Origin of the sequence: Escherichia sp. E14S1 (assembly GCF_004211995.1) — a bacterium.
Lineage (GTDB): Bacteria > Pseudomonadota > Gammaproteobacteria > Enterobacterales > Enterobacteriaceae > Escherichia.
The window spans coordinates 1-57,671 of record NZ_RHJQ01000001.1; the positions used below are offsets into that span (position 1 = coordinate 1).

53 protein-coding genes, 1 tRNA gene and 2 rRNA genes (1 of these 56 running past the window's edge) are annotated in these 57,671 nt (G+C 50.9%); 29 read left to right on the forward strand and 27 right to left on the reverse strand.

Features of this window, described 5'->3' with window-relative positions; genetic code table 11:
* Positions 1-73: 73 nt before the first annotated feature.
* From rrf (D9734_RS00005) to rrf (D9734_RS00015), 3 genes are all read left to right on the forward strand, one after another.
* Positions 74-189: ribosomal RNA gene (gene rrf / locus D9734_RS00005) — 5S ribosomal RNA — on the forward strand.
* Between the two features lie 14 nt (positions 190-203).
* Positions 204-279 (forward strand) — tRNA-Thr (locus D9734_RS00010).
* Between the two features lie 39 nt (positions 280-318).
* Positions 319-434, forward strand: a 5S ribosomal RNA gene (gene rrf, locus D9734_RS00015).
* A 231-nt stretch (positions 435-665) separates the two neighbouring features.
* Here the strand turns inward: rrf (D9734_RS00015) and D9734_RS00025 are convergent.
* The 7 genes from D9734_RS00025 to acrE all read right to left on the reverse strand — a co-directional run bounded on the left by D9734_RS00025 (position 666) and on the right by acrE (position 9,983).
* Positions 666-1,424, reverse strand: a complete 759-nt coding sequence (locus D9734_RS00025) for an amino acid ABC transporter ATP-binding protein (protein WP_000078344.1) — start codon at positions 1,422-1,424, stop codon at positions 666-668.
* Positions 1,425-1,431: 7 nt separating this feature from the next.
* A complete protein-coding gene (locus D9734_RS00030) occupies positions 1,432-2,535 on the reverse strand; it encodes an amino acid ABC transporter permease (RefSeq protein WP_130204652.1) in 1,104 nt (367 codons plus the stop codon).
* Between the two features lie 9 nt (positions 2,536-2,544).
* Entirely contained in the window at positions 2,545-3,726 is a 1,182-nt protein-coding gene (locus tag D9734_RS00035; RefSeq protein ID WP_130204492.1) for an amino acid ABC transporter permease, read from the reverse strand.
* Between the two features lie 67 nt (positions 3,727-3,793).
* Positions 3,794-4,819, reverse strand: a complete 1,026-nt coding sequence (locus tag D9734_RS00040; RefSeq protein ID WP_130204494.1) for an amino acid ABC transporter substrate-binding protein — start codon at positions 4,817-4,819, stop codon at positions 3,794-3,796.
* A 417-nt stretch (positions 4,820-5,236) separates the two neighbouring features.
* Positions 5,237-5,458: a membrane protein gene (locus D9734_RS00045; RefSeq protein ID WP_000825639.1), complete on the reverse strand. Its 222-nt coding sequence runs from the start codon at positions 5,456-5,458 to the stop codon at positions 5,237-5,239.
* 251 nt (positions 5,459-5,709) lie between these two features.
* On the reverse strand, positions 5,710-8,814 hold the full coding sequence (gene acrF / locus D9734_RS00050) for a multidrug efflux RND transporter permease subunit AcrF (RefSeq protein WP_130204496.1): 3,105 nt from the start codon (positions 8,812-8,814) through the stop codon (positions 5,710-5,712).
* 11 nt (positions 8,815-8,825) lie between these two features.
* A complete protein-coding gene (gene acrE, locus D9734_RS00055) occupies positions 8,826-9,983 on the reverse strand; it encodes a multidrug efflux RND transporter periplasmic adaptor subunit AcrE (protein WP_130204498.1) in 1,158 nt (385 codons plus the stop codon).
* A gap of 395 nt (positions 9,984-10,378) precedes the next feature.
* Here acrE and envR point away from each other — a divergent pair, with 395 nt between their 5' ends.
* Positions 10,379-11,041 carry an acrEF/envCD operon transcriptional regulator gene (gene envR / locus D9734_RS00060; RefSeq protein ID WP_130204500.1) on the forward strand — a complete coding sequence of 221 codons (663 nt, stop codon included), beginning with the start codon at positions 10,379-10,381 and terminating at the stop codon, positions 11,039-11,041.
* Between the two features lie 2 nt (positions 11,042-11,043).
* On the opposite strand, the gene D9734_RS00065 is transcribed toward envR, so the two are convergent.
* From D9734_RS00065 to D9734_RS00120, 12 genes are all read right to left on the reverse strand, one after another.
* Complete coding sequence (locus D9734_RS00065) at positions 11,044-11,223, reverse strand: DUF2556 family protein (RefSeq protein WP_010345321.1); 180 nt, start codon at positions 11,221-11,223, stop codon at positions 11,044-11,046.
* A gap of 83 nt (positions 11,224-11,306) precedes the next feature.
* The gene (gene yhdJ / locus D9734_RS00070; RefSeq protein WP_130204502.1) at positions 11,307-12,191 is read right to left on the reverse strand and encodes an adenine-specific DNA-methyltransferase; all 885 of its coding nucleotides are present in this window, start codon (positions 12,189-12,191) and stop codon (positions 11,307-11,309) included.
* Positions 12,192-12,275: 84 nt separating this feature from the next.
* Positions 12,276-12,572: a DNA-binding transcriptional regulator Fis gene (gene fis, locus D9734_RS00075; protein ID WP_000462905.1), complete on the reverse strand. Its 297-nt coding sequence runs from the start codon at positions 12,570-12,572 to the stop codon at positions 12,276-12,278.
* Between the two features lie 25 nt (positions 12,573-12,597).
* Positions 12,598-13,563: a tRNA dihydrouridine synthase DusB gene (gene dusB / locus D9734_RS00080; RefSeq protein WP_001219652.1), complete on the reverse strand. Its 966-nt coding sequence runs from the start codon at positions 13,561-13,563 to the stop codon at positions 12,598-12,600.
* 328 nt (positions 13,564-13,891) lie between these two features.
* Positions 13,892-14,773 (reverse strand): 50S ribosomal protein L11 methyltransferase, encoded by an 882-nt coding sequence (prmA, locus tag D9734_RS00085; RefSeq protein WP_130204504.1) that lies wholly within the window; start codon positions 14,771-14,773, stop codon positions 13,892-13,894.
* A gap of 11 nt (positions 14,774-14,784) precedes the next feature.
* Positions 14,785-16,236, reverse strand: a complete 1,452-nt coding sequence (gene panF, locus D9734_RS00090; RefSeq protein ID WP_130204506.1) for a sodium/pantothenate symporter — start codon at positions 16,234-16,236, stop codon at positions 14,785-14,787.
* Positions 16,226-16,468 (reverse strand): YhdT family protein, encoded by a 243-nt coding sequence (locus D9734_RS00095; RefSeq protein ID WP_000381170.1) that lies wholly within the window; start codon positions 16,466-16,468, stop codon positions 16,226-16,228. Before D9734_RS00095 ends, panF begins: the two co-directional genes overlap by 11 nt.
* Positions 16,469-16,576: 108 nt before the next feature.
* Positions 16,577-17,926 (reverse strand): acetyl-CoA carboxylase biotin carboxylase subunit, encoded by a 1,350-nt coding sequence (gene accC / locus D9734_RS00100; RefSeq protein WP_000884639.1) that lies wholly within the window; start codon positions 17,924-17,926, stop codon positions 16,577-16,579.
* Positions 17,927-17,936: 10 nt separating this feature from the next.
* Complete coding sequence (accB, locus tag D9734_RS00105) at positions 17,937-18,407, reverse strand: acetyl-CoA carboxylase biotin carboxyl carrier protein (RefSeq protein ID WP_000354618.1); 471 nt, start codon at positions 18,405-18,407, stop codon at positions 17,937-17,939.
* Positions 18,408-18,802: 395 nt separating this feature from the next.
* Positions 18,803-19,402, reverse strand: coding sequence for a protein-methionine-sulfoxide reductase heme-binding subunit MsrQ (gene msrQ, locus D9734_RS00110; protein WP_130204508.1), 600 nt, complete (start codon positions 19,400-19,402; stop codon positions 18,803-18,805).
* A complete protein-coding gene (msrP, locus tag D9734_RS00115) occupies positions 19,403-20,407 on the reverse strand; it encodes a protein-methionine-sulfoxide reductase catalytic subunit MsrP (RefSeq protein WP_130204510.1) in 1,005 nt (334 codons plus the stop codon).
* 97 nt (positions 20,408-20,504) lie between these two features.
* The gene (locus tag D9734_RS00120; RefSeq protein ID WP_130204512.1) at positions 20,505-21,479 is read right to left on the reverse strand and encodes an MDR family oxidoreductase; all 975 of its coding nucleotides are present in this window, start codon (positions 21,477-21,479) and stop codon (positions 20,505-20,507) included.
* Positions 21,480-21,630: 151 nt separating this feature from the next.
* Between D9734_RS00120 and csrD the strand changes: the two genes are divergently transcribed.
* The 8 genes from csrD to tldD all read left to right on the forward strand — a co-directional run bounded on the left by csrD (position 21,631) and on the right by tldD (position 34,349).
* A complete protein-coding gene (gene csrD, locus D9734_RS00125) occupies positions 21,631-23,571 on the forward strand; it encodes an RNase E specificity factor CsrD (RefSeq protein ID WP_130204514.1) in 1,941 nt (646 codons plus the stop codon).
* A gap of 305 nt (positions 23,572-23,876) precedes the next feature.
* Positions 23,877-24,920 carry a rod shape-determining protein MreB gene (mreB, locus tag D9734_RS00130; RefSeq protein ID WP_000913396.1) on the forward strand — a complete coding sequence of 348 codons (1,044 nt, stop codon included), beginning with the start codon at positions 23,877-23,879 and terminating at the stop codon, positions 24,918-24,920.
* Between the two features lie 65 nt (positions 24,921-24,985).
* Positions 24,986-26,056 carry a rod shape-determining protein MreC gene (gene mreC, locus D9734_RS00135; protein ID WP_130204516.1) on the forward strand — a complete coding sequence of 357 codons (1,071 nt, stop codon included), beginning with the start codon at positions 24,986-24,988 and terminating at the stop codon, positions 26,054-26,056.
* On the forward strand, positions 26,056-26,544 hold the full coding sequence (gene mreD / locus D9734_RS00140; RefSeq protein WP_130204518.1) for a rod shape-determining protein MreD: 489 nt from the start codon (positions 26,056-26,058) through the stop codon (positions 26,542-26,544). Before mreC ends, mreD begins: the two co-directional genes overlap by 1 nt.
* An 8-nt stretch (positions 26,545-26,552) precedes the next feature.
* On the forward strand, positions 26,553-27,146 hold the full coding sequence (gene yhdE / locus D9734_RS00145) for a nucleoside triphosphate pyrophosphatase YhdE (RefSeq protein ID WP_130204520.1): 594 nt from the start codon (positions 26,553-26,555) through the stop codon (positions 27,144-27,146).
* Entirely contained in the window at positions 27,136-28,605 is a 1,470-nt protein-coding gene (rng, locus tag D9734_RS00150) for a ribonuclease G (protein ID WP_000123197.1), read from the forward strand. The genes yhdE and rng overlap by 11 nt, the downstream gene beginning before the upstream one ends.
* Before the next feature lie 66 nt (positions 28,606-28,671).
* Positions 28,672-32,472 carry an AsmA2 domain-containing protein YhdP gene (gene yhdP / locus D9734_RS00155; protein ID WP_130204522.1) on the forward strand — a complete coding sequence of 1,267 codons (3,801 nt, stop codon included), beginning with the start codon at positions 28,672-28,674 and terminating at the stop codon, positions 32,470-32,472.
* Between the two features lie 431 nt (positions 32,473-32,903).
* Positions 32,904-34,349 (forward strand): metalloprotease TldD, encoded by a 1,446-nt coding sequence (gene tldD, locus D9734_RS00160; protein ID WP_130204524.1) that lies wholly within the window; start codon positions 32,904-32,906, stop codon positions 34,347-34,349.
* A gap of 79 nt (positions 34,350-34,428) precedes the next feature.
* Here tldD and aaeR read toward each other — a convergent pair whose 3' ends face one another.
* A complete protein-coding gene (aaeR, locus tag D9734_RS00165) occupies positions 34,429-35,358 on the reverse strand; it encodes an HTH-type transcriptional activator AaeR (RefSeq protein ID WP_130204526.1) in 930 nt (309 codons plus the stop codon).
* Between the two features lie 182 nt (positions 35,359-35,540).
* Between aaeR and aaeX the strand changes: the two genes are divergently transcribed.
* The 4 genes from aaeX to D9734_RS00185 all read left to right on the forward strand — a co-directional run bounded on the left by aaeX (position 35,541) and on the right by D9734_RS00185 (position 39,182).
* The gene (gene aaeX, locus D9734_RS00170) at positions 35,541-35,744 is read left to right on the forward strand and encodes a p-hydroxybenzoic acid efflux pump operon protein AaeX (RefSeq protein ID WP_000051841.1); all 204 of its coding nucleotides are present in this window, start codon (positions 35,541-35,543) and stop codon (positions 35,742-35,744) included.
* A 7-nt stretch (positions 35,745-35,751) separates the two neighbouring features.
* On the forward strand, positions 35,752-36,684 hold the full coding sequence (gene aaeA / locus D9734_RS00175) for a p-hydroxybenzoic acid efflux pump subunit AaeA (protein WP_130204528.1): 933 nt from the start codon (positions 35,752-35,754) through the stop codon (positions 36,682-36,684).
* 5 nt (positions 36,685-36,689) lie between these two features.
* Entirely contained in the window at positions 36,690-38,657 is a 1,968-nt protein-coding gene (gene aaeB, locus D9734_RS00180) for a p-hydroxybenzoic acid efflux pump subunit AaeB (RefSeq protein ID WP_130204530.1), read from the forward strand.
* A gap of 252 nt (positions 38,658-38,909) precedes the next feature.
* Positions 38,910-39,182 (forward strand): barstar family protein, encoded by a 273-nt coding sequence (locus D9734_RS00185; RefSeq protein WP_001028998.1) that lies wholly within the window; start codon positions 38,910-38,912, stop codon positions 39,180-39,182.
* 55 nt (positions 39,183-39,237) lie between these two features.
* Here the strand turns inward: D9734_RS00185 and yhcN are convergent, their stop codons facing one another.
* Together yhcN and argR are read right to left on the reverse strand one after the other, a co-directional pair.
* Positions 39,238-39,501, reverse strand: coding sequence for a peroxide/acid stress response protein YhcN (yhcN, locus tag D9734_RS00190; protein WP_000695690.1), 264 nt, complete (start codon positions 39,499-39,501; stop codon positions 39,238-39,240).
* Positions 39,502-39,866: 365 nt separating this feature from the next.
* Positions 39,867-40,337, reverse strand: a complete 471-nt coding sequence (gene argR, locus D9734_RS00195; protein WP_064529494.1) for a transcriptional regulator ArgR — start codon at positions 40,335-40,337, stop codon at positions 39,867-39,869.
* 434 nt (positions 40,338-40,771) lie between these two features.
* Here argR and mdh point away from each other — a divergent pair, with 434 nt between their 5' ends.
* Entirely contained in the window at positions 40,772-41,710 is a 939-nt protein-coding gene (mdh, locus tag D9734_RS00200; protein WP_064529495.1) for a malate dehydrogenase, read from the forward strand.
* 62 nt (positions 41,711-41,772) lie between these two features.
* Here mdh and degS read toward each other — a convergent pair whose 3' ends face one another.
* The 3 genes from degS to zapG form a co-directional block, all read right to left on the reverse strand.
* Complete coding sequence (degS, locus tag D9734_RS00205) at positions 41,773-42,840, reverse strand: outer membrane-stress sensor serine endopeptidase DegS (RefSeq protein WP_064529496.1); 1,068 nt, start codon at positions 42,838-42,840, stop codon at positions 41,773-41,775.
* 89 nt (positions 42,841-42,929) lie between these two features.
* A complete protein-coding gene (degQ, locus tag D9734_RS00210) occupies positions 42,930-44,297 on the reverse strand; it encodes a serine endoprotease DegQ (RefSeq protein WP_130204532.1) in 1,368 nt (455 codons plus the stop codon).
* A gap of 154 nt (positions 44,298-44,451) precedes the next feature.
* Entirely contained in the window at positions 44,452-44,850 is a 399-nt protein-coding gene (zapG, locus tag D9734_RS00220) for a Z-ring associated protein ZapG (RefSeq protein ID WP_010345273.1), read from the reverse strand.
* Positions 44,851-45,043: 193 nt separating this feature from the next.
* On the opposite strand from zapG, the gene zapE reads away from it, so the two are divergent.
* From zapE to sspB, 6 genes are all read left to right on the forward strand, one after another.
* The gene (gene zapE, locus D9734_RS00225; RefSeq protein ID WP_130204534.1) at positions 45,044-46,171 is read left to right on the forward strand and encodes a cell division protein ZapE; all 1,128 of its coding nucleotides are present in this window, start codon (positions 45,044-45,046) and stop codon (positions 46,169-46,171) included.
* 219 nt (positions 46,172-46,390) lie between these two features.
* Complete coding sequence (rplM, locus tag D9734_RS00230) at positions 46,391-46,819, forward strand: 50S ribosomal protein L13 (protein WP_000847559.1); 429 nt, start codon at positions 46,391-46,393, stop codon at positions 46,817-46,819.
* Positions 46,820-46,834: 15 nt separating this feature from the next.
* Positions 46,835-47,227 (forward strand): 30S ribosomal protein S9, encoded by a 393-nt coding sequence (gene rpsI, locus D9734_RS00235; protein ID WP_000829818.1) that lies wholly within the window; start codon positions 46,835-46,837, stop codon positions 47,225-47,227.
* Positions 47,228-47,383: 156 nt separating this feature from the next.
* Complete coding sequence (locus D9734_RS00240; protein ID WP_130204536.1) at positions 47,384-48,178, forward strand: DUF695 domain-containing protein; 795 nt, start codon at positions 47,384-47,386, stop codon at positions 48,176-48,178.
* A 268-nt stretch (positions 48,179-48,446) separates the two neighbouring features.
* Positions 48,447-49,085: a stringent starvation protein SspA gene (sspA, locus tag D9734_RS00245; protein WP_000257293.1), complete on the forward strand. Its 639-nt coding sequence runs from the start codon at positions 48,447-48,449 to the stop codon at positions 49,083-49,085.
* A 5-nt stretch (positions 49,086-49,090) separates the two neighbouring features.
* On the forward strand, positions 49,091-49,588 hold the full coding sequence (gene sspB, locus D9734_RS00250; protein ID WP_064529500.1) for a ClpXP protease specificity-enhancing factor: 498 nt from the start codon (positions 49,091-49,093) through the stop codon (positions 49,586-49,588).
* Between the two features lie 43 nt (positions 49,589-49,631).
* Here sspB and dcuC read toward each other — a convergent pair whose 3' ends face one another.
* The gene (dcuC, locus tag D9734_RS00255; RefSeq protein WP_130204538.1) at positions 49,632-50,999 is read right to left on the reverse strand and encodes an anaerobic C4-dicarboxylate transporter DcuC; all 1,368 of its coding nucleotides are present in this window, start codon (positions 50,997-50,999) and stop codon (positions 49,632-49,634) included.
* 380 nt (positions 51,000-51,379) lie between these two features.
* Between dcuC and nanR the strand changes: the two genes are divergently transcribed.
* From nanR to nanQ, 6 genes are all read left to right on the forward strand, one after another.
* Positions 51,380-52,171: a transcriptional regulator NanR gene (gene nanR / locus D9734_RS00260; protein WP_130204540.1), complete on the forward strand. Its 792-nt coding sequence runs from the start codon at positions 51,380-51,382 to the stop codon at positions 52,169-52,171.
* A 122-nt stretch (positions 52,172-52,293) separates the two neighbouring features.
* A complete protein-coding gene (nanA, locus tag D9734_RS00265) occupies positions 52,294-53,187 on the forward strand; it encodes an N-acetylneuraminate lyase (RefSeq protein WP_130204542.1) in 894 nt (297 codons plus the stop codon).
* 108 nt (positions 53,188-53,295) lie between these two features.
* The gene (gene nanT / locus D9734_RS00270) at positions 53,296-54,786 is read left to right on the forward strand and encodes a sialic acid transporter NanT (RefSeq protein ID WP_130204544.1); all 1,491 of its coding nucleotides are present in this window, start codon (positions 53,296-53,298) and stop codon (positions 54,784-54,786) included.
* A 46-nt stretch (positions 54,787-54,832) separates the two neighbouring features.
* A complete protein-coding gene (locus tag D9734_RS00275; protein ID WP_130204546.1) occupies positions 54,833-55,522 on the forward strand; it encodes an N-acetylmannosamine-6-phosphate 2-epimerase in 690 nt (229 codons plus the stop codon).
* Positions 55,519-56,394, forward strand: a complete 876-nt coding sequence (gene nanK / locus D9734_RS00280; protein ID WP_130204548.1) for an N-acetylmannosamine kinase — start codon at positions 55,519-55,521, stop codon at positions 56,392-56,394. Before D9734_RS00275 ends, nanK begins: the two co-directional genes overlap by 4 nt.
* Positions 56,391-56,855, forward strand: a complete 465-nt coding sequence (gene nanQ / locus D9734_RS00285; protein ID WP_130204550.1) for an N-acetylneuraminate anomerase — start codon at positions 56,391-56,393, stop codon at positions 56,853-56,855. The genes nanK and nanQ overlap by 4 nt, the downstream gene beginning before the upstream one ends.
* 59 nt (positions 56,856-56,914) lie before the next feature.
* On the opposite strand, the gene D9734_RS00290 is transcribed toward nanQ, so the two are convergent.
* Positions 56,915-57,671, reverse strand: the 3' portion of a protein-coding gene (locus D9734_RS00290) for a PDDEXK nuclease domain-containing protein (protein ID WP_130204552.1). Its footprint extends 293 nt past the window's final position; 757 of the gene's 1,050 nt are visible here — the last part of the coding sequence; its start codon lies beyond the right edge, outside the window — the gene reads right to left on this strand; its stop codon occupies positions 56,915-56,917.

Sequence of the window (57,671 nt, forward strand, 5' to 3'; positions counted from 1 at the left end):
GGCGGATTGAGAGATTTTCAGCCTGATACAGATTAAATTAACCGGCGATAAGCGGGTTAATAAACAGAATTTGCCTGGCGGCCGTAGCGCGGTGGTCCCACCTGACCCCATGCCGAACTCAGAAGTGAAACGCCGTAGCGCCGATGGTAGTGTGGGGTCTCCCCATGCGAGAGTAGGGAACTGCCAGGCATCAAATTTAGCGTGCTGATATGGCTCAGTTGGTAGAGCGCACCCTTGGTAAGGGTGAGGTCCCCAGTTCGACTCTGGGTATCAGCACCACTTTTTAGGTTAAAGTTCGGCAGATTAGAAAAGAATTTGTCTGGCGGCAGTAGCGCGGTGGTCCCACCTGACCCCATGCCGAACTCAGAAGTGAAACGCCGTAGCGCCGATGGTAGTGTGGGGTCTCCCCATGCGAGAGTAGGGAACTGCCAGGCATCAAATAAAACAAAAGGCTCAGTCGAAAGACTGGGCCTTTTGTTTTGTCTGTTGCTTGTCGGTGAACGCTCTCCTGAGTAGGACAAATCCGCCGGGAGCGGATTTGAACGTTGCGAAGTAACGGCCCGGAGGGTGGCGGGCAGGAAGCTCGCCATAAACTGCCAGACATCAAATCAAGCGAAAGGCCATCCGAAAGGATGGCCTTTTTGCGTTTCGAATCCATGTACAACTTAATGGATAACCTGCGATAAAAATGCCCTCGTACGCTCCGATTTAGGATGCGCAAAAAATTCATCCGGTGCAGCTTGCTCCACGATTTCTCCGCGATCCATAAAAATCACTCGATCAGCGACAGTTCGCGCAAATCCCATTTCATGTGTTACGCACAGCATCGTCATGCCTGACTGAGCCAGCCCAATCATCGTATCCAGCACTTCTTTTACCATCTCCGGATCGAGCGCCGACGTAGGTTCATCAAACAGCATGATCTTTGGTTTCATACAAAGTGAACGTGCTATGGCAACGCGTTGCTGCTGACCACCAGAAATCTGCCCGGGAAACTTCTGTGCATGTTCGGCAATTCTCACCCGCTCAAGGTAATGCATCGCCAAAGCTTCAGCTTCTTTCTTCGGCATTTTACGCACCCAAATCGGCGCCAGGGTACAGTTTTGTAAAACGGTCAAATGTGGGAATAGATTGAAATGCTGAAAGACCATTCCCACTTCCTGCCTGACGCGCTCAATATTGCGAATATCTTCGTTAAGCTCGATGCCATCCACCACGATCCGTCCCTGTTGGTGTTCTTCCAGATGATTAATACAGCGAATGGTTGTCGATTTCCCGGAACCGGAAGGTCCACACAGTACTATTCGTTCTCCCGGTTGCACGGTTAAATTTATATTTTTCAGAACATGGAATTGCCCATACCATTTATTGACGTTTTCCAGCGTAATCATCGCGTTAGCAGGTTGCAGTAAAATTTGGCTCATAGTGTCCTCAATGCGGTGTACGCCCGGTGTTAAAACGTTTTTCCAGATGTTGGCTATAACGTGACATGCTGAAGCAGAAGATCCAGTAGATCAGTGCGGCGAAAACATACCCTTCTGTGGACATACCTAGCCAGGCGGGATCAACGGTTGCCTGCTGCACACTACTGAAAAGATCGAACAACCCGATGATGATCACCAGACTTGTGTCTTTGAATAGTGCGATGATGGTATTTACCAGCCCAGGAATCACCAGCTTCAGTGCCTGTGGCAGAATAACCAGCCCCTGCGTTTTCCAGTAACCCAAGGCCAGCGACTCCGCCGCTTCGTATTGCCCTTTGGGCAATGCCTGCAATCCGCCTCGCACGACTTCTGCAACATATGCTGACTGAAACAGGATCACGCCGACCAACGCACGAATCAGTTTGTCGATACTGGTGCCTTCCGCCATAAAGAGCGGCAGCATGACCGAAGACATAAACAGTACGGTAATCAGCGGTACGCCACGCCAGAACTCGATAAAAATGATCGATAAGATACGCACAATCGGCATATGGGAGCGGCGGCCTAATGCCAGTAAGATCCCCCACGGCAGTGCCCCAGCAATCCCAACAGATGCGATAATCAACGTCAGTGTCAGCCCGCCCCATTGCCGGGTTTCAACCCGCTCCAGACCAAGAAAACCGCCATACATCAGCCACCAGACAATCAGTGGGTAGATAACCGCCCATACCGCAATATAGCGACCGCGATGCGGGAGTATTTTCCAGAACATTGGTGCGATAGAAACAAGGCCAATCAGTAATGCCAGGTTAATTCGCCAGCGCTGGTCGTGCGGGTAAAGCCCATACATAAACTGGCCGAATCGTTCGTGGATGAAGACCCAACAGGCACCGGCTTTTGTGCAGTCGGTACGCGTTGAACCAACCCAGTTTGCCTGTAAAAAAGCCCAGTTCAGCAGCGGTGGAATCAGTTCCCACATCAACCATAAGCAGCCAATAGTCAGCAGGCTATTGCTCCAGCTGGAGAACAGGTTTTTGCGCACCCACACCATAGCGCGGCTTGAGTTATGGCTCGCCGGGCGCGGGGGATGAGACAGCAATACTTTTGTCATCATGACTCCTTAGCGTTCAACGATCGCGATACGGCGGTTATAGATATTCATCAGCAGCGAGATAGTCAGGCTGATAATCAGATAGACCGACATCGTCATGGCAATCGTCTCGATGGCTTGCCCCGTCTGGTTCAGCACTGTGCCAGCAAACAGCGAAACCATATCTGGATAGCCAATAGCGGCGGCAAGAGAGGAGTTTTTGACGATGTTGAGATACTGGCTGGTAAGTGGTGGAATAATTACTCGAAGCGCTTGTGGAATGATCACCTGGCGTAGCGTAACTGGGTTGGGCAATCCCAGCGAGCGGGCAGCTTCATGTTGACCATAAGGCACTGCTTGGATCCCGGCGCGAATAATCTCGGCGATAAATGCAGATGTATAAACTGAAAGCGCCAATGTTAAGGCTGCCAGCTCAGGGATAAGCACCATCCCGCCGCGGAAGTTAAACCCTCGTAGCGCCGGAACATCCCAGTGCAGTGCCGCACCAAAAAGCCATTGCGCCAGTAAAGGTAAACCAGTGAGCAACACAACGGCGCAAGGCCAGGTTCGTCGCAGTTGTCCGGTCTTTATCTGGTGCGTTTTATTAAAACGGAATAGTCCAACAGAAATGGCTATAGCAATAACAACAGTCAGGATAAACGCAATAAATCCATCTCCCAGCTGCGGCGACGGAATATAGAGCCCACGATTGCTCAAAAAGGCGAGATCAAACGCACTCACTGCCTGTCGCGGTCCGGGCAAATTGCGCAACACGGCAAAGTACCAGAAGAAGATTTGCAGTAGCGGGGGAATATTACGGAAGATCTCAATATAAATTGTGGAAAGCTTTCGTAGCAGCCAGTTATCCGAAAGTCGCGCCAGACCGATAAAGAAGCCCAGGACAGATGCGAATACGATACACAATGCTGAAACCAGTAGCGTATTGAGTAAGCCGACAATAAAAACGCGTCCGTAGGTATCGCCCTGCTGGTAATCGATCAAATGCTGGACGATCCCGAAGCCTGCGCCGCGATCCAGAAAGGCAAATCCTGATGTAATGCCGCGATTGTTTAGATTCGTCACGGTGTTGTGAAATAACCAACCAACAATGCCGACGACGGCAACAACGGCGAGGATCTGGAATAACCAGGCGCGAACCGTAGGGTTGCTAAAGGAGAGTGAGCCTTTAACGGTTGAGCGGCGATGGGGCATATAAACCTCGGAAACCATAACGCTGAAGAGAGCGCCGCCGTAGCGACGCCCGTTACCTCACACCGACTTAACGCACGGGCGGCGCGTACTGAATACCGCCGTTATTCCAGAGATTATTTTGCCCACGTTTAATTTTCAGCGGGCTTTCTGAACCTACATTACGCTCAAAAATTTCCGAGTAGTTACCCACCTGTTTGATGATGTTGTAAGCCCATTTATTATCCAGCTTCAGATCCTTGCCGTAATCGCCCTCTTTACCCAGCAGATGCGCCATATCAGGCGTAGCTGGATTAGCCGCTTTTTCATCAACGTTTTGCGAGTTAACGCCCATCTCTTCAGCATTCAGCATGGCGAAAAGCGTCCAGCGCACAATAGAGAACCATTCATCATCGCCACGACGGACGACCGGACCAAGCGGTTCTTTAGAGATAACTTCTGGCAGGACAATCCATTCGGCAGGATTACTTAATTTGATCCGCAGGGCATACAGTTGCGACTGATCCGAGGCCAGCGTATCGCAGCGGCCAGATTCCAGAGCCTTTGCTGATTCGTCAGAGCGATCGAAAGTCACTGGCGTGTACTTCATATTGTTTGCCTTGAAGTAATCGGCGACGTTAAGTTCGGTATCAGTCCCCGCCTGAATACAGACGGTTGCGCCATCCAGTTCTTTCGCGCTTTTTAATCCCGCTTTATCGTGCGTCAGGAAGCCAATGCCGTCGTAATAAGTGACGCCAGTAAATACCATTCCCATTCCTGCGTCGCGGGATGAAGTCCAGGTCGTATTACGGGAGAGCAAATCCACTTCTCCTGACTGTAAAGCGGTGAAGCGTTCTTTTGCTGTGAGTGGGGTATATTTCACTTTCGTGTCGTCGCCAAATACAGCAGCGGCAACACCACGACAAACATCTACATCAATACCTGAAAACTTACCGTCTGCATCGGCATAAGAGAATCCAGGTAATCCGTCACTGATCCCGCATTGCACAAACCCTTTATTCTTTACGGCATCAAGTGTCGCGCCAGCATGCGCCTGATTTGCAACGGCAAGCAGCACGCTGGCGGCAGCCAGTGTGGCTATCATCATCTTTTTCATAATGCTTCCTGTGAGGCGAAAATTATCGTTATAGGACGTTTGGGAAACGTCTTTTACCTGTCTGTGGCCATCCTTTTATAAGCAAAAGTAGTGCCAGTTTTTGCGCACGATTCCGTGTCGCAATAAGCTGAGTGTAGACAGGAAATAATAAAAACATCGCCCCGCAATGGTGCGAAAATGAAACATACGCCACATTTTAGCGCAAAATATTTATTCGCATTTTACTAAGCAGGATAATGATTGTTAGCGTGAGCATGTGTTTTAAATGAGGGTAAAAACTAATGGATGTGTTATTTCGACGGTTCGAAATAAAATGCTAAATTAAAAGGGAATAAGCTAGCCGAATATAGTTGTATTTTATCTTACGGTGAGATTCTGTACCGTTAAACAGAGCGCGGAACTCCGCGCCCTGTTCAGTTATTTCGACAGAGCGATGATCCCCATCGTCAGGCCAGCAACAGCCGCTGCCCCGCCAGCAATAGCCCCGGCAGTTTCCCAGTTATCCTGAGTCGTACCTTTCATACAGGTATTGGTGTGAACCAGACGGCCCTGATCGTCATAAACCGGAACGCAGGGTGAATCGTGAGCGCAGCCCGCCAGCAATGCGGTGAGCAATGCGACAGGAATTAATCTTTTCATGGTGTTACCTCAGTAATAACGCTACCGCTTAATAAGCTAACTTTCTTATTAACGTACTGAATTCCATTTTATCACCGGGAGTTATAATTCTTGCGAGATGAATAATGACAAATTATGTTAATTGTAAAAATAATGAAGGGAGAAAGAATGAATGCACTCAATTCAAAAGTTAGTGAATCATTAACTCATTAATTTTTATAGTTTTAACTGCAAATTAAAAAGGCGTCCGAAGACGCCTTTGTGTTTTAAATTTACCCTTTAAAGCAACGGCGGATCACCACAAAGAACACAGGGACGAAGAAGATTGCCAGTAATGTTGCGGAAATCATGCCGCCCATGACTCCAATCCCTACTGCGTTCTGCGCGCCGCTTCCCGCACCATTACTGATAGCCAGCGGCAATACGCCGAGAATAAAGGCGAGTGATGTCATCAGAATCGGACGAAGACGCATACGTACGGCCATCAGCGTTGCTTCAATAACACCTTTCCCCTCTTTCTCCATCAGGTCTTTGGCGAACTCAACAATCAAAATAGCGTTTTTAGCTGATAAGCCAATTGTCGTTAACAAGCCCACCATAAAATAAACGTCATTTTTTTGATTAAAGAGTGTCGCCGCCAGCAGCACGCCGACAATCCCTAACGGCACGACCAACATAACCGAGACAGGAATTGACCAGCTTTCATAGAGCGCTGCAAGGCACAGGAAAACGACCACGAATGAAATGGCTACCAGAGCAGGGGCCTGGTTGCCTGACAAGCGTTCCTGATACGACATACCCGTCCAGTCATAACCGATTCCGTTAGGTAGTTGTGAGGCGAGGCTTTCCATTAGCGACATCGCATCGCCGGAACTGGTGCCTGGCGCGGCCTCCCCCTGAATCTCCATAGAAGGTAGACCGTTGTAGCGTTCCAGACGCGGAGAACCATATACCCAATGTGAAGTGGTAAAGGTGGAGAATGGCACCATTTCGCCGTTGGCACTGCGGACATAAAGTTTATCGACATCTTCTGGCAGCATACGGAATTTGGCATCCGCCTGAACATATACTTTTTTCACGCGGCCACGGTCGATGAAGTCGTTGACATACGTCCCGCCTAACGCCGTAGAAATGGTCTGATTAATGTCAGAAAGCGAAACGCCTAATGCCTGTGCTTTTTCCTGGTCAACTTCAAGTTTGAACTGCGCAGTATCTTCCAGGCCATTGGGGCGCACACTGACTAAGCTTTCAGGATGTTGCGCCGCCATGCCAAGCAATTGGTTGCGGGCATGGGTTAAGGCATCGTGACCAAGACCCGCCTGATCGATTAACTCAAAGTCGAAACCTGTTGCCGTACCCAGTTCAACAATGGCTGGCATATTGAATGGAATGACAAAACCGTCGCGGATTTTACTCAGTTCCATTTTGGCACGTTGGATTACCGCTTCCGCGCTATTTTCTTCGCCACTGCGCTCTTCCCACGGTTTAAGGCTGACAAAGGCCATCCCGGCGTTTTGCGCCTGACCGCTGAAGCTAAATCCATTGACTGTAAAGACACTTTCAACGTTCGCCTTCTCGTTCTTCAGATAGTAATCCGTCACTTCATCCAGTACTTTTTGTGTCCGCTCTTGCGTCGCGCCAGCGGGCAGTTGGATCATGGTCAGGAAGACACCCTGATCTTCTTCCGGCAAGAAAGAAGAAGGGAGGCGTAAAAACAGCACTACCATTCCGGCGACAATCAGCGCATAGATCAGTAAATATCGCCCTGTGGAACCGAGGATTTTGCCAACGCTATTGGTGTAGTGATTAACGCTATGATCGAAAGTGGTGTTAAACCAGCCGAAGAAACCACCCTTATTTTCGTGATGCTCGGCAGAGACTGGTTTCAGCAATGTTGCACATAACGCGGGGGTGAGAATCAGCGCAACCAGTACTGAAAGCGCCATTGCTGAAACAATAGTGATAGAGAACTGTCGATAAATTGCCCCTGTTGAGCCACCGAAGAATGCCATCGGAATAAACACCGCCGACAGTACCATCGCGATACCTACCAGCGCACCCTGGATTTGCGACATCGATTTTTCCGTCGCTTCTCTGGGGGGGAGTTTATCCTCCATCATTACGCGCTCGACGTTCTCTACAACGACTATCGCATCATCAACAAGAAGCCCGATGGCAAGTACCATCCCGAACATCGTTAGCGTATTGATGGAGTAACCAAAAGCGGCGAGTATGGCAAACGTCCCTAACAACACGACAGGTACAGCAATGGTGGGTATCAATGTCGCCCGCATGTTCTGCAAGAACAGATACATCACCAGGAATACCAGGATAATGGCTTCGAACAGCGTTTTCACCACTTCCTGGATAGAAAGCTGGACGAAAGGCGTGGTGTCATAAGGGTAAAGAACCTTCATTCCCTGTGGGAAGAACGGCTGCAATTCTGCCAGTTTGGCCTTGATGGCTTTTGCGGTATCAAGTGCGTTAGCTCCCGTTGCCAGTTTAATACCGAGGCCAGCCGCGGGTTTGCCGTTGATACGGGCGATAACGTTATAGTTTTCACCACCGAGTTCAATCCGTGCGACATCTTTCAGCCGCACTACCGAACCGTCGCTGTTCACGCGCAGGGTGACTTTGCCGAACTCTTCCGGATCTTTTAACCGTGTCTGGGCAATAATCGACGCGTTTAGCTGCTGTCCTGGTAATGCCGGCGTGCCGCCTAACTGACCGGCCGCAATCTGGTCGTTCTGTACTTTCAACTGGTTAATAACATCAACCGATGTGAGTTTATATTTGTTCAGCAGATCGGCATCGAGCCAGATACGCATAGCGTACTGAGCACCGAACAGTTGTACGTCGCCAACGCCGTTCAGACGGCTAATGGTATCTTTGACGTTAGAGGCGATGTAGTCGGAAATATCGTCTTGCGTGGTACTTGGGTTATCAGAAACAAAACCAGCCACCATCAAAAAGCTGCTACTTGATTTCTCGACACTTATCCCCTGTTGCTGGACTTCCTGCGGCAGTAGCGGTGTGGCGAGTTGAAGTTTGTTTTGTACCTGCACTTGCGCGATGTCTGGATCGGTCCCGGACTGGAAGGTGAGAGTAATTGTCACGCTACCGGCTGAATCGCTGGTGGAGGACATATACATCAGATTATCGATGCCGTTCATATTCTGTTCGATAACCTGTGTCACCGTATCCTGCACGGTTTGCGCATCAGCGCCCGGATAGTTTGCCGACACAGAAACAGCGGGCGGGGCAATGGTTGGATACTGGGCGACGGGCAATTGTAGGATCGCCAGTACGCCCGCCATCATCAGAATAATGGCCAGCACCCATGCAAATATTGGTCGTCGAATAAAAAAGTTTGCCATATCAGATTGCCTTACTTCGACGCAGTATCTGCGGGGGTATCGGTAGTGGCTTTAACCTGCTCTCCCGGGCGTGCTTTTTGCAGGCCGCTGACAATGACCTGATCACCCGCTTTTAGTCCTTCGCTAATCAGCCATTTATCGCCAATGGCCTGGCTGGCGACAACAGGACGCGCCTCAACCTGGCTTTTATCATTAACAATCAGCACGGTAGCGTCACCACGCGGCGTGCGGCTAACTCCCTGTTGCGGGATAAGAATAGCGTCAGGTTGTACACCTTCATCAATCCGTGCGCGCACAAACATACCTGGCAGAAGCGTGTGTTGCGGGTTAGGGAAAACCGCGCGCAGGGTAATGGAGCCGGTGCTTTCATCAACGGTTACATCAGAGAATTGCAGCGTGCCTTTCAGGGGATAGGTTTGACCGTTTTCCATGACCAGCTCTACGTTGCTGGTGGCGTTTTCCTTATGCAAACTACCTTGCTCTACGGACTGCTTGAGTCTCATGAAGTCGTTGCTGGATTGGGTCACATCGACATAGATAGGATCGAGTTGCTGGACAGTCGCCAGTTCGGTCGTTTGCCCGTTAGTGACGAGAGCACCTTCGGTCACCGAAGATTTGCCGATACGCCCGCTAATTGGCGCAGTCACTTTGGTATAAGCGAGATTGATGCGGGCGCTTTCGACCGTGGCTTTTGCGGCTATGACGGTAGCATCGGCCTGACGAGCATCAGCAATCGCCTGATCGTACTCCTGCTGGCTGATGTATTTCGTACCCACAAGCGGAACATAACGTTTTACCGTCAAATGCGCGATGGATGCGGCAGCTTCGCTTTTCGCCAGGTCGCCTTTCGCGCTGTCATAACTTGCCTGATAAGTGGCTGGATCGATCTGGTACAGGGACTGGCCAGCTTGCACATCGCTGCCTTCAGTGAAATTACGATTCAGCACTATCCCGCTAACCTGTGGGCGAACCTCGGCAATACGGAAAGCATTAGTACGGCCTGGTAATTCAGTTTTAACTTCTAACGGGGCAGTATTCACAACATGAACGGTAACCTGCGGTTCACCGACGTGAGCTTTCTCTTCTCCCTTATCGTTACAACCCGCAATTAACGCTGCGGAGATCATGATAAAGGAGGGCAGGAGGAAAAACCTGGCATGTTTCGTCATTACTATTCCTCAAAAAACCAAAAGCGCGTTATTAGCCAGAAAAAGGCAACGCGTTAACTCGCAGAAATAAAAATACAGTTCGCTATCCTACAAATTATCGTCCGGCGATGTAAGGAATAGTTATGAATAGTCGCTATTCAAGGCACGTAAACACAAAAATAGATTAATATTCTAATGTTCTCATTTGATGTGAGTTGAAAAGAATGGAAGCATTTTAACGCAAAGTGAAATATACATTTATTAATTAAATATATTATCGTCAAACAATAGACTTTGATTATTTGACGATTGATAGCAGACGGGAATTGGTTTCTCGTATAAATAAAAATTAGGTGATACATTACTTCTCGTTGTTTCCCTTATGTCGAATACATTTATTCCCTGAATGATTAATCATGGCAAAAAGAACCAAAGCTGAAGCCCTGAAGACCAGGCAAGAACTGATTGAAACTGCCATCGCCCAGTTTGCGCAGTATGGCGTAAGCAAGACGACGCTCAATGACATCGCCGACGCCGCCAACGTCACGCGTGGCGCAATCTACTGGCACTTCGAAAACAAGGCTCAACTGTTTAACGAGATGTGGCTGCAACAGCCTTCATTGCGTGAGTTAATCCAGGAACGTTTAACGGAAGGGTTAGAACATGATCCTTTCCTGCAATTGCGTGAAAAACTGATTGTTGGCTTGCAATATATTGCCGAAATTCCCCGCCAGCAGGCGTTACTGCAAATCTTATATCACAAGTGTGAATTTAGTGATGAAATGCTGGCCGAGGCAGTAATACGTGAAAAGATGGGCTTTAATCCACAGATTCTGCGTGAAGTATTACAAGCATGTCAGCAACAGGGGGATATAGCTAAAAGCCTCGACTTAGACGTCGTAATGATTATTATTGATGGCGCCTTCAGCGGTATTGTTCAAAACTGGTTAATGAATATAGCGGGTTACGATCTTTATAAACAAGCACCCGCATTAGTCGATAATGTATTAAGAATGTTTATGCCAGATGAAAACATAACGAAATTAATTCATAAAACAAATGAATTAGGTATCGTATAAAGTTACATTCTATTGTGAAAATCCAGTTCGTCACAGTTAACCAGTTTTAGCGGATTAACCGAGTTCATATTGCGACATTTGTCTGTTTCTGTTGCCAGTAGTTCAATCCACTGCATCAGTAAGGTATCAAACAGAAAAACGGAGACAGCGAAAACGACGAGCCACCAATACTTGCGAATCATTACCTGAGCCTGTGCATGTTTAACCAAGTCTGGCAGGAAATATACACGAAATGAATAATCTGAAAACCAGGCTTACACTTCCTTTACTTTGCAATGAGAGTGGGGTCAACTTCGCTGATCCGGCTTCGTTTTGACAGGTTGCCGGTCTTTCTTTTTTTCACTTTCGCCAGCTCTTCCATGGAGTAATTTGACGCGACTTCCAGTCGGCGTAGCCCTATCTTGATGTACTCGCTGTTAATCTCAATACCAATGAATTTTCGCCCGGTCGCGATGGCGACGGCACCGGTGGTGAAGCTACCAGCAAACGGATCGAGAACGACATCGCCAGGGTTAGAAGAGGCGAGAATAATGCGCTTCAGTAAAGCTTCAGGCTTTTGCGTCGGATGGTTTTCATATTCATCCATCAAATAACGTACGCGTGGAAAATCCCAGACGTTACCTGGCACTTTTTGATGATTGTAAGGTTGTGGGGGATTTTTGCGATAGTCGATTAATGCACGCTGTGCTCCGGTTTTGGCTTCTACCAGAATAGCATCGCTGTTAAATGTGTAGTTCTTTGCGTCTTTCACCATCATCAGGATGGGTTCATACATGGAGCCGTAATATTTTTTTGCCTGAACGCCGGAGCTGTCATACGACCAGACGATGCGACTTTTGATGGTAAAAAGCTGGCGGCACTGGAGGTCAATAAAGGGCATGTTTTCCGTGCTGTTCATGATGTACATGCTGCCCTGTTTTTTCAGAACGCGGTGGCACTCTGTAATCACTTCAAATAGCCAGTTAATAAACAGATCTTCTTTCCACGCTTCGATCAGGCCATCGAAATTTTTACCGATGTTATAAGGCGGGTCAGCAAAGATTAGATCGACACTTTCTGCGGGTATCTTTTTAAGTTCAGCTAATGCATCACCGTGGATAATGGTCTTTGTATTGTCGCCAAACCTGGTGGGTTCACATCCTGTTCTCATGGTCACTCCCTTTGCGACACCTATAAAAAAGGCGCTTCCCCATGCCGAGTAGCGCCTTTTAATCAAGCAATTAGCTAACCTGAATTAGTTCATGCCGTACTTTTTCAATTTTTTACGCAGCGTACCACGGTTGATGCCCATCATCAGCGCAGCACGGGTCTGGTTACCACGGGTGTATTGCATCACCATGTCCAACAGGGGCTGTTCTACTTCAGCCAGTACCAGCTCATAGAGGTCATTAACATCCTGACCGTTCAGTTGAGCAAAATAGTTCTTCAGTGCCTGTTTAACCGAGTCACGCAGGGGTTTTTGGGTTACCTGATCCTGAGAGTTAACGGTAGAAACGGTCAGTACGTCAGAATTTACGCGTTGTTCGAACATAGTTCTGTCAGCTCTTTATTTCTGTTTACGCAAAATTTTCGAAGTATGCCTCCAACGCCTCCAGCTGTTCGCTGGCATCCTCAATGGCGTTGAATGTGCGCCGAAACTGGTCATTTGGAGCGTGTTCCTGGAGATACCAGGAAACGTGTTTACGTGCAATTCGGTACCCTTTTGCCGGACCATAAAAGTCATGCAGTTCCCGAACGTGCGCGCAAAGCAAGCGCTTAACCTCTGCCAAAGGCAGCGGGGGCAGCAACTCCCCAGTGTCCAGATAATGCTGGATTTCCCGAAAGATCCAGGGTCTTCCCTGAGCTGCGCGGCCTATCATCAGAGCATCCGCCCCTGTATAGTCGAGCACAGCTCTGGCTTTAAGCGGGTCAGTAATGTCGCCATTCGCGATAACCGGAATGGAAACTTTCTGCTTAACTGCCCGAATACTGTCGTATTCAGCTTCTCCATTGAACAAACAGGCGCGTGTACGGCCATGAATGGTCAGAGCCTGAATGCCACAGTCTTCAGCCAGTTGGGCAATCTCTTCGCAGTTACGGTGTTCCGGCGCCCAGCCGGTGCGAATCTTCAGGGTAACAGGAACGTCCACTGCATTGACGACCTCGGTAAGGATCGATTTAACGACATCCGGGTACTGCAAGAGGGCTGAACCTGCAAGCTTGCGATTCACTTTTTTAGCCGGGCAACCCATATTGATATCAATAATCTGGGCACCGCTTTCCACGTTAATACGTGCTGCATCTGCCATTTCTTTCGGATCGCTACCGGCAATTTGCACGGTGCGAATACCGGGTTCATCAATGTGCACCATCCGTAAACGAGATTTGTCGCTTTCCCAAACCTGAGGGTTAGAAGACATCATCTCGGATACTGTCAATCCGGCTCCCATCTCGTAGCACAACGTCCGAAAAGGTCTGTCTGTAATGCCAGCCATGGGCGCTGCGATCAGGCGATTTCTGAGCTGATATTGTCCGATGCGCATGAGTTAAGAAATGACCATACTGTGACTGCAAGGCGGCGTATATTACGCATTTTTTGCACGAGATGAAAGGCCAAACTTTGACCAATCCTCTGAGATGGATCAAAGAATTGCATTTAAAATGAACTCGGCGGAATAATTAATCATAAAAATCATCACATTAGAAATAAGTGATTAAAATTCGCACTCAAAGAAATTTGAGTAAGTTCTCAATTTTTCTTTATGAATGAAAATTTTGGCACGCAAATTTGCCTAAATAATCAGCAAAATTACGTGCCTTTTGTGACGTTGCTCGCACTTCTCTCTACATCACTATGCCGCATTCTGGCGGTTAATTCTTACGACCAGTAATGCGACACCACTCTTCTTTTTCCACGACCGGGTCCAGAACGAAGCTGTCGGCATAAGCTTCACAAACGCTCTCCGCCTGGCTTGCCAGAATACCGGAAAGGCCCAGCAAGCCGCCTGAAACCGGCAGGACGCTGATTAACGGTGCCAGTTCACGTAACGGGCCTGCGAGGATGTTAGCGACCACCACGTCGGCTTTCATCGCTTCAGGCTGATCTTTGGGTAAGTAGAGTTCCAGACGGTCAGAAACGCCATTACGTTCGGCGTTGTCGCGGCTGGCCTGAATGGCCTGCGGATCGATATCAATACCAATGGCTTTTGCTGCGCCCAGTTTCAGCGCCGCGATTGCCAGAATGCCGGATCCACAGCCAAAATCGATGACCGTTTTACCGGTTAAATCGAGGCTGTCGAGCCATTGCAGGCACAGAGAGGTGGTTGGATGAGTCCCCGTACCAAACGCCAGGCCCGGGTCTAACATCACGTTGACGGCGTTTTCGTCTGGCACATCACGCCAGCTTGGGCAGATCCACAGACGTTCGCCAAAGCGCATTGGGTGGAAATTATCCATCCATTCGCGCTCCCAGTCTTTATCTTCCAGTTGTTCGATTTTGTGCGCGAAGCCTGCGCCGAGCAGCGGATGATTCTCCAGAATCGCCACGACTTCATTCATGTCGGTTTCAGCATCGAACAGACCAATCACATCGGTGTCGCCCCACAGGCGCGTTTCGCCCGGCAGCGGCTCAAACACCGGCGTATCGTGGGTATCCTGAAAAGTAATGGACACGGCACCCGCTTCCATCAGCGCATCGCTAAGATCTTCAGCGTTCGCGCCGGTGGTGTTCAGTTTCAGTTGGATCCAAGGCATGGCAAAACTCTTTATTTATCAGTAGTCAAAACGGTAGCTTGCGAGACGGAAGTACCGAAACGGTTTCCGACCAGGAAAGCCAGCAAACTTAGCAGTAACGAGGGCACGATAGGGTGGAAGCCCAGGTACTGAATATTCAGGGTCGCGAGCACGGCATACAGCACGCCGCCAACGATCATCGCACTTAGCGCACCTTTGGCGTTGGCGCGTTCCCAGTAAAGACCCAGCACCAGCGGCCATAGGAAAACGGCTTCCAGCCCACCGAAGGCCAGCAAATTCAGCCAGATGATCATTTCTGGCGGCTTCCAGGCGGCAAGCAGCAGCAACGCGCCGAGAATCAACGTAATCACCGCCGACATCCGCTTCAGACGCGTCTCGTTTTGCATTTGATCCGGACGGATATTCAGATAGAGATCTTTAATGATCGTAGCGGAACTTTGCAGCAACTGGGCGTTGATCGTCGACATGATCGCGGCCATCGGTGCAGCCAGGAAGATCCCGGCAGCAAACGGTGGCAGCACTTTTACCATTAACGTCGGGATCACCAGATCCGGTACGGTGAGATCGGGGATCACCGCCCGACCTAACGCTCCGGCCAGGTGCATACCGAACATCAGGATTGCGACTACAATCGTTCCGATGATGATCCCCCGATGCACTGCTTTGCTGTCTTTATAAGAGATACAGCGCACCGCAGTATGCGGCAGGCCAATAACGCCAAAGCACACCAGTACCCAGAACGATGTCATAAAGGCAGGTGACAGAATATCGTCAGCACCTTGTGGCGTAACCAGCTGTGGATCGATGGTTTGCAGCGTCTCTACCGCGTTGCTTAAGCCGCCAGCGGCATGTACCACGCCGACCAGCAGCACAATGGTGCCAACCAGCATCACCAGACCTTGCATGGTGTCGTTCAGCACACTGGCGCGAAAGCCGCCAAAGGCGGTATATAACGCAATACTGATACCGAAAATCAGCAGCCCGGTTTCATAAGGAATACCCGCCGCGGTTTCCAGCAGACGCGCACCGCCGATAAACTGCACGGTCATCGCACCAACGAACGCAACCAGCAAACTCAAACTCGCCAGCCACACCAGAAGACGACTCTGGTAGCGGGCAAACAGCATATCGTTCAGCGTCACCGCATTGTAGCGGCGCGCAAGAATCGCGAACTTCTTGCCGAGTATACCGAGCGAAAGCCAGACTGCAGGAAGCTGAATCATCGCCAGCAATACCCAACCCAGGCCGTATTTATAAGCAGCGCCAGGCCCGCCGATAAACGAACTGGCACTGATATAGGTCGCGGTGAGCGTCATCGCCAGCACAATACCGCCCATGGAACGGCTGCCGAGGAAATACTCATTGAGGAAGGTGCCGGTGCTCCGTTTACGCATCGCATAAACAGAGATACCGAACACCACCACCAGATAGGCGACCAGCGGTAGAATCACTTCAAGCTGCATCGTCATCCTCCAACGGGATATCGCGATAGATAAATTTCACCATCGCCCAGCATAGTCCAATAAACAGCAGCGGCGTCAGGATGCAGGCCATCTCAAACCAGCGCGGAAAGCCGGTAAAACCGGGGGCAACGCCAGGTAAGTAAGCAGCTACTAACCATACCGCCAGATACAAAAGGGTCAGCCCCAGCGCCCAGCGCGCCTCTTTATGGGCCTGAACAAAACGAGTGTCCATTTTTTGTCCCTGATGGGTGAAGAAAGCGGGGATTGTACCTTATGGGGGTTGTCGATCCCCAGTAATAAAAAAGGCCGGAAAATCCGGCCTTTTGACGCTTTTGCAGTCTTATTTTTCCTGAAGACCGAGTTTTTTCTCCAGATAGTGGATGTTAGTGCCACCATGCTGGAAGTTCTCGTCATTCATGATGCGGATCTGCAGATCAACGTTGGTTTTGATACCGTCGATGATCAGCTCCTGCAGTGCATTCTTCATGCGTGCAATTGCCACGTCACGGTTTTCACCGTAGCAAATCAGCTTACCGATCATTGAGTCATAGTACGGCGGCACGGTGTAGCCCGCGTAGATATGAGACTCCCAACGTACGCCAAAACCGCCTGGTGCGTGGAAACGGGTGATTTTGCCCGGGCTTGGCAGGAAGGTGTTCGGATCTTCGGCGTTGATACGGCACTCTACCGCATGGCCGCGAACGTGAACTTCTTCTTGCTTGATAGACAGCGGCTGACCGGCAGCGATACGCAGCTGTTCTTTGATCAGGTCAACGCCAGTGATCATTTCAGTAACCGGGTGTTCTACCTGAATACGGGTGTTCATTTCGATGAAATAGAACTCGCCGTTTTCGAACAGGAACTCGAATGTACCTGCACCGCGATAGCCGATATCAACACACGCTTTAGCGCAACGTTCGCCGATGTAGCGACGCAGTTCCGGGGTAATGCCCGGTGCTGGCGCTTCTTCGACCACTTTCTGGTGGCGGCGCTGCATGGAGCAGTCACGTTCCGCCAGATAGATAGCGTTGCCCTGACCGTCAGCCAGCACCTGAATCTCGACGTGGCGAGGATTTTCCAGGTATTTCTCCATGTAAACCATATCGTTGCTGAAAGCAGCTTTCGCTTCCGCACGAGTCATGGAGATAGATTGCGCCAGTTCAGCATCGCCGCGCACTACGCGCATACCACGACCGCCGCCGCCGCCGGAGGCTTTGATAATTACCGGATAACCAATGCGTTTAGCAATGGCGCGGTTTTTATCCATATCGTCGCCCAGCGGGCCGTCAGAACCTGGTACGCAAGGAACGCCAGCTTTTTTCATCGCGGCGATTGCGGATACTTTGTCGCCCATCAGGCGAATGGTTTCTGCTTTCGGGCCGATGAAGATAAAGCCGGAGCGTTCAACCTGCTCGGCAAAGTTGGCGTTCTCGGAAAGGAAGCCGTAACCCGGATGGATTGCTACTGCGCCGGTGATTTCAGCGGCGCTGATGATTGCCGGGATGTTCAGATAACTTTTTACTGACGGAGCAGGGCCGATACAGACCGTTTCATCTGCCAGTAATACGTGTTTTAGATCGCGATCCGCGCTGGAGTGCACAGCGACAGTCTTGATGCCCAGTTCTTTACAGGCACGAAGAATACGCAATGCAATCTCGCCGCGGTTGGCAATAACAATTTTATCCAGCATGTTCGCCTCGTTACTCGATGACGACCAGCGGCTCGTCAAATTCTACCGGTTGTCCACTTTCGACCAGAATTGCTTTCACAGTACCGGATTTGTCTGCTTCGATCTGGTTCATCATTTTCATGGCTTCAACGATGCACAGGGTATCGCCCACGTTCACTTTCTGACCCACTTCGATGAACGCTTTCGCGTCCGGGCTTGGGGTGCGGTAGAAAGTACCAACCATTGGGGAACGTACGATGTGACCACTGATTTCCGCTGCTGCTGGCGCTTCCATGGAAGGAACGGTCGCCGGAGCGGCTGCGTTAGATTGAGCTGGCTGCTGCATCATTGGTGCAGCGTAAGCTTGTTGCATCATCGGGAAACTTGCGGCAGGTGCTGCACGGCTGATGCGTACTGACTCTTCGCCTTCAGAAATTTCCAGTTCAGAGATGCCTGATTCTTCAACCAGCTCGATCAGTTTTTTAATCTTACGAATATCCATGAGTGGGTTCCGTACTCTTTGTTTAGTGTGATTGTGACAGGCGTTTCACCGCCGTCTGTAAAGCGTATGCCCCGACAGCTGTATGCATAGCGGTAAATTCCAGCAGGCCGGGACGCCGGTCTATTTTGCCCCAGAGTGTCAATGTGAGACTTGACGGACATTGTGCAGCGATTTGCTGCTATCCTCCGGCAAAAAACAAAATATACCTTCGTTGCGCCATTGTCACCTTTTCAGCAGTTTAAAAGCTGCCTCAGGGAGAACGAGGTCGCACATTATAACGATTTCGTAGCAAATGGCAGCTAAATACTGGTCTTATCAGGGAAGATAATCAACAGCTAACATGTAAATAACTTTCAACGTCGCGTAATTTGCAATAAGCCGCACAGTTCACGAAATTAGCGCCACCATTGACGGAACTTCTTATAACGTAAGGCTAAAAGCAATAATGCCAGCCCGGCGTAGATGAGCGGCTGCGGTGAGATAACCTTCACTGACCACAGATAATGTATGGGGGCCAGGATCGCGACAAGATAGACGAAGTTATGCAACTGTTGCCAGTGTTTGCCTAGTTTTCGCTGCATCGCTTGTGTAGACGTGAATGCTAAAGCAAGCAAAATCAACCAACTGATAATACCCAGGGTTAAATAAGGTCGGGTGATTAATTCCTGACCGAACAATGCCAGGTTGTTCACGCCAAGTTCCAGCAATGCATAACTGGTTAAGTGCAGCGTCGCCCAGGCGAAACACCATAAACCTAACAGGCGGCGGGTGCGTATCAATAATGGCTGCTTAGCGTAGCGCGCCAGCGGGGTAATTAACAACGTCGCCAATAAAAATTTCAGCGCAGTCCGACCGGTAAAATGCTGAATATCTTTCACCGGGTCGGCACTTAGCCCGCCATGATTGATTGCCCAAACCAGCCAGACAAACGGCAAAAATCCGGCAAGATGCAGGCAAAATTTCAGCCAGGTAACCTGTTTTGCAGTCAAACGCACTTAGAAGTTCTCCCGTAGATCCAGTCCGCGATAAAGTGACGCGACTTCATCGGCGTAGCCGTTAAATAGCAGTGTCGGCTGGCGTTGCACATCCAGGATGCCACCTGAACCGATAAATCGCTCAGTGGCCTGCGACCAGCGAGGGTGATCAACATGCGGATTAACGTTGGCGTAAAAGCCGTATTCGTTGGGGGCCGAAAGATTCCAGGTGGTTGGTGGGCGTTCTCGGGTCAGCTTAATGCTCACTATCGACTTGATGCCTTTAAAGCCATATTTCCATGGCACAATCAGGCGTATCGGCGCGCCATTTTGCGGCGGTAGCGCCTTGCCGTAGACGCCGACGGTCATCAGTGTGAGCGGATGCATTGCTTCGTCGAGACGTAATCCTTCTACATAGGGATATTTCAGGCCGCCGCCGATAAACCTGTCCTGCTGGCCGGGCATTTGTTCCGGTGCATAAATTGTTTCGAAAGCGACGTACTTCGCGTTGCTGGTCGGCTCTGCCAGCGCCAGCAGTTTATGCAGCGGAAAACCAATCCACGGCACCACCATCGACCACGCTTCCACGCAGCGCATCCGGTAAATCCGCTCTTCTAACGGGAATCGACGGGTTAGCGCATCGTGGTCGAGGGTTAACGGTTTACTGACTTCACCACTGATTTTCAACGTCCACGGATCGGTTTTCAGGCTGCCAGCATTCGCGGCGGGATCTGCTTTATCCAACCCAAATTCATAGAAATTGTTGTAGCCGGAAACTTTATCTTCCGGTGTCAGTGGCAGGTTATTTTGCCAGGCAGCAGGCTTGCTGAACTCCAGGGGTTTTCCGGCAGGCGCGGGCGGGCGATCGTTCCCTTTGAACCAGCCAAGTAAATCCGCGTGGGCGGCATTTGGTATAGAGAGGGCGGCGGCGCTGATGCCTAATGCTTTCAAAACTTGCCGACGTTGCATAAAAAAAGCCGATTCAGCAGTGACATCGGCTTCTGTAAGTTGACGAATTTTTTTCATAACAGACTCCCGGTATGCTCATGATTACTATGGCAGGGAGAATGTCAAAGTGCCGCTAAAATTCGTTAACGATATGTAAATTATTTTATGCTAACGCTTAGTTAACTTTTACCAGCGTACGGCCCTGGATCTGATTGTTAATAATGGCCTCGGCAAATTTTGGTGCGTCAGCCAGTGAAATCTCTTTTGCCGCCTGGGTATAGAATGATTCCGGTAAATCGGCAACCAGACGCTGCCAGGCTTGTGCGCGGCGTGCTGGTGGCGTCATCACCGAATCCACGCCCTGCAGGCGAACGTTACGCAGAATAAATGGCATGACGGTGGTTGGCAGAGTAAAACCACCCGCCAGACCACAGGCCGCCACGCAGCCGCCGTAGTTCATTTGCGCCAGCACTTTAGCCAGCACTTTGTCGCCCACGGTGTCTATCGCCCCGGCCCAAAGCTGTTTTTCAAGTGGACGGGATTCAGCAAATTCATCACGCGGCAGAATTCGGCTGGCACCTAAACTGTTCAGATATTCATGGGTACTTTCGCGACCGGAAACAGCAACCACCTGATAACCTAACTTATGCAACAGCGCCACGGCAGTGCTACCAACGCCGCCGCTGGCGCCCGTTACCACAATTTCGCCATCTTGTGGACGAATACCGGCATCTTCCAGGGCCAGCACGCACAGCATGGCGGTAAACCCAGCAGTACCAATAATCATCGCTTTACGCGCGTCCAGACCTTGCGGCATGGCAACCAACCAGTCGCCTTTTACGCGCGCTTGTTCTGCCAGCCCGCCCCAATGATTTTCACCAACACCCCAGCCCGTGAGTAACACTTCTTGACCAGCATGAAAACGAGGATCTTCACTGTCGCGTACGGTTCCGGCGAAGTCGATGCCAGGAATCATCGGAAAATTGCGGATTATTTTTCCTTTACCGGTTATTGCCAGCGCATCTTTATAATTCAGGCTCGACCAGTGGACATCGACCGTCACATCGCCTTCCGGCAGGCGACTTGCGTCCAGAGTCTGTACAGATGCGAGGGTTTTGCCGTCCTGCTGTTCTAAAAGTAACGCCTGCATAAGAAGTCCTCATGTGCATGATGGATTGGAAAATAATTTCTGAAGACTATACTCGCTAATTGAAAAGCAAAGTCGATGAAGCGCAATAAATTGCGAGATAAATCTGATTTGCTAGTATGCCCGCTTCCTCACTATCGGAGTTAACACAAGGATGAGATTAACGACGAAATTTTCGGCCTTTGTCACGCTGCTCACCGGGTTAACGATCTTTGTGACTTTGATGGGCTGCTCGTTAAGTTTCTATAACGCGATTCAGTATAAGTTTAGCCATCGCGTTCAGGCGGTGGCGACGGCGATCGATACGCATCTGGTGTCGTCTGATTTCAGCTCGCTGAGGCCACAAATCAGTGAACTGATGATGTCAGCAGATATCGTTCGCGTGGACCTGTTACACAATAACAAACAGGTTTATACCCTTTCCCGCCAGGGGAGTTACCGCCCTGTTGGCACCAGCGATCTGTTTCGCGAACTGACCGTTCCGTTAGTTAAACATCCAGGAATGTCGCTACATCTGGTTTATCAGGACCCGATGGGAAACTATTTTCACTCGCTGATGACCACCGCGCCGCTCACTGGGGCAATTGGTTTTATTATTATTATGCTCTTCCTTGCAGTACGCTGGTTGCAGCGGCAACTTGCCGGGCAAGAACTACTGGAAACTCGCTCGGCGCGTATCTTAAACGGGGAGCGTGGGCCGAATGTGCTTGGCTCCATCTATGAATGGCCGCCAGGAACCAGCAGTGCGCTGGATATGCTGCTTTCAGAAATTCAGAATGCGCGTGAACAGCACAGCCGTCTTGATACGCTGATTCGCTCTTACGCCGCGCAGGACATCAAAACCGGCCTCAATAACCGTCTCTTTTTCGACAACCAGTTGGCTACATTGCTGGAAGATCAAGAGAAGGTAGGGACTCACGGGATCGTGATGATGATCCGTCTACCTGATTTCAATATGTTGAGCGACACGTGGGGACACAGCCAGGCCGAAGAACAATTCTTCACTCTGACGAATCTGCTGTCGACATTTATGATGCGCTATCCAGGTGCACTGCTGGCGCGCTATCACCGTAGCGATTTTGCCGCGCTGTTGCCGCATCGGACTTTAAAAGAGGCGGAGAGCATTGCCGGGCAGTTGATCAAAGCGGTTGATACCTTACCGAGCAATAAAATGCTCGATCGTGAAGATATGATTCATATCGGCATCTGTGCCTGGCGTAGCGGCCAGGAAACAGAACAAGTGATGGACCATGCCGAATCCGCCACGCGTAATGCGGGATTACAGGGGGGTAATAGCTGGGCGATTTACGATGACTCATTACCAGAAAAAGGGCGCGGCAACGTTCGCTGGCGTACGCTAATCGAACAAATGTTGAGTCGTGGCGGTCCCAGGCTTTATCAAAAACCTGCGGTCACCCGGGAAGGGCAGGTTCATCATCGCGAAATTATGTGTCGCATCTTTGATGGTAATGAAGAGGTAAGCTCGGCGGAATATATGCCGATGGTGTTGCAGTTTGGTTTATCGGAAGAGTATGACCGCCTGCAAATCAGTCGTCTCATCCCGCTGTTACGCTATTGGCCGCAAGAAAATCTGGCGATTCAGGTGACCGTTGAGTCGTTGATCCGCCCGCGTTTCCAGCGTTGGCTGCGCGATACGTTGATGCAGTGTGAAAAATCACAACGAAAACGCATAATTATTGAACTTGCAGAGGCTGATGTTGGTCAACATATCGGTCGCTTGCAATCTGTCATTCGTTTGGTGAATGCTTTAGGGGTTCGAGTTGCCGTTAACCAGGCTGGATTGACGCTGGTAAGTACCAGTTGGATCAAAGAACTGAATGTCGAATTACTCAAGCTTCATCCGGGGCTGGTAAGAAATATTGAGAAGCGAACGGAAAACCAATTGTTGGTTCAGAGCATGGTAGAAGCCTGTTCCGGGACCAATACCCAGGTTTACGCGACTGGCGTACGTTCGCGAAGCGAGTGGCAGACCCTGATTCAGCGCGGGGTTTTGGGTGGCCAGGGGGATTTTTTCGCGTCCTCACAGCCACTTGATACTAACGTGAAAAAATATTCACAAAGATACTCGGTTTAACCTGCCGTTTGATCCGTTTTCACGTAGAATAACGCGCGCTGCGTTTCGTGGGAGTGTGCTTATCTGCTCGCCAGATTGTTGCAGCACATATGCAGATGAATGACCTTACGCAGTTGCAAACAGGCGAGGAATGCTGTTGACGCATTTAGCCTAATCTGGACTCAGGCAGAGATTTGTAACAAAGGAAACGAACTGCACTAATTTTCACCGTAGCAGATGATTTTTGCGCCTTGTCGCTGCTGCGTGTGGTTGGTAAAGTAAGCGGATTTTCTTTTCCGCCCCAGCTTTCAGGATTATCCCTTAGTATGTTGAAAAAATTTCGTGGCATGTTTTCCAATGACTTGTCCATTGACTTGGGTACTGCGAATACCCTCATTTATGTAAAAGGACAAGGCATCGTATTGAATGAGCCTTCCGTGGTGGCCATTCGTCAGGATCGTGCCGGTTCACCAAAAAGCGTGGCTGCAGTAGGTCATGACGCGAAGCAGATGCTGGGCCGTACGCCGGGCAATATTGCTGCTATTCGCCCAATGAAAGATGGCGTAATCGCTGACTTCTTCGTGACTGAAAAAATGCTCCAGCACTTCATTAAGCAAGTGCACAGCAACAGCTTTATGCGTCCAAGCCCGCGCGTTCTGGTCTGTGTGCCGGTTGGCGCAACCCAGGTTGAACGCCGCGCAATTCGTGAATCCGCGCAGGGCGCTGGCGCCCGTGAAGTGTTCCTGATTGAAGAGCCGATGGCCGCGGCAATTGGCGCCGGTCTGCCGGTTTCTGAAGCGACCGGTTCCATGGTAGTTGATATCGGCGGTGGTACTACTGAAGTTGCCGTAATCTCGCTGAATGGCGTGGTTTACTCCTCTTCTGTACGCATCGGCGGTGACCGCTTCGACGAAGCCATTATCAACTATGTTCGTCGTAACTACGGTTCCTTGATCGGTGAAGCGACAGCAGAGCGTATTAAACACGAAATCGGTTCGGCTTATCCGGGCGATGAAGTGCGTGAAATTGAAGTTCGTGGTCGTAACCTGGCTGAAGGTGTTCCACGCGGCTTTACGCTGAACTCCAACGAAATCCTCGAAGCGCTACAAGAGCCGCTGACCGGCATCGTTAGCGCAGTGATGGTTGCGCTGGAACAGTGTCCGCCGGAACTGGCTTCCGACATCTCTGAGCGCGGAATGGTGCTCACTGGCGGTGGCGCATTGCTGCGTAACCTTGACCGTTTATTAATGGAAGAAACCGGCATTCCAGTCGTTGTTGCTGAAGATCCGCTGACCTGTGTGGCGCGCGGTGGCGGCAAGGCGCTGGAAATGATCGACATGCACGGCGGCGACCTGTTCAGCGAAGAGTAATCGGATGCAGGCAGGGGAAGCGTTTGTTTATCCTGCCTGGTCTGATACGAGAATACGCATAACTTATGAAGCCAATTTTTAGCCGTGGCCCGTCGCTACAGATTCGCCTTATTCTGGCGGTGCTGGTGGCGCTCGGCATTATTATTGCCGACAGCCGCCTGGGGACTTTCAGTCAAATCCGTACCTATATGGATACCGCTGTCAGTCCTTTCTACTTTATTTCCAATGCTCCTCGTGAATTGCTGGATGGCGTATCGCAGACGCTGGCCTCGCGTGACCAACTAGAACTTGAAAACCGGGCGTTACGTCAGGAGTTGCTGCTGAAAAACAGCGATCTGCTGATGCTGGGACAATATAAACAGGAGAACGCGCGCTTGCGTGAGCTTCTGGGTTCTCCGCTGCGTCAGGACGAACAGAAGATGGTGACCCAGGTTATCTCTACTGTTAACGATCCGTACAGCGATCAGGTTGTTATTGACAAAGGCAGTGTCAACGGTGTTTACGAAGGCCAGCCAGTCATTAGCGATAAAGGTGTGGTCGGCCAGGTGGTGGCGGTCGCAAAATTGACCAGCCGCGTACTGCTGATCTGCGACGCGACCCATGCGCTGCCGATTCAGGTGCTGCGTAATGATATCCGCGTTATCGCGGCGGGTAATGGCTGTACTGATGATTTACAGCTTGAGCACCTACCGGCGAATACTGACATTCGTGTTGGTGATGTATTGGTGACTTCAGGTCTGGGCGGTCGTTTCCCGGAAGGTTATCCGGTGGCGGTTGTCTCTTCCGTGAAACTCGATACCCAGCGCGCATATACCGTGATTCAGGCGCGTCCGACTGCGGGACTGCAACGTTTACGTTATCTGCTTCTGTTGTGGGGGGCGGATCGTAACGGGGCCAACCCGATGACGCCGGAAGAGGTGCATCGCGTTGCTAATGAACGCCTGATGCAAATGATGCCGCAGGTGTTGCCTTCGCCAGATGCAATGGGGCCAAAACTGCCTGAACCGGCAACGGGAATTACCCAGCCAAGCCCGCAGCAACCTGCAACAGGTACTGCCGCTGACCGCTCTCCACAAAGGGCTACGCCGCCGCAGAGTGGTACTCAACCACCTGCGCGTACGCCAGGAGGGCAATAGTGGCGAGCTATCGTAGCCAGGGGCGCTGGGTTATCTGGCTCTCTTTCCTCATTGCGTTATTACTGCAAATTATGCCCTGGCCGGATAATCTTATCGTTTTCCGGCCTAACTGGGTTTTGCTCATCTTATTGTATTGGAGCCTCGCCTTGCCCCATCGCGTAAATGTGGGCACAGGTTTTGTGATGGGTGCCATACTGGATCTGATCAGTGGCTCCACGCTCGGTGTACGGGCGTTATCGATGAGTATCATTGCTTATCTGGTCGCGCTGAAATTCCAGCTTTTCCGTAATCTGGCATTGTGGCAGCAGGCGCTGGTCGTCATGTTGCTTTCGTTGGTTGTGGATATTATTGTTTTCTGGGCAGAGTTTTTAGTGATCAACGTCTCTTTCAGACCGGAAGTATTCTGGAGTAGTGTAGTCAATGGCGTGCTCTGGCCGTGGATTTTCATGCTGATGCGCAAAATTCGTCAGCAGTTTGCAGTGCAATAAAGGTTTCTATGACTTCTCTGTATTTAGCTTCCGGTTCTCCGCGTCGGCAGGAGTTACTTGCGCAACTTGGTGTTTCCTTCGAACGTATCGTTACGGGCATTGAGGAGCAACGCTTTCCGCAGGAGAGCGCTCAGCAATACGTTGTGCGTCTGGCGCGCGAGAAAGCTCAGGCGGGCGTCGCGCAAGCCGCGCAGGATCTCCCGGTGTTGGGTGCGGATACCATTGTGATTCTGAACGGCGAAGTACTGGAGAAACCGCGCGATGCCGATCATGCGGTGCAGATGTTGCGCAAATTATCGGGGCAGACCCATCAGGTAATGACGGCAGTGGCGATGGCCGACAGCCAGTACATTCTCGATTGCCTGGTGGTGACCGATGTGACTTTCAGAACGTTAACAGATGAAGATATCGCGGGCTATGTCGCCAGCGGTGAACCGTTAGATAAAGCAGGTGCATACGGTATTCAGGGGCTTGGTGGTTGTTTTGTCAGGAAGATAAATGGCAGCTATCACGCCGTAGTCGGCTTACCGCTGGTTGAAACGTGTGAATTATTGAGTAATTTTAACGCACTGCGTGAGAAAAGGGATAAACATGACGGCTGAATTGTTGGTAAACGTAACGCCTTCGGAAACACGAGTGGCGTATATTGATGGCGGTATTCTGCAGGAAATTCATATTGAACGTGAGGCGCGACGCGGAATAGTAGGCAATATCTACAAGGGTCGTGTAAGTCGCGTACTTCCGGGTATGCAGGCGGCTTTTGTAGATATTGGGCTGGATAAAGCTGCGTTTCTACACGCTTCTGACATCATGCCGCACACCGAATGTGTGGCAGGTGAGGAACAAAAACAATTTACGGTGCGTGACATCTCGGAACTGGTCCGTCAGGGGCAAGATCTGATGGTACAGGTGGTGAAAGATCCGCTTGGTACCAAAGGCGCGCGCCTGACCACGGATATCACGCTGCCATCTCGCTATCTGGTGTTTATGCCAGGAGCGTCTCATGTTGGGGTTTCCCAACGTATCGAAAGTGAATCCGAACGTGAACGCCTGAAAAAAGTGGTCGCCGAGTATTGCGACGAGCAGGGCGGATTTATCATCCGTACCGCGGCAGAAGGTGTAGGCGAAGCTGAACTAGCCTCCGATGCCGCTTATCTGAAGCGTGTCTGGACCAAAGTCATGGAGCGTAAAAAGCGCCCACAGACGCGTTATCAACTGTACGGTGAACTGGCGCTGGCGCAGCGTGTGCTGCGTGATTTTGCCGATGCCGAGCTGGACCGCATTCGCGTTGATTCACGGCTGACTTACGAAGCATTACTTGAGTTCACTTCTGAGTACATTCCGGAAATGACCAGCAAGCTGGAGCATTACACGGGGCGCCAGCCGATTTTCGATCTCTTTGACGTCGAAAACGAGATTCAGCGGGCGCTGGAACGCAAAGTTGAGTTGAAGTCTGGCGGTTATCTGATTATCGACCAGACCGAAGCGATGACCACCGTGGACATCAATACCGGGGCGTTTGTCGGTCATCGCAATCTGGACGACACCATCTTCAATACTAATATTGAAGCGACGCAGGCCATTGCTCGCCAGTTACGGTTGCGTAACCTGGGCGGAATTATCATCATTGATTTCATCGACATGAATAATGAGGATCACCGTCGCCGCGTACTGCATTCGCTGGAACAGGCGCTGAGCAAAGACCGGGTGAAAACCAGCGTTAACGGCTTCTCGGCGCTGGGGCTGGTGGAAATGACGCGTAAACGCACCCGCGAAAGCATTGAGCACGTACTGTGTAACGAATGCCCAACTTGCCACGGTCGCGGAACGGTGAAAACCGTGGAAACGGTATGCTATGAAATCATGCGCGAGATTGTTCGCGTGCACCATGCTTACGACTCCGACCGTTTCCTGGTCTATGCTTCTCCGGCAGTTGCCGAGGCCTTGAAAGGTGAAGAGTCGCACTCGCTGGCGGAAGTGGAAATTTTTGTGGGTAAGCAGGTTAAAGTACAAATCGAACCGCTCTACAACCAGGAGCAGTTTGACGTCGTCATGATGTAAACAAATGCTGGGCCGCCATCCGGCAAAGTTTTTTGAGTCACATTTTTAGCAGACAAGGAGTGACGGGTGAGGCGATTGCCGGGGATTTTACTGCTTACTGGAGCCGCGCTCGTTGTGATCGCTGCGCTGCTGGTCAGCAGCCTGCGTATTGCTTTGCCGCATCTTGATGCCTGGCGTCCAGAAATCCTCAATAAAATTGAATCTGCTACCGGCATGCCGGTAGAAGCCAGCCAGCTTTCCGCCAGCTGGCAGAATTTTGGCCCCACGCTTGAAGCGCGCGACATTCGCGCGGAGCTGAAAGATGGCGGTGAGTTTTCTGTCAAACGCGTCACTCTGGCGCTGGATGTCTGGCAGAGCCTGCTGCATATGCGCTGGCAGTTTCGCGATCTGACTTTCTGGCAACTGCGTTTCCGCACCAATACGCCCATCACCAGCGGTGGTGGTAATGATGGTCTGGAAGCCAGCCACATCAGCGACCTGTTTCTTCGTCAGTTTGATCACTTCGATCTCCGCGACAGCGAAGTCAGTTTCCTCACGCCATCCGGTCAGCGCGCCGAACTGGCGATCCCGCAACTCACCTGGCTTAACAATCCGCGTCGACACCGTGCGGAAGGCCAGGTAAGCCTCTCCAGCCTCACCGGGCAGCACGGCGTGATGCAAGTTCGCATGGATTTGCGTGATGACGAAGGGCTGTTAAGCAACGGTCGCGTCTGGCTACAGGCTGATGATATTGACCTGAAGCCGTGGCTGGGTAAATGGATGCAGGACAACATTGCGCTGGAAACGGCGCAGTTCTCCCTCGAAGGCTGGATGACGATCGACAAAGGCGATGTAACCGGCGGTGACGTCTGGCTGAAACAGGGCGGTGCCAGCTGGTTGGGCGAGAAGCAAACGCATTCACTGGCGGTAGATAATCTCACCGCACACATTACGCGTGAACATCCCGGCTGGCAGTTTTCTATTCCTGATACCCGCATCACGATGGATGGCAAACGCTGGCCGAGTGGGGCATTGACGCTGGCCTGGATACCGGAACAGGATGTTGGTGGAAAGAATAATAAACGCAGTGACGAACTGCGGATTCGCGCCAGCAATCTGGAACTGGCGGGGCTGGAAGGTATTCGTCCGCTGGCAGCAAAACTTTCACCTGCGCTGGGCGACATCTGGCGGTCTACGCAACCGAGCGGCAAGATCAACACCCTGGCGCTGGATATCCCGCTTCAGGCAGCAGACAAGACTCGCTTTCAGGCATCGTGGAGCGATCTGGCCTGGAAGCAATGGAAATTACTGCCGGGCGCGGAACATTTCTCCGGGACGCTTTCCGGTAGTGTAGAAAATGGTTTACTGACCGCGTCCATGAAACAGGCGAAAATGCCTTACGAAACAGTTTTCCGCGCACCGCTGGAAATTGCTGACGGTAAGGCGACCCTAAGCTGGCTGAATAACGACAAAGGTTTCCAGCTTGATGGCCGCAACATTGATGTTAAAGCCAAAGCCGTCCATGCACGTGGCGGTTTCCGCTACCTGCAACCGACTAATGATGAACCCTGGCTGGGCATTCTGGCGGGTATCAGCACCGATGATGGTTCACAAGCGTGGCGCTATTTCCCAGAAAATCTGATGGGGAAAGAGTTAGTCGATTACTTAAGTGGCGCAATTCAGGGCGGTGAAGCGGATAACGCGACGCTGGTTTATGGCGGCAATCCGCAACTCTTCCCCTATAAACACAACGAAGGTCAGTTTGAGGTGCTGGTGCCGCTGCGTAACGCGAAGTTTGCCTTCCAGCCGGACTGGCCAGCGTTAACTAATCTCGATATTGAACTGGACTTCATAAACGACGGTTTATGGATGAAAACCGATGGCGTCAATCTGGGCGGCGTGCGCGCGAGTAATCTCACCGCAGTGATCCCTGACTACTCGAAAGAAAAATTGCTGATTGATGCTGACATTAAAGGTCCGGGCAAAGCGGTTGGTCCTTACTTTGATGAGACGCCGCTGAAAGACTCTCTGGGAGCAACCCTGCAAGAACTCCAGCTCGACGGCGATGTGAATGCTCGCTTACATCTCGATATCCCATTGAACGGCGAACTGGTTACAGCGAAAGGCGAAGTGACGCTGCGTAATAACAGTCTGTTTATCAAACCACTTGATAGCACACTGAAAAATTTGAGCGGTAAATTCAGCTTTATCAATGGCGATCTGCAAAGCGAACCACTGACAGCAAGTTGGTTTAATCAGCCACTGAACGTGGATTTTTCCACCAAAGAAGGGGCGAAAGCCTACCAGGTCGCGGTGAATCTCAACGGTAACTGGCAGCCAGCGAAAACTGACGTTCTGCCTGAAGCGGTGAATGAAGCGTTAAGCGGCAGCGTGGCCTGGGATGGTAAAGTGGGCATTGAGCTGCCTTATCATGCTGGCGCAACGTATAACGTAGAACTGAACGGTGATCTGAAGAATGTGAGTAGTCACTTACCTTCGCCGTTAGCCAAACCCGCTGGCGAATCGCTGCCGGTTAACATTAAGGTCGATGGCAACCTCAATAGCTTTGAATTAACCGGACAGGCTGGCGCGGATAACCATTTCAACAGCCGCTGGTTGCTCGGTCAAAAGCTGACGCTCGATCGCGCTATCTGGGCGGCAGACAGTAAAACGCTTCCGCCGTTACCGGAACAAAGCGGTGTTGAGTTAAATATGCCATCGATGGATGGTGCCGAGTGGCTGGCGCTTTTCCAGAAAGGCGCGACGGATAAAGTCGGTAGTGCGGTGAGTTTTCCCCAGCACATTACGTTGCGTACGCCAGCGTTGTCGTTGGGAAATCAGCAATGGAATAACCTGAGTATTGTTTCGCAACCGATGGCAAATGGCACTCAGGTCGAGGCGCAAGGACGTGAAATCAACGCTACGCTGGCAATGCGCAATAACGCGCCGTGGCTGGCGACGATTAAATATCTCTATTACAACCCCAGCGTGGCGAAAACCACTGGTGACTCCACGCCGTCGTCACCTTTCCCAACTACGGAGCGCATTAGCTTCCGTGGTTGGCCGGATGCGCAAATACGTTGCGCAGAGTGCTGGTTCTGGGGGCAAAAATTCGGTCGCATCGACAGCGATATCACCATTTCTGGCGATACGTTAACGCTGGCTAATGGACTGATTGATACCGGTTTCTCGCGGCTTACTGCCGAGGGTGAATGGGTTAACAATCCGGGGAATGAACGTACCTCGCTGAAAGGAAAATTACGCGGGCAGAAAATTGATGCCGCTGCTGAATTTTTTGGTGTCACGACGCCAATACGCCAGTCGTCATTTAATGTGGATTACGATTTACACTGGCGGAAAACGCCGTGGCAGCCGGATGAGGCAACGTTGAATGGCATCATCCATACTCAACTGGGCAAAGGTGAAATTACCGACATCAGCACTGGACATGCCGGGCAATTGCTGCGCTTATTGAGCGTCGATGCTCTGATGCGAAAGCTGCGCTTTGATTTCAGGGATACCTTTGGCGAAGGTTTCTATTTTGACTCCATTCGCAGCACGGCGTGGATTAAAGACGGTGTTATGCACACTGATGACACGCTGGTGGATGGACTGGAAGCGGATATCGCCATGAAAGGGTCGGTAAATCTGGTACGCCGCGATCTGAATATGGAGGCGGTTGTCGCACCAGAAATTTCCGCGACGGTGGGTGTGGCTGCGGCCTTTGCGGTTAACCCCATTGTCGGTGCGGCGGTGTTTGCTGCCAGTAAAGTGCTGGGGCCGCTGTGGAGCAAAGTCTCCATTTTGCGCTACCACATTTCTGGTCCGCTGGACGCTCCGCAAATCAACGAAGTATTGCGCCAACCGCGTAAAGAAAAAGCGCAATGATTTGACGATGGCGCGTAATTGCCCCAATCTCATTAGATAATCGTTGCCAAAGGCCAACGAGTCGGAACATAACCGTAGGCCGGATAAGGCGTTTACGCCGCATCCGGCAGCCGTTGCCTGATGCGACGCTGTGCGTCTTATCAGGCCTACAAACCGGAACATAACCGCAGGTCGGATAAAGCGTTTACGCCGCATCCGGCAGCCGTTGCCTGATGCGACGCTGTGCGTCTTATCAGGTCTACAAACCGGAACATAACCGTAGGTCGGATAAGGCGTTCACGCCGCATCCGGCAGCCGTTGCCTGATGCGACGCTGTGCGTCTTATCAGGTCTACAAACCGGAACATAACCGTAGGTCGGATAAGGCGTTCACGCCGCATCCGACAGCCGTAAAAAATCCTCTACCGAAGTAACTAACGAGTAACAAAAACGATGAGTCTGAACCTGGTAAGTGAACAATTGCTAGCGGCGAACGGCCTGAAACATCAGGATTTGTTCGCGATTCTCGGTCAACTGGCCGAACGTCGCCTCGATTACGGCGATCTCTATTTTCAGTCGAGCTATCACGAATCCTGGGTTTTAGAAGACCGCATTATCAAAGATGGTTCTTACAACATCGATCAGGGCGTTGGCGTGCGTGCAGTCAGCGGTGAAAAAACCGGTTTTGCTTACGCCGACCAAATCAGCCTGCTGGCCCTGGAACAGAGCGCACAAGCGGCGCGTACCATTGTCCGTGACAGTGGTGATGGCAAAGTACAGACGTTGGGCGCGGTAGAGCATAGCCCGCTGTATACCTCGCTTGATCCGCTGCAAAGCATGAGCCGCGAGGAGAAACTGGATATTTTACGTCGCGTCGATAAAGTTGCCCGTGAAGCCGACAAACGCGTACAGGAAGTGACTGCCAGCCTCAGTGGCGTCTATGAATTAATTCTGGTTGCGGCCACCGACGGCACCCTGGCGGCAGATGTCCGTCCACTGGTGCGCCTCTCAGTAAGCGTTCTGGTCGAAGAAGACGGTAAACGCGAACGCGGCGCCAGCGGCGGCGGCGGTCGTTTTGGTTATGAATTTTTCCTTGCCGATCTCGACGGTGAAGTCCGTGCGGATGCATGGGCGAAAGAAGCAGTGCGTATGGCGCTGGTCAATCTTTCTGCCGTTGCCGCGCCAGCGGGCACTATGCCGGTGGTTCTCGGCGCAGGCTGGCCGGGCGTGTTGTTACATGAAGCGGTGGGCCATGGTCTGGAAGGCGACTTTAACCGCCGTGGCACTTCGGTCTTTAGTGGCCAGGTCGGCGAACTGGTAGCATCTGAACTGTGTACGGTAGTGGATGATGGCACGATGGTTGATCGCCGTGGTTCGGTGGCGATTGATGACGAAGGTACGCCGGGTCAGTACAACGTGCTGATTGAAAATGGGATCCTGAAAGGTTACATGCAGGATAAACTCAACGCTCGCTTAATGGGTATGGCGCCGACCGGTAATGGTCGTCGTGAATCCTATGCGCACCTGCCCATGCCGCGTATGACCAACACCTACATGCTGCCGGGTAAATCGACGCCGCAGGAAATCATTGAATCCGTCGAGTATGGCATCTATGCGCCAAACTTCGGCGGCGGTCAGGTGGATATCACCTCCGGCAAATTTGTCTTCTCCACCTCAGAAGCGTATCTGATTGAAAACGGTAAAGTGACGAAACCGGTGAAAGGCGCAACGCTGATTGGTTCCGGTATCGAAACCATGCAGCAAATTTCGATGGTGGGCAACGACCTGAAACTGGATAACGGCGTGGGTGTCTGTGGTAAAGAAGGGCAGAGTTTGCCAGTTGGCGTGGGCCAGCCGACGCTCAAAGTCGACAACCTGACCGTTGGCGGTACCGCGTAATCTATCCTGGCCGGTAAGCGTCGCATCAGGCATTGGTTGCCGGATGCGGCGTAAACGCCTTATCCGGCACGCAGATGAATTACTTCTCTTTCCCGCGCCCGTGCATCTCCTGAAACAACTTACCGACCTCGACAAAATAATCCGTCAGTGAGTTGATCACGACCTGCACCTTCAGTGGCAGCTTATCTTTTTCGGTATACAGTGCATAAACCGGGCGTGGATCCGACTGATAACGCGGCAGCAGGATCTCCAGCTCCCCACGATTGATCTCATTGATCACCCACATCAGCGGTACATACGCGATCCCAGCGCCTGCCGTTAACCAGCGCACCAGCGTCATTGGATCATTAGTGACAAACCGTCCTTGTGGGATGAGGCGAGTCGAAATCCCTTCTGGCGCGATCAGTTCAAATTCATTGTCCGGACGCACGCTGTATTCAAGCCATGAATGGCTACTTAAATCGGCGGGTTTTTCCGGTACGCCATACTGTGTGAGATAACTTTTAGCGGCGCACACCACCATCGGCATCGCCCCCAGACGGCGGGAAAATAGGCTGGAATCCTGCAACGCGCCGACGCGGATCACGACATCCAGGCCGTCGGCAATCAGGTCGGGTGCAGGAATTCCGGTAACCAGATTGACGCTTAAACCAGGGTACTCTTTCAACATTTTTGCCGTCAGCCCAGCGAGAACATTTTGAGCCATAGTTGAAGAACAGCCAATGCGCAGCGTCCCGATAGGCGTGTTATTGAAGGCGTACAGTTGCTCATGGACATCCTGCACTTCATGGAGCATCCGACGGCAGCCCTGGTAGTAAATTCTACCTGCTTCGGTCAGGCCAATGCTGCGTGTGCTGCGGTTTAACAACTTTACCTGCAACTCATCTTCCAGTTTAGACACCGTCTGACTGATGGATGAAACGCTCATTTGAAGCTGTCTGGCGGCGGCGGTAAACGAACCAAATTCAACCACTTTGGCGAAAACCGACATGCGTTTTAGTCGTTCCATTATTCACTCTGACTTAAAAGTGATTTAGATCACATAATATAGATAACAGCATAACAGTTACGCTAATATATTAAATATCAATCTACAGCAATGTTGCTCTCGCCCGGCTTTCTATGCCCTTCTCTGCGGCGACAGATGCTGAAAATAATAACACCTGCTCTCTCTATACAACCAAGGTCAACATGAGTCTGTTTCCCGTTATCGTGGTGTTTGGGCTGTCCTTCCCACCGATATTTTTCGAATTGCTTTTATCACTGGCGATTTTCTGGCTGGTGCGCCGGGTCCTTGTGCCAACAGGTATCTACGACTTCGTCTGGCATCCGGCGCTGTTCAACACCGCGCTCTATTGCTGTTTGTTTTATTTGATATCGCGACTGTTCGTTTGAGGTTGAAGTGAAAACACTAATAAGAAAATTCTCCCGTACGGCCATCACGGTCGTATTAGTCATTCTGGCCTTCATCGCAATTTTTAATGCCTGGGTCTATTACACCGAATCTCCGTGGACCCGTGACGCGCGCTTTAGCGCCGATGTGGTCGCGATTGCGCCGGATGTCTCCGGACTCATCACCCAAGTGAATGTTCATGATAACCAGCTGGTGAAAAAAGGACAGGTACTGTTCACCATCGACCAGCCACGCTACCAAAAGGCCCTCGAAGAAGCGGAAGCTGATGTTGCCTATTATCAGGTACTGGCGCAGGAAAAACGCCAGGAAGCTGGACGTCGCAACCGTCTCGGCATACAGGCGATGTCTCGCGAAGAGATAGACCAGGCCAATAACGTGCTGCAAACGGTCCTGCATCAGTTAGCGAAAGCTCAGGCAACCCGCGATCTGGCAAAACTGGATCTTGAACGTACCGTGATCCGCGCGCCAGCAGATGGCTGGGTGACCAACCTCAACGTCTATACCGGTGAATTTATTACGCGTGGTTCAACGGCTGTAGCGCTGGTGAAACAGAACTCCTTCTATGTGCTGGCCTATATGGAAGAAACCAAGCTGGAAGGGGTACGTCCTGGGTATCGCGCAGAAATTACGCCGCTTGGTAGCAATAAAGTGCTGAAAGGGACTGTCGATAGTGTTGCCGCTGGGGTCACTAACGCCAGCAGTACGCGTGACGACAAAGGGATGGCGACCATCGATTCCAACCTTGAATGGGTGCGTCTGGCGCAACGTGTCCCGGTACGTATTCGTCTCGACAACCAGCAAGATAACATCTGGCCTGCGGGGACTACCGCTACTGTGGTGGTTACGGGTAAACAAGATCGCGATGAAAGTCAGGATTCGTTCTTCCGTAAAATGGCCCATCGCCTGCGTGAGTTTGGTTAATCACGATGGGTATTTTCTCCATTGCTAACCAACATATTCGCTTCGCGGTAAAACTGGCGACCGCCATTGTGCTGGCGCTGTTTGTTGGCTTTCATTTTCAGCTTGAAACACCACGCTGGGCTGTTCTGACTGCGGCGATTGTTGCCGCCGGTCCTGCCTTTGCCGCCGGTGGCGAACCGTACTCTGGTGCCATCCGCTATCGCGGCTTTTTGCGCATCATCGGTACATTTATCGGTTGTATTGCCGGGCTGGTGATCATTATTGCGATGATCCGTGCACCATTGTTGATGATTCTGGTGTGCTGTATCTGGGCCGGTTTTTGTACCTGGCTCTCCTCGCTGGTACGAGTAGAGAACTCCTATGCGTGGGGGCTTGCCGGTTATACAGCGCTGATCATTGTGATTACCATTCAGCCAGAACCGCTGCTGACGCCGCAGTTTGCCGTTGAACGTTGTAGTGAAATCGTCATTGGTATTGTGTGTGCTATTGTGGCGGATCTGCTCTTTTCTCCACGATCGATCAAACAAGAAGTGGATCGAGAGCTGGAAAGTTTGCTGGTGGCGCAATATCAACTAATGCAATTATGCATCAAACATGGTGATGGCGAGATTGTTGATAAGGCCTGGGGCGATCTGGTTCGCCGCACCACGGCGCTGCAAGGGATGCGTAGCAATCTGAACATGGAATCTTCCCGCTGGGCGCGTGCCAATCGGCGTTTAAAAGCGATCAACACGTTGTCGCTGACGCTGATCACCCAGTCCTGCGAAACTTATCTCATTCAGAACTCGCGCCCGGAGTTGATCACTGATACCTTCCGCGAATTTTTTGACACGCCGGTAGAAACTGCGCAGGACGTCCATAAGCAGCTAAAACGCCTGCGGCGAGTGATTGCCTGGACCGGGGAACGTGAAACACCCATCACTATTTATAGCTGGGTTGCGGCGGCAACGCGTTATCAGTTGCTCAAGCGAGGCGTTATCAGTAACACCAAAATTAACGCCACTGAAGAAGAGATCCTGCAAGGTGAGCCGGAAGTAAAAGTAGAATCCGCCGAGCGCCATCATGCAATGGTCAACTTCTGGCGTACCACGCTGTCCTGCATGCTGGGGACTTTGTTCTGGCTGTGGACCGGATGGACCTCCGGCAGTGGCGCAATGGTGATGATTGCCGTCGTAACGTCGCTGGCAATGCGTTTACCTAATCCACGCATGGTGGCGATCGACTTTATCTACGGCACGGTAGCTGCGCTACCGTTAGGACTGCTCTATTTTTTGGTGATTATCCCCAATACCCAACAGAGTATGTTGCTGCTGTGCCTTAGCCTGGCGGTGCTGGGATTTTTCCTTGGTATTGAAGTGCAGAAACGGCGGTTGGGATCGATGGGCGCGCTGGCCAGTACGATTAATATTATCGTGTTGGATAACCCGATGACCTTTCAGTTCAGTCAGTTTCTCGATAGCGCGCTGGGGCAAATTGTGGGCTGTGTGCTGGCGTTCATCGTCATTCTACTGGTGCGGGATAAATCGCGCGACAGGACAGGACGCGTGCTGCTTAATCAGTTTGTTTCTGCCGCTGTTTCCGCGATGACCACCAATGTCGCCCGGCGTAAAGAGAACCATCTGCCAGCGCTTTATCAGCAGTTGTTTTTGCTGATGAATAAATTTCCCGGCGATTTGCCGAAGTTTCGCCTGGCGTTAACGATGATTATCGCTCACCAGCGATTGCGTGATGCGCCGATACCCGTGAATGATGATTTATCGGCATTTCACCGACAAATGCGCCGCACAGCGGACCATGTGATTTCTGCCCGCAGCGATGACAAACGCCGTCGTTACTTCGGTCAGTTGCTGGAAGAACTGGATATCTACCAGGAAAAACTACGCATCTGGCAAGCGCCGCCGCAGGTCACGGAACCGGTGCATCGGCTTACCGGTATGCTGCATAAATACCAGCACGCGCTAACCGATAATTAAGTCAAAGCCGACGCCAAAAGGTGTCGGTTGAGATTGCTGACATACTCCAAATTGTCTGATGCGCTACGCTTATCAGGCCTATATTGAATTTGCACCCCCTGGTAGGCCGAATAAGGCGTTCACGCCGCATCCGGCATGAACAAAGTGCACTTTGTCAGTAATCAGAAACCGATGCCAAAAGCGTCGGTTTTTTCATGTCTATACTTAGCGATGAACGGCAGAACTCGCCGCGAAACGTGACGGTGGCAACAGATGAATATCTATAGCTTTGATTTTGATGAGATTGAGAGTCAGGAGGACTTTTATCGCGACTTTCGCCAAACCTTTGGTCTGGCGAAAGATAAGGTGCGCGATCTCGACTCACTGTGGGATGTATTAATGAACGATGTTCTGCCGCTACCGCTGGAGATCGAATTTGTTCATCTGGGAGAAAAAACGCGTCGGCGTTTTGGCGCGTTAATATTGCTGTTTGATGAGGCGGAGGAAGAGCTGGAAGGGCATTTGCGTTTTAATGTTCGTCACTAGCGCAAAAAAAAGCCCCCAAACCGGGGGCAATGTCGTCGGACAAGACGATGAGGGTTTATTTGTACAGTTCAGCTGTGGCGTGCCAGGTATCGCCGCTACGCGCTTCGGTAATCTGGTAAGCAGTCGCGCCTTTCTCTTCCGCTTTTTTGTTCAGCATTTCACGCATATCCATTGGAGAAGATGCTACACCGCTGACGGACACGGTGCCGATGGCTTCACGATTTTGAGCTTGTGCAGCATCAATGGAATCGGCAGCGAAAGCACCGAAAGAGAGGACAGAGAGCACACTTAATGCAGCAACAGTGGTTTTGATTTTCATGATTTTTACCTCGACATAATCTTTTAGCTGGGCCTTTGTTTCGTGACCCATATCACAAAATTAAGTATACACTAATTATTGAGCTAATTAATACCACGCTAACTGTTTCTATTGAGTGAGAATTGTTAAAAAGATTAATTTTTATAACAAAAGTGAATTAAAAATACGGGTGTTTAGTGGAAATAACATTCATTTCAATAAGATATGTGTTTTTGCAAAATGTGCGTTTTTTGCTCTGTGTATTTGTTGTGTGAATGTTTTGTCGCTATAAAACGCACTATTCGTTAAATGAATGGCAGGGGAAAGCAGGGCGATGAATGGAGAATGCAATATTTTCCCCGCCGCCAGAAGCGACGGGGCAGAGATTAAAGCTCCTGGTCGAACAGCTCTAAAATCGCTTCGTACAGGTCTTTGACGGTGAAACCTTTAGCAGGGGTGGTAAAGATGGTGTCATCACCTGCGATGGTGCCAAGAATACCTTCTGCTTTGCCCAGAGAGTCCAGCAGACGCGCAATCAACTGCGCCGCGCCAGGACTGGTATGTATTACAACAACAGCGTCGTTGTAGTCGATATCCAGCACCAGATTCTTCAACGGACTGGAGGTGGTTGGTACGCCCAGTTCAGCTGGCAGGCAGTAAACCATTTCCATCTTTGCATTGCGGGTACGTACAGCACCAAATTTGGTCAACATCCGCGAGACTTTAGACTGATTAATATTGTCAAAGCCTTGCTCCTGCAATGCGGCGACGATTTCGCCCTGGGAGCTAAATTTCTCTTCTTTAAGTAACGCTTTAAACGCTTTAACTAATTCTTCTTGCTTAGACGAGCTTCGCATAAGTCACCCGATATGGTGGTTGATACAACATTATTGTGCATACAGATGAATTTTTATGCAAACAGTCTGCCCTGGAGAAGGCTGAAATAATGTTATGAAAGAGCGGGATTTTATCAAATTTCGTGATTGAGAAACATGCCTGCGTCACGGCGCGCAAATTCCGCTTAAAAGTAAATTAATTGTTATCAAATTGATGTTGTTTTGGCTGAACGGTAGGGTATATTGTCACCACCTGTTGGAATGTTGCTCTGATGCATAAGCGGCTGTTAATTACGTAAGTTAGGTTCCTGATTACGTCAATTAAATGCATAAACGCCAAATTTGCGTGACTACACATTCTTGAGAAGTGGTCATTGTAAACTGTTAATTTGTGGATTAAGGTCGCGGCAGCGGAGCAACATATCTTAGTTTATCAATATAATAAGGAGTTTAGGATGAAAGTCGCAGTCCTCGGCGCTGCTGGCGGTATTGGCCAGGCGCTTGCATTACTGTTAAAAACCCAACTGCCTTCAGGTTCAGAACTCTCCCTGTATGATATCGCTCCAGTCACTCCCGGTGTGGCCGTCGACCTGAGCCATATCCCTACTGCTGTGAAAATCAAAGGTTTTTCTGGTGAAGATGCGACCCCTGCGCTGGAAGGCGCTGATGTGGTTCTAATCTCCGCAGGTGTAGCGCGTAAACCAGGGATGGATCGTTCCGACCTGTTTAACGTTAACGCCGGTATCGTGAAGAATCTGGTACAGCAAATTGCGACAACCTGCCCGAAAGCGTGCATCGGTATCATTACAAACCCGGTAAACACCACGGTAGCAATCGCTGCGGAAGTGCTGAAGAAAGCGGGTGTGTATGACAAGAACAAACTGTTTGGCGTCACCACGCTGGATATCATCCGTTCTAATACGTTTGTCGCTGAACTGAAAGGCAAACAGCCGGGTGAAGTTGAAGTTCCGGTTATTGGCGGTCACTCTGGCGTTACCATTCTGCCGCTGCTGTCTCAAGTTCCTGGCGTAAGCTTTACCGAGCAGGAAGTTGCTGATCTGACCAAACGTATCCAGAACGCGGGTACGGAAGTGGTTGAAGCGAAAGCCGGTGGCGGGTCTGCAACCCTGTCCATGGGCCAGGCAGCTGCACGCTTCGGCCTGTCTCTGGTTCGTGCGTTGCAAGGCGAAAAAGGTGTCGTTGAATGTGCCTACGTTGAAGGTGACGGCCAGTATGCTCGTTTCTTCTCTCAACCGCTTCTGCTGGGTAAAAATGGCGTAGAAGAGCGTAAATCCATCGGTACTCTGAGCGCATTTGAACAGAACGCGCTGGAAGGAATGCTGGATACGCTGAAGAAAGATATCGCCCTGGGCGAAGAGTTCGTTAATAAGTAATTGATTAACGAATAATAAAAAACCGGAGCAACGTCTCCGGTTTTTTGTTTTGAACGCACGACTTAATTGGTCGCCGGATATTCCTGAATAGTGACCTGCAATGTCAGTTTTTTATCGTCACGCATCACCACCACCGGAATCACCGAACCTGGTCGAATTTCTGCCACTTGATCCATTGTCTCCAGAGCGGAGATTGCAGGTTTGTTGTCCACTGAGATAATCAGATCGTTGACCTGGATACCGGCATTAGCCGCCGGGCCATCAGGTGACACTTCATTAACCACAATCCCTTGCAGTTGATCGATACCACCACCTTGCGCGTGTAATGGTGCGATTTCGCGGCCGCCAATACCGATATAGCCACGAATAACACGTCCATCGCGGATTAGCTTATCCATAATTTTGGTTGCCAACTGGAAGGGAATGGCAAAACCGATGCCTTCTGGAGTTTCGCCATCGTTACTCTTATCAAACGACAGTGTGTTGATGCCCATCAGTTCGCCCAGCGAGTTCACCAGTGCACCGCCGGAGTTGCCGTGGTTAATGGATGCATCGGTTTGCAGAAAGTTTTGCCGCCCGGTCGGGTTCAGGCCGATGCGACCCGTGGCGCTGATAATCCCCTGGGTAATGGTTTGCCCGAGGTTGTACGGGTTACCGATCGCCAGCACTACATCGCCAATGTGCGGTATGCGACGAGAATTGATTGGAATGGTGGGTAAACCGCCAGTGGCATTAATTTTGAGCACCGCCAGATCGGTCAGTGAATCAGAGCCAACCAGCAGCGCTTCAAATACACGACCATCCTGTAAGGCGACGATGATCTGATCGGCGTCGTTGATTACATGTTTATTGGTAATGATATAACCACGTTGATCCATTATCACACCTGACCCTAGCGTACGGATCTCAAGCTGGTTGTGTGAGGATGTGTTCAAACCACGGTTATAGACATTTACCACCGCTGGCGCGGCGCGGCGGACCGCCAGATTATAACTGGCAGGCGTCTCGTCGGCACTGTCGAATTGCGGTGTGGAAAGCGGGTTAATGCTGCGCAGCGAAGGCATGGCAACCAGCAAAATAGCGCCGACAATTAATCCAATCGCAACGGATCGTAAGAGCTTCACAAACATGATGGAGGCGTCATTAAAAAAGGGAACGGCAGCAGCATATCACGAGTTAACCGGACATCACACGTCAGCCTGATGCCCGGTTTATGACATTAACGCATTAGCAGGTAAATGCTCTCATTACCGCGCATGATTTGCAGGGCAATAATTGCCGGTTTGGTTGCCAGTACTTTGCGCATCTCAGCAATCGAGTTCACCCGATTGCGGTTCACGCCAATAATTACATCATCTTTCTGTAAACCTGCCTGAGCGGCGGGGCTGTCTTTGACAACTTCGTCGATCTTAATGCCTTTTCCGCCATCTTTTAGCTGACTGTCACTCAACGTTGCGCCTTCCAGCGCCGGTGTAATCATCTCTGCACTGGCTGAAGACGATGTGCTGGTATCAAGCGTCACTTCCACTTCCAGCGGCTTGCCGTTACGTAACAGGCCAAGCTTCACTTTAGTACCAGGTTCAGTGGTGGCGATGCGGGAACGCAATTCGGCGAAGCTATTGAGCGGTTTACCGTTGAGGCTGGTAATAATATCGCCTGCTTTTACGCCCGCTTTCGCCGAGCCAGAACCAGGCAGTACTTCACTGACAAACGCGCCACGTTGCACATCTAAATTAAACGCTTTGGCGATATCGGCACTCATTTCGGTACCTTTAATGCCTAACAGACCGCGTTTAATTTCACCAAAGTCGATAAGTTGCTGCGCCAGGGTACGCGCCATATTGCTGGGGATAGCAAAGCCAATCCCGACGCTACCGCCGCCAGGGGCAAGAATTGCGGTGTTAATACCAATCAACTCGCCGTTAAGGTTTAACAGCGCACCGCCGGAGTTACCCCGGTTAATGGAAGCATCGGTCTGGATAAAGTTTTCCAGACCTTCGAGATTTAACCCGCTGCGACCTAATGCGGAAACAATGCCTGAAGTCGCGGTTTGCCCAAGGCCAAACGGGTTACCGACCGCGACGGCAAAATCACCGACGCGTAGTTTGTCGGAGTCGGCAATGGCGATTTGCGTTAATTTGCTCGGATTCTGAATTTGTAGCAGGGCGATATCGCTCTGGTCGTCGCTGCCAATCAACTTCGCATCAAACTCGCGTCCGTCATTGAGCTGAATACTGATTTTCTGTGCCTGATTGATGACGTGATTGTTGGTCAGCACATAACCTTTATTGGCATTGATGATGACACCGGAGCCTAAACCTTCAAAGGGTTGCGCAGGTTGATCCGGTAAATCATCGCCAAAAAATTTTTTGAATTCTTCCGGGATTTTCTGTTCCTGGCTGGCAGTCCCTTCAACTCGCACGCTTACCACCGCGGGAAGCACTTTTTCCAGCATCGGGGCCAGGCTGGGCAATGGCGCCTGACCGGCAACCTGGCCGGGAATCGACGCGACAGCCTGAAACGGCGCCGAGAGAGTTAACCCGACACTTAACGCTAATGCACTCAACAGCTGGGTTTGTTTTTTCATTATTCCTGCTCTCGTACCTGAATGATAAGAAAAAGAGATTCAAAACAGTTTGATGTTATTGAATTTTCAGACGGCTAACAATGAGACACCAGATTAAATGATAGTCGGGGAGGGAGAGAAGAGGAGGGCGCAATGGCTGCGCCCGCAAAATAAATTAGTCGCGCTTTGCGCCAGTGCGCAGCAGGCCAGATGCGCCTTCAGAATAGTCACGCGGCATCTGCACCGGTGCCTGATCGTTGCTGGCTTCAGACTCAGCCAGACGATTACGGAACGGGTTTGCTTCTGCGGACAGTTCCGGCAGCAGGCTGCTGGAGCTTTTCGCCATGTGTTGATACAACTGGCGATAGTCATGCGCCATGGTATCCAGTAATTCCGCGCTGCGGGCAAAGTGGTTAACCAACTCTTCGCGATACTCGTCCAGTTCAGCTTTATTTTTTTCCAGTTCGTACTGCAACGCCTGTTGCTGGCGTAGTTTACGATTACCAAAACGCATGGCCACAGCACCAATAATGATGCCGACGACTAACCCAATTAGCGCATATTCCCAGGTCATGAACATCTCCCGTTGTCTTTTGTTTCCGTAGGGTGTTGGCTTCAGGCTCCATGCCTGCGGCTGATTATGCCACTATAACCGTTAATTCCACAGAAGTGGAATCCCGACTGCATATCGCGTAGTGTAGAACGGCCTTTTTTTCGTCAACCGTGAACAACGGCACACCGATTATTCAAGGAATAACAAGAAAATCATGCAAAGCGTTACCCCGACATCGCAATACCTGAAGGCGCTCAATGAAGGCAGCCATCAACCTGACGACGTACAAAAAGAGGCCGTCAGTCGGCTGGAGATTATCTACCAGGAATTAATCAACAGCACGCCGCCCACTGCGAGGGCGAGTGGGTTAATGGCGCGAGTCGGTAAACTGTGGGGTAAGTGCGAAGAGGCAAGCAGTGCGTCGGTGCGTGGCTTATATATGTGGGGCGGTGTAGGACGCGGGAAAACCTGGCTGATGGACCTTTTCTATCAAAGTTTGCCGGGTGAGCGGAAACAGCGCCTACACTTTCACCGTTTTATGCTGCGCGTGCATGAAGAACTGACTGCATTACAGGGGCAGACTGACCCGCTGGAAATTATTGCCGATCGCTTCAAAGCAGAAACCGATGTCCTCTGTTTTGATGAATTTTTTGTTTCGGATATTACCGATGCCATGTTGCTTGGCGGTTTAATGAAAGCCCTGTTCGCTCGCGGAATAACGCTGGTCGCAACGTCAAATATTCCGCCTGATGAGCTTTATCGTAATGGCCTGCAACGAGCGCGTTTTCTACCGGCTATCGACGCCATTAAACAGTATTGCGATGTAATGAATGTCGATGCAGGCGTCGATTATCGACTACGGACGCTTGCCCAGGCGCATTTGTGGCTGTCGCCGCTCAATGATGAAACCCGTGCGCAAATGGATAAACTTTGGTTGGTTCTGGCGGGAGCGAAACGCGAAAATTCACCGACGTTAGAAATCAACCATCGCCCGCTGGCGACAATGGGCGCTGAGAATCAGACGCTTGCCGTCTCTTTTACCACCTTGTGTGTCGATGCCCGCAGCCAGCATGACTATATAGCGCTCTCACGCCTCTTTCACACAGTGATGTTGTTTGATGTGCCAGTCATGACGCGGTTGATGGAGAGCGAAGCGCGACGTTTTATTGCGCTGGTGGATGAGTTTTACGAGCGCCATGTCAAATTAGTGGTGAGCGCAGAAGTGCCTTTGTATGAAATTTATCAGGGCGAGCGACTGAAGTTTGAGTTCCAGCGTTGCCTGTCACGTCTACAAGAGATGCAGAGCGAAGAGTATTTGAAGCGCGAGCATTTGGCGGGGTAAAACCTGCCATAAATCACAAAAAGGGGTCGATCTTTGACCCCGACTTCTCTATAATCCTGCGACCCCACGTTACAAGAAAGTTTTTTTTCCCGAAACTTTTTGTGTGCTGGCATAGGCTATTCGAAGGGGTAGGTTTGCCGGACTTTGTCGTGTGAACCTCAACAATTGAAGACGTTTGGGTGTTCACCAACGTGTAACTATTTATTGGGTAAGCTTTTAATGAAAACTTTTACAGCTAAACCAGAAACCGTAAAACGCGACTGGTATGTTGTTGACGCGACCGGTAAAACTCTGGGCCGTCTGGCTACTGAACTGGCTCGTCGCCTGCGCGGTAAGCACAAAGCGGAATACACTCCGCACGTAGATACCGGTGATTACATCATCGTTCTGAACGCTGACAAAGTTGCTGTAACCGGCAACAAGCGTACTGACAAAGTGTACTATCACCACACCGGTCACATCGGTGGTATCAAACAAGCGACCTTTGAAGAGATGATTGCTCGCCGTCCTGAGCGTGTGATTGAAATCGCGGTTAAAGGCATGTTGCCAAAAGGCCCGCTGGGTCGTGCTATGTTCCGTAAACTGAAAGTTTACGCGGGTAACGAGCACAACCACGCGGCACAGCAACCGCAAGTTCTTGACATCTAATCGGGATTATAGGCAATGGCTGAAAATCAATACTACGGCACTGGTCGCCGCAAAAGTTCCGCAGCTCGCGTTTTCATCAAACCGGGCAACGGTAAAATCGTTATCAACCAACGTTCTCTGGAACAGTACTTCGGTCGTGAAACTGCCCGCATGGTAGTTCGTCAGCCGCTGGAACTGGTCGACATGGTTGAGAAACTGGATCTGTACATCACTGTTAAAGGTGGTGGTATCTCTGGTCAGGCTGGTGCGATCCGTCACGGTATCACCCGCGCTCTGATGGAGTACGACGAATCCCTGCGTTCTGAACTGCGTAAAGCTGGCTTCGTTACTCGTGACGCTCGTCAGGTTGAACGTAAGAAAGTCGGTCTGCGTAAAGCACGTCGTCGTCCGCAGTTCTCCAAACGTTAATTGCTTTCTGCTTCGGCAGAATACAATTTGCGAAAAAAACCCGCTTCGGCGGGTTTTTTTATGGCTAAAGTCCGATTCCAGCCTCTTTTCCCTCTCTCTTCAGCATTATTCTCTTTTTAATAGTATTTTCCACGTACTGTAGAAAAGGATATCGCGATGGGATTATTTAATGCATTGTTTAACAAGAAAGAATCTTTAACGTTGTCGAATAAATGGGAGTTCTTTATTACAACAGTGGATGACCATGTCACGGGCATACGTGTTGATATCGGCGCCGTTCAGGATGAAAGATTTGATCGACTTAACCACACATGGTTCTTTCGTGTGCGTTATACCCATTGTTATGAAAACGGTTTACCGCAGCCTGATGAAACACAACGTTTAAATCGTATAGAGGATTGGCTTGAGGAGAGGGGCAAGGCATTACCGATTTGGTTGGTGGGGGTGGTAACACAAGAGGGCTGGCGCGATTTTGTTTTCCAGTCGGAAAAAGATCTGGACTGGGAAAGAACGCTGGATAAATTGCTCGCGGGTGGCCCGGAAGTCTCTTGCAGCTATAGTATGAGTAAAAACGATAACGGAAATTACTACCGCCAGTTCCTGTACCCGTCGAAATATGACTGGAACTGGATACACGATTCCCGCGTATGCCGTGGGCTGCTGGAACATGGTGACGATTTGACTCTTCCACGCACCATTGATTACTACGCGACATTGCCGACAGAAGCTGCTGCACGCGCCTTTGCGGAGGACGTGACGAAATTGCCATACGGCATTACGCTGGTGAGCATTCGGATGAACGACCAACAACCAGGGTATATGGCGTCATTTACTAACACTGATGCTCCTGAACAATGGCATATGACCGAGATTACATGCCAGCTTACCGATTTGGCTGAAAAGCATGGCGGTAGTTTTGATGGCTGGGGCGCACCGATAGCAACGGCGTAAAAGAGGCAGACAACATTTCTGGTGGGGATTAAGTCAAGCATTTCAGACTAAGGAACATCTCTTTTTCCCCATTTCCGGCATCGACTCACCACAAAGGTCGCAAAATCTGGTAAACTATCATCCAATTTTCTGCCCAAATGTCGGGTATTGCTCATTTTTTGTTTGTTTTTCGAACAAAGAGAGTCGTTCCTTACTGGGTAACACAACTTCTGACTGGCCACCTGGTGGCTGGTAGCAGTAAAAATTCTGACTATACCTGGAGGTTTTCATGGCTGTCGCTGCCAACAAACGTTCGGTAATGACGCTGTTTTCCGGTCCTACTGACATCTATAGCCATCAGGTCCGCATCGTGCTGGCTGAAAAAGGTGTAAGTTTCGAGATCGAACACGTGGAAAAGGACAATCCGCCTCAGGATCTGATTGACCTCAACCCGAATCAGAGCGTTCCGACCCTGGTGGATCGTGAGCTGACCCTGTGGGAATCTCGCATCATTATGGAATACCTGGATGAGCGTTTCCCGCATCCGCCACTGATGCCTGTTTACCCGGTAGCTCGCGGTGAAAGCCGCCTGTACATGCACCGCATCGAAAAAGACTGGTACACGCTGATGAACACCATCATCAACGGTTCAGCTTCTGAAGCGGATGCCGCTCGTAAGCAACTGCGCGAAGAACTGCTGGCTATTGCGCCGGTCTTCGGTCAGAAGCCGTACTTCCTGAGCGATGAGTTCAGCCTGGTCGATTGCTACCTTGCTCCGCTGCTGTGGCGTCTGCCGCAACTGGGCATCGAGTTCAGCGGCCCGGGGGCGAAAGAGCTGAAAGGCTATATGACCCGCGTCTTTGAGCGTGACTCTTTCCTTGCTTCCTTAACCGAAGCTGAACGTGAAATGCGTCTGGGCCGGAGTTAATCTGTATGGATTTGTCACAGCTAACACCACGTCGTCCCTATCTGCTGCGTGCATTCTATGAGTGGTTGCTGGATAACCAGCTCACGCCGCACCTGGTGGTGGATGTGACGCTCCCTGGCGTGCAGGTTCCTATGGAATATGCACGTGACGGGCAAATCGTACTCAACATTGCTCCGCGTGCGGTCGGCAACCTGGAACTGGCGAATGATGAAGTGCGCTTTAACGCGCGCTTTGGCGGTATCCCGCGGCAAGTTTCAGTACCGCTGGCTGCTGTGCTGGCTATCTACGCCCGTGAAAATGGCGCAGGCACGATGTTCGAGCCTGAAGCTGCCTACGACGAAGATGCCAGCATCATGAATGATGAAGATGTATCGGCAGATAATGAAACCGTTATGTCGGTCATTGATGGCGATAAGCCAGATCGCGATGATGATAATCATCCTGATGATGAACCGCCGCAACCGCCACGTGGTGGTCGCCCGGCATTACGCGTTGTGAAGTAAAACAAAAACAGGCCCGGGTGGCCTGTTTTGTCGTTTTAAGGGCTTAATAAAATAGCGTAATTGTGGCGATCATATTCACCACGAATCCGACGGCCATGGGGATCGCAGTCCGCTTCACCACTTCAAAGGGCGAAACGCCTGCTATTCCTGAAGTTACTACCACTACCGCAGTAATCGGCGAAACCGCACGCGCCAGCGTTGTGGCAAAGTGCATCGGCATAATCATCACTACCGCGGGTACGTGCAGTCCAGCTGCGATATTCGGAATAAGGCTGGCAAATGACATAAATGGCGCATTGCCGGAGCCCATCACAATGGCACAAATGGCAATTACCAGCGCCATAATAATCATCACGCCAATGCCACCAAGGCCAGAATGCTCTGCGCCTTTGATAACCGCATCAACGGTGCCAATCGTCGTTAAGCCTTTCGCAAATATTTCACCAGCGACCACCAGCGTTACCACGTTGGCAAACTGCGTACCCATGCCGTCAAAAAACGCCTGCACATCGTCCATTGTTTCGCGCAAGTTATGCTTGCGGAAGAACTCAACAAACATCGTCACCGTCAAACTCAGTAACATCACCACCACCAGATGCAGTTCTGACTGCATCAGCCCAACGTGGGCGAGGAACAGCGAGCCGAGCATCAGGATTAACGGCATCACCGGTAAAATGGCGTAATAGAGCGGTGGAACATTGTTGAGATCCTTTTGCTCCGCCTGTTCGTGATTGATATTTTTATCTTTTTTGTCAAAAGCGCGTTGCACGAAAAAGTGGGAGATTGCCACTGAGAGAATGACACAAGAGGCGACCGGTAGCTGATAGTGGAAGAAGTAAGTGGCGATTTTCATTCCCGCTACCTGGGCGGCAAAAATGGAGTTCGTTTCCAGAATTCCCCATTCAATAGACATGGTGGTCGCGATAACCGCCACCGCAGAGAGGCGGCTTACTCCCAGACTCACCAGCGTCGGAAATAACGTGACCATCAGCAACATACCCAGACCGGAGGCGCTGGTAATAAACTGCGCCATGATTTGACCGATGACGTAAGTTGCCGACAGTATGAGATACGGTGAGCGAATGAGCTTTAACGGGCGGCTTAACAAGCTCACCATCGCCCGACTGGCTCCTATGCGCTCCATGTAACGGGCATAACCGCCCACCGCCATAATCGACAGCCCCAACCCGGCAATGCGGTTGGACAGCATGCGCAGGATTTCATTATAAATATCAACAATCAAATAGCCGCTGCTTTTGGCGGGGTCGAGTACACCCCCAAACCCTAACCAGGCACCACACATCATCAGGAAGATACCCGCTGTGGCCAGCACCACCTGTGGTTTGTAATTTTTAAGGATCAAATAGCCCATCGTTATTAACACGATGACAGAAATAATTATGCCGAACATTGTTCAACTCCGTGTCAAAAGAATATGGTCAATCCCAGTAACGGCAGATTGAAAACAATGATGTTATATTTTTTACAAGGCTATTTATGGTGTTGGTGTCGAATTTTTTAATCGTAATAAAGAGGGTTTTTCATTATAAAATATACATTTATGATTATTTCGCAAGAACACATTCATAATATTCATAATGTCTATGAATATTCTTGTAAATAATTTGGCTGGGATGTTTTTATCTGCGTTATATTTATTTTTCGCAAAAGTTAATTATTAAATTAATTACGATAATGATGGTGTACGAAGAGTAAAACCCTTCGTTTCACCCTGCTTTCATTCCTGTGATAGGATGTCATTGATGATGTTAATCACACTGACCTTAAAGAATGGGCCTTATGAACGCATTTGATTCGCAAAACGAAGATTCTTCACCTGCAATTGGTCGCAACTTGCGTAGCCGTCCGCTGGCGCGTAAAAAACTCTCCGAAATGGTGGAAGAAGAGCTGGAGCAGATGATCCGCCGCCGCGAGTTTGGCGAAGGGGAGCAGTTGCCGTCTGAGCGCGAACTCATGGCGTTCTTTAACGTCGGGCGTCCTTCGGTGCGTGAAGCGCTGGCGGCGTTAAAGCGTAAAGGTCTGGTGCAAATAAATAACGGTGAGCGCGCTCGCGTCTCGCGTCCTTCTGCGGACACAATCATCGGCGAGCTGTCCGGTATGGCGAAAGATTTCCTTTCTCATCCAGGAGGGATAGCCCATTTCGAACAGTTACGTTTGTTCTTTGAGTCCAGCCTGGTGCGCTATGCGGCTGAACATGCCACCGATGAACAAATTGATTTGCTGGCAAAAGCCCTGGAAATCAACAGTCAGTCGCTGGATAACAATGCCGCGTTCATTCGTTCAGACGTTGATTTCCACCGCGTACTGGCGGAGATCCCGGGTAATCCGATCTTTAAGGCAATCCACGTTGCCTTGCTCGACTGGTTGATCGCCGCGCGCCCAACGGTCGCCGATCAGGCATTGCACGAGCATAACAACGTCAGCTATCAACAACATATTGCGATTGTTGACGCGATCCGCCGCCACGATCCCGACGAAGCCGATCGCGCGTTGCAATCGCATCTCAACAGCGTTTCTGCCACCTGGCACGCCTTCGGCCAAACCACTCACAAAAAGAAATAATGCCACTTTAGTGAAGCAGATCGCATTATAAGCGTTCTGTATGATGTGTTGCTTATTTGATCTGGTATAACAGGTATAAAGGTATATCGTTTCAACAGACAAGCATCACTTCAGAGGTATTTATGGCAACGAATTTACGTGGCGTGATGGCCGCACTCCTGACTCCTTTTGACCAACAACAAGCACTGGACAAAGCGAGTCTGCGCCGCCTGGTTCAGTTCAATATTCAGCAGGGCATCGACGGTTTGTACGTGGGGGGGTCGACAGGCGAAGCCTTTGTGCAGAGCATTTCCGAGCGTGAACAGGTACTGGAAATCGTCGCCGAAGAGGCGAAAGGCAAGATTAAATTAATCGCTCACGTAGGTTGCGTCAGTACTGCTGAAAGCCAACAGCTTGCGGCTTCAGCCAAACGTTATGGCTTCGATGCCGTCTCCGCCGTTACGCCGTTCTACTATCCTTTCAGCTTTGAAGAACACTGCGATCACTATCGGGCAATCATTGACTCGGCGGATGGTTTGCCGATGGTGGTGTACAACATTCCGGCATTGAGCGGGGTAAAACTGACTCTGGATCAGATCAATACACTGGTTACGTTACCTGGCGTAGGTGCACTGAAACAGACCTCTGGCGATCTCTATCAGATGGAGCAGATCCGTCGCGAACATCCGGATTTGGTGCTCTATAACGGTTACGACGAAATCTTCGCCTCCGGCCTGCTGGCGGGCGCAGACGGCGGTATCGGCAGTACTTACAACATTATGGGCTGGCGCTATCAGGGTATCGTGAAGGCGCTGAAAGAAGGTGATATCCAGACCGCGCAGAAACTGCAAACTGAGTGCAACAAAGTCATTGATTTGCTGATTAAAACTGGCGTATTCCGTGGCCTGAAAACCGTCCTGCACTATATGGATGTGGTGTCTGTTCCGCTATGCCGTAAACCGTTTGGTCCGGTTGATGAAAAATATCTGCCAGAAATGAAGGCGCTTGCCCAGCAGTTGATGCAAGAGCGCGGGTGAGTTCTTTCCCCTCGCTCGCCCCTACCGGGTGAGGGGAAATAAGCGCATCTGTACCCTACAATTTTCATACCAAAGCGTGTGGGCATTGCCCACCGCGGGAGACTCACAATGAGTACTACAACCCAGAATATCCCGTGGTATCGCCATCTCAATCGTGCGCAATGGCGGGCATTTTCCGCTGCCTGGTTGGGATATCTGCTTGATGGTTTTGATTTCGTTTTAATCGCCCTGGTACTCACCGAAGTACAAGGTGAATTCGGGCTGACAACGGTACAGGCGGCAAGTCTGATTTCCGCAGCCTTCATCTCTCGTTGGTTCGGCGGCCTGATGCTTGGCGCTATGGGCGACCGCTACGGGCGTCGTCTGGCAATGGTCACCAGTATCGTACTCTTCTCGGTCGGGACGCTGGCCTGCGGCTTTGCGCCTGGTTACATCACTATGTTTATCGCTCGTCTGGTGATAGGCATGGGAATGGCGGGTGAGTACGGTTCCAGCGCCACCTATGTGATTGAAAGCTGGCCAAAACACCTGCGTAATAAAGCCAGTGGTTTTCTGATTTCCGGCTTCTCTGTGGGGGCCGTTGTTGCCGCTCAGGTCTACAGCCTGGTGGTTCCGGTCTGGGGCTGGCGTGCGCTGTTCTTTATCGGCATTTTGCCGATCATCTTTGCTCTCTGGCTGCGGAAAAACATCCCGGAAGCGGAAGACTGGAAAGAGAAACACGGGGGCAAAGCACCGGTGCGCACGATGGTGGATATTCTCTACCGTGGTGAACATCGCATCGCCAATATCGTGATGACGCTGGCGGCGGCTACTGCGCTGTGGTTCTGCTTCGCCGGTAACCTGCAAAATGCCGCAATCGTCGCTGTTCTCGGGCTGTTATGCGCCGCAATCTTTATCAGCTTTATGGTACAGAGTACGGGCAAACGCTGGCCAACGGGCGTAATGCTGATGGTGGTTGTGTTATTTGCTTTCCTCTACTCGTGGCCGATTCAGGCACTGCTGCCAACATATCTGAAAACCGATCTTGCTTATGACCCGCATACTGTCGCCAATGTGCTGTTCTTTAGCGGTTTTGGGGCGGCGGTGGGTTGCTGTGTCGGCGGCTTCCTCGGTGACTGGCTGGGAACACGCAAAGCCTATGTTTGTAGCCTGTTAGCTTCGCAATTGCTGATTATTCCGGTATTTGCGATTGGCGGCGCAAACGTCTGGGTACTTGGTCTGTTACTGTTCTTCCAGCAAATGCTCGGTCAGGGGATCTCCGGGATCTTACCGAAACTGATTGGCGGTTATTTCGATACCGACCAGCGTGCAGCGGGCCTGGGCTTTACCTATAACGTTGGCGCACTTGGCGGCGCACTGGCGCCGATCATTGGTGCGCTGATTGCTCAACGTCTGGATCTGGGGACGGCACTGGGATCGCTTTCGTTCAGTCTGACGTTCGTGGTGATCCTGCTGATTGGGCTGGATATGCCTTCTCGCGTTCAGCGTTGGTTGCGCCCGGAAGCGTTGCGTACTCATGACGCTATCGACGGCAAACCATTCAGCGGTGCCGTGCCGTTTGGCGGTGCCAAAAACGATTTAGTCAAAACCAAAAGTTAATCCTGTTGCCCGGCCATGTGCCGGGCCTTTTGCTAAGGGAAGAAGTATGTCGTTACTTGCACAACTGGATCAAAAAATCGCTGCCAACGGTGGCCTGATTGTCTCCTGCCAGCCGGTGCCTGACAGCCCACTCGATAAACCGGAAATCGTCGCTGCCATGGCATTAGCGGCAGAGCAGGCGGGTGCGGTTGCCATTCGCATCGAAGGTGTGGCAAATCTGCAAGCCACACGTGCGGTGGTGAGTGTGCCGATTATCGGGATTGTGAAACGCGATCTGGAGGATTCTCCGGTACGCATCACGGCCTATATTGAAGATGTCGATGCATTGGCGCAGGCGGGCGCGGACATTATCGCGATTGACGGCACCGACCGACCGCGTCCGGTGCCTGTTGAAACGCTGCTGGCACGTATTCACCATCACGGTTTACTGGCGATGACCGACTGTTCAACGCCGGAAGACGGCCTGGCATGCCAAAAGCTGGGCGCCGAGATTATTGGTACTACGCTTTCTGGCTATACCACGCCTGAAACGCCAGAAGAGCCGGATCTGGCGCTGGTGAAAACATTGAGTGACGCCGGATGTCGGGTGATTGCCGAAGGGCGTTACAACACGCCATCCCAGGCGGCAGATGCAATGCGCCACGGTGCATGGGCGGTGACGGTCGGTTCTGCTATCACACGTCTTGAACATATTTGTCAGTGGTACAACAACGCGATGAAAAAGGCGGTGCTATGACCACAATGGCGATTGATATCGGCGGTACTAAACTTGCCGCCGCGCTGATTGGCGCTGACGGGCAGATCCGCGATCGCCGAGAACTTCCTACGCCTGCCAGCCAGACGCCGCAGGCGCTGCGTGATGCCTTATCTGCATTAGTCTCTCCGTTGCAAGCTCATGCGCAGCGGGTTGCTATCGCTTCAACCGGAATTATTCGCGACGGCAGCTTATTGGCGCTGAATCCGCATAATCTCGGTGGATTGCTACACTTTCCGTTAGTCAAAACGCTGGAGCAACTTACTGATTTGCCGACCATTGCCATTAATGATGCGCAGGCCGCAGCATGGGCGGAGTATCAGGCGCTGGAAGGCGATGTAACCGAGATGGTGTTTATCACCGTTTCCACTGGCGTCGGCGGCGGTGTAGTGAGCGGCGGCAAGTTGCTGACCGGCCCTGGTGGTCTGGCGGGGCATATCGGGCATACGCTTGCCGATCCACACGGCCCGGTCTGCGGCTGTGGACGCACAGGTTGCGTGGAAGCGATTGCTTCTGGTCGCGGCATTGCAGCGGCAGCGCAGGGTGAACTCATGGGCGCGGATGCGAAAACCATTTTCACGCGCGCCGGGCAGGGCGACGAACAGGCGCAGCAACTGATTCACCGCTCCGCACGTACGCTTGCAAGGCTGATCGCTGATATTAAAGCCACAACTGATTGCCAGTGTGTAGTGGTCGGTGGCAGCGTTGGTCTGGCAGAAGGGTATCTGGCGTTAGTGGAAACGTATCTGGCGCAGGAGCCAGCGGCATTTCATGTTGATTTACTGGCGGCGCACTACCGCCATGATGCAGGTTTACTTGGGGCCGCGCTGTTGGCCCAGGGAGAAATATTATGATGATGGGTGAAGTACAGTCGTTACCGTCTGCCGGGTTACATCCTGCGTTACAGGACGCATTAACGCTGGCCCTGGCCGCAAGGCCACAAGAAAAAACACCGGGTCGTTACGAATTACAGGGCGATAATATCTTTATGAATGTCATGACGTTTAACACTCAATCGCCCGTTGAGAAAAAAGCGGAATTGCACCAACAGTACATTGATATCCAGCTGTTATTAAACGGTGAGGAACGGATTCTGTTTGGCATGGCAGGCACTGCGCGCCAGTGTGAAGAGTTCCACCATGATGATGATTACCAGCTTTGCAGCGCCATTGAGAACGAGCAAGCCATCATCCTGAAACCGGGAATGTTCGCAGTGTTTATGCCAGGAGAACCGCATAAACCGGGATGCGTTGTTGGCGAACCTGGTGAGATTAAAAAGGTTGTGGTGAAGGTTAAGGCTGATTTAATGGCTTAAAACTTAGTTCGTTTTAAAGATTCTGCAGACACCGTCTGCAGAATTCGAAACCGCTGAAATTAACGGCGTCTATAGCCTTCCTCCAGCACCGCCTGTGTTCGAACGAGTTCATCCGCGAGTCGTTTTTCATCAGGTAGTTGCATCTTATATTCACTTGCCAGAACGGTGTTAGGCAAACCTGACAGAGCATAATGTGCTTCTCCGGCTCCTTTCTCTGCACAGAGAACCAGACCGATGGGCGGATTTTCATCCGGTAGCGTCCAGTGCTCTTTGGCGTAGTTGAGATACATATTCATTTGTCCGGCATCGCTATAGCTAAATTTGCCCACTTTTAGATCGACGATTAGCAGGCAGCGTAAACGGCGGTGGAAAAACAACAGATCGACCCGAAACCAGTTGTCATCAATGCGTAACCTTCGTTGTCGACCGACAAAGGCAAAATCATCCCCAAGTTCCAGCATGAAATCCATCAGGTGGTTGATCAGCGCCTCCTCAAAATCGGATTCTGAGTATTCATCTTTTAATTCCAGAAATTCGAGCACAAAGGGATCGCGTATCGCCTGCTGCGGAAGAATATGCGTCTCGGCAGGAGCGTGTTGTTGCAGCATGGCTGATTTGTCATATGACAGTAATGTCCGCTCATAAAACTGGGTCGCAATTTGCCGCTCTAGCTGGCGAACAGACCAGCCACAGCGGAGCGTCTCTTTTTCATAAAAGCTGCGGGCGTCAGCGTTTTTAACGGAAAGCAAGCGGACATAAGTGGACCAGGGCAGAGGCAAAGATTTGGCAGACAGTGTCTGCCGAATTTCAATATGT

What these genes read in the sequence shown, in the direction of transcription:
- D9734_RS00025 (WP_000078344.1), bottom strand. Translation starts at nt 1,424, where the DNA reads ATGAGCCAAATTTTACTGCAACCTGCTAACGCGATGATTACGCTGGAA.
- D9734_RS00030 (WP_130204652.1), bottom strand. Translation starts at nt 2,535, where the DNA reads ATGACAAAAGTATTGCTGTCTCATCCCCCGCGCCCGGCGAGCCATAAC.
- D9734_RS00035 (WP_130204492.1), bottom strand. Translation starts at nt 3,726, where the DNA reads ATGCCCCATCGCCGCTCAACCGTTAAAGGCTCACTCTCCTTTAGCAAC.
- D9734_RS00040 (WP_130204494.1), bottom strand. Translation starts at nt 4,819, where the DNA reads ATGAAAAAGATGATGATAGCCACACTGGCTGCCGCCAGCGTGCTGCTT.
- D9734_RS00045 (WP_000825639.1), bottom strand. Translation starts at nt 5,458, where the DNA reads ATGAAAAGATTAATTCCTGTCGCATTGCTCACCGCATTGCTGGCGGGC.
- acrF (WP_130204496.1), bottom strand. Translation starts at nt 8,814, where the DNA reads ATGGCAAACTTTTTTATTCGACGACCAATATTTGCATGGGTGCTGGCC.
- acrE (WP_130204498.1), bottom strand. Translation starts at nt 9,983, where the DNA reads ATGACGAAACATGCCAGGTTTTTCCTCCTGCCCTCCTTTATCATGATC.
- envR (WP_130204500.1), top strand. Translation starts at nt 10,379, where the DNA reads ATGGCAAAAAGAACCAAAGCTGAAGCCCTGAAGACCAGGCAAGAACTG.
- D9734_RS00065 (WP_010345321.1), bottom strand. Translation starts at nt 11,223, where the DNA reads ATGATTCGCAAGTATTGGTGGCTCGTCGTTTTCGCTGTCTCCGTTTTT.
- yhdJ (WP_130204502.1), bottom strand. Translation starts at nt 12,191, where the DNA reads ATGAGAACAGGATGTGAACCCACCAGGTTTGGCGACAATACAAAGACC.
- fis (WP_000462905.1), bottom strand. Translation starts at nt 12,572, where the DNA reads ATGTTCGAACAACGCGTAAATTCTGACGTACTGACCGTTTCTACCGTT.
- dusB (WP_001219652.1), bottom strand. Translation starts at nt 13,563, where the DNA reads ATGCGCATCGGACAATATCAGCTCAGAAATCGCCTGATCGCAGCGCCC.
- prmA (WP_130204504.1), bottom strand. Translation starts at nt 14,773, where the DNA reads ATGCCTTGGATCCAACTGAAACTGAACACCACCGGCGCGAACGCTGAA.
- panF (WP_130204506.1), bottom strand. Translation starts at nt 16,236, where the DNA reads ATGCAGCTTGAAGTGATTCTACCGCTGGTCGCCTATCTGGTGGTGGTG.
- D9734_RS00095 (WP_000381170.1), bottom strand. Translation starts at nt 16,468, where the DNA reads ATGGACACTCGTTTTGTTCAGGCCCATAAAGAGGCGCGCTGGGCGCTG.
- accC (WP_000884639.1), bottom strand. Translation starts at nt 17,926, where the DNA reads ATGCTGGATAAAATTGTTATTGCCAACCGCGGCGAGATTGCATTGCGT.
- accB (WP_000354618.1), bottom strand. Translation starts at nt 18,407, where the DNA reads ATGGATATTCGTAAGATTAAAAAACTGATCGAGCTGGTTGAAGAATCA.
- msrP (WP_130204510.1), bottom strand. Translation starts at nt 20,407, where the DNA reads ATGAAAAAAATTCGTCAACTTACAGAAGCCGATGTCACTGCTGAATCG.
- D9734_RS00120 (WP_130204512.1), bottom strand. Translation starts at nt 21,479, where the DNA reads ATGCAGGCGTTACTTTTAGAACAGCAGGACGGCAAAACCCTCGCATCT.
- csrD (WP_130204514.1), top strand. Translation starts at nt 21,631, where the DNA reads ATGAGATTAACGACGAAATTTTCGGCCTTTGTCACGCTGCTCACCGGG.
- mreB (WP_000913396.1), top strand. Translation starts at nt 23,877, where the DNA reads ATGTTGAAAAAATTTCGTGGCATGTTTTCCAATGACTTGTCCATTGAC.
- mreC (WP_130204516.1), top strand. Translation starts at nt 24,986, where the DNA reads ATGAAGCCAATTTTTAGCCGTGGCCCGTCGCTACAGATTCGCCTTATT.
- yhdE (WP_130204520.1), top strand. Translation starts at nt 26,553, where the DNA reads ATGACTTCTCTGTATTTAGCTTCCGGTTCTCCGCGTCGGCAGGAGTTA.
- rng (WP_000123197.1), top strand. Translation starts at nt 27,136, where the DNA reads ATGACGGCTGAATTGTTGGTAAACGTAACGCCTTCGGAAACACGAGTG.
- tldD (WP_130204524.1), top strand. Translation starts at nt 32,904, where the DNA reads ATGAGTCTGAACCTGGTAAGTGAACAATTGCTAGCGGCGAACGGCCTG.
- aaeR (WP_130204526.1), bottom strand. Translation starts at nt 35,358, where the DNA reads ATGGAACGACTAAAACGCATGTCGGTTTTCGCCAAAGTGGTTGAATTT.
- aaeX (WP_000051841.1), top strand. Translation starts at nt 35,541, where the DNA reads ATGAGTCTGTTTCCCGTTATCGTGGTGTTTGGGCTGTCCTTCCCACCG.
- aaeB (WP_130204530.1), top strand. Translation starts at nt 36,690, where the DNA reads ATGGGTATTTTCTCCATTGCTAACCAACATATTCGCTTCGCGGTAAAA.
- D9734_RS00185 (WP_001028998.1), top strand. Translation starts at nt 38,910, where the DNA reads ATGAATATCTATAGCTTTGATTTTGATGAGATTGAGAGTCAGGAGGAC.
- yhcN (WP_000695690.1), bottom strand. Translation starts at nt 39,501, where the DNA reads ATGAAAATCAAAACCACTGTTGCTGCATTAAGTGTGCTCTCTGTCCTC.
- argR (WP_064529494.1), bottom strand. Translation starts at nt 40,337, where the DNA reads ATGCGAAGCTCGTCTAAGCAAGAAGAATTAGTTAAAGCGTTTAAAGCG.
- mdh (WP_064529495.1), top strand. Translation starts at nt 40,772, where the DNA reads ATGAAAGTCGCAGTCCTCGGCGCTGCTGGCGGTATTGGCCAGGCGCTT.
- degS (WP_064529496.1), bottom strand. Translation starts at nt 42,840, where the DNA reads ATGTTTGTGAAGCTCTTACGATCCGTTGCGATTGGATTAATTGTCGGC.
- degQ (WP_130204532.1), bottom strand. Translation starts at nt 44,297, where the DNA reads ATGAAAAAACAAACCCAGCTGTTGAGTGCATTAGCGTTAAGTGTCGGG.
- zapG (WP_010345273.1), bottom strand. Translation starts at nt 44,850, where the DNA reads ATGACCTGGGAATATGCGCTAATTGGGTTAGTCGTCGGCATCATTATT.
- zapE (WP_130204534.1), top strand. Translation starts at nt 45,044, where the DNA reads ATGCAAAGCGTTACCCCGACATCGCAATACCTGAAGGCGCTCAATGAA.
- rplM (WP_000847559.1), top strand. Translation starts at nt 46,391, where the DNA reads ATGAAAACTTTTACAGCTAAACCAGAAACCGTAAAACGCGACTGGTAT.
- rpsI (WP_000829818.1), top strand. Translation starts at nt 46,835, where the DNA reads ATGGCTGAAAATCAATACTACGGCACTGGTCGCCGCAAAAGTTCCGCA.
- D9734_RS00240 (WP_130204536.1), top strand. Translation starts at nt 47,384, where the DNA reads ATGGGATTATTTAATGCATTGTTTAACAAGAAAGAATCTTTAACGTTG.
- sspA (WP_000257293.1), top strand. Translation starts at nt 48,447, where the DNA reads ATGGCTGTCGCTGCCAACAAACGTTCGGTAATGACGCTGTTTTCCGGT.
- sspB (WP_064529500.1), top strand. Translation starts at nt 49,091, where the DNA reads ATGGATTTGTCACAGCTAACACCACGTCGTCCCTATCTGCTGCGTGCA.
- dcuC (WP_130204538.1), bottom strand. Translation starts at nt 50,999, where the DNA reads ATGTTCGGCATAATTATTTCTGTCATCGTGTTAATAACGATGGGCTAT.
- nanR (WP_130204540.1), top strand. Translation starts at nt 51,380, where the DNA reads ATGGGCCTTATGAACGCATTTGATTCGCAAAACGAAGATTCTTCACCT.
- nanA (WP_130204542.1), top strand. Translation starts at nt 52,294, where the DNA reads ATGGCAACGAATTTACGTGGCGTGATGGCCGCACTCCTGACTCCTTTT.
- nanT (WP_130204544.1), top strand. Translation starts at nt 53,296, where the DNA reads ATGAGTACTACAACCCAGAATATCCCGTGGTATCGCCATCTCAATCGT.
- D9734_RS00275 (WP_130204546.1), top strand. Translation starts at nt 54,833, where the DNA reads ATGTCGTTACTTGCACAACTGGATCAAAAAATCGCTGCCAACGGTGGC.
- nanK (WP_130204548.1), top strand. Translation starts at nt 55,519, where the DNA reads ATGACCACAATGGCGATTGATATCGGCGGTACTAAACTTGCCGCCGCG.
- nanQ (WP_130204550.1), top strand. Translation starts at nt 56,391, where the DNA reads ATGATGATGGGTGAAGTACAGTCGTTACCGTCTGCCGGGTTACATCCT.